At 43.5% G+C, this 57,671-nt stretch carries 44 protein-coding genes (1 of these 44 running past the window's edge); 22 read left to right on the top strand and 22 right to left on the bottom strand.

Annotation, left to right across the window (positions count from 1 at the left end; translation table 11 throughout):
• Both DL796_RS11545 and purB read right to left on the bottom strand, forming a co-directional pair.
• Positions 1 to 658, bottom strand: partial view of a cupin domain-containing protein gene (locus DL796_RS11545; protein WP_227593073.1) — the 5' portion only. The gene continues 494 nt to the left of window position 1, outside the view; the window shows 658 of its 1,152 coding nt (coding positions 1–658); it begins with the start codon at positions 656 to 658; the stop codon falls past the left edge of the window.
• 67 nt (positions 659 to 725) lie between these two features.
• On the bottom strand, positions 726 to 2,090 hold the full coding sequence (gene purB, locus DL796_RS11540; protein WP_110201868.1) for an adenylosuccinate lyase: 1,365 nt from the start codon (positions 2,088 to 2,090) through the stop codon (positions 726 to 728).
• Positions 2,091 to 2,511: 421 nt separating this feature from the next.
• On the opposite strand from purB, the gene acnB reads away from it, so the two are divergent.
• Complete coding sequence (gene acnB, locus DL796_RS11535; RefSeq protein ID WP_110201867.1) at positions 2,512 to 5,124, top strand: bifunctional aconitate hydratase 2/2-methylisocitrate dehydratase; 2,613 nt, start codon at positions 2,512 to 2,514, stop codon at positions 5,122 to 5,124.
• A 69-nt stretch (positions 5,125 to 5,193) separates the two neighbouring features.
• Here the strand turns inward: acnB and DL796_RS11530 are convergent, their stop codons facing one another.
• The 13 genes from DL796_RS11530 to DL796_RS11470 form a co-directional block, all read right to left on the bottom strand.
• Positions 5,194 to 7,860 (bottom strand): EAL domain-containing protein, encoded by a 2,667-nt coding sequence (locus DL796_RS11530; RefSeq protein WP_227593072.1) that lies wholly within the window; start codon positions 7,858 to 7,860, stop codon positions 5,194 to 5,196.
• A 56-nt stretch (positions 7,861 to 7,916) separates the two neighbouring features.
• Positions 7,917 to 8,405, bottom strand: coding sequence for a hypothetical protein (locus tag DL796_RS11525; RefSeq protein ID WP_146205090.1), 489 nt, complete (start codon positions 8,403 to 8,405; stop codon positions 7,917 to 7,919).
• Between the two features lie 164 nt (positions 8,406 to 8,569).
• Positions 8,570 to 10,738, bottom strand: a complete 2,169-nt coding sequence (locus tag DL796_RS11520; RefSeq protein ID WP_110201865.1) for a S46 family peptidase — start codon at positions 10,736 to 10,738, stop codon at positions 8,570 to 8,572.
• A gap of 685 nt (positions 10,739 to 11,423) precedes the next feature.
• Entirely contained in the window at positions 11,424 to 12,080 is a 657-nt protein-coding gene (locus DL796_RS11515) for a CoA transferase subunit B (RefSeq protein WP_110201864.1), read from the bottom strand.
• An 11-nt stretch (positions 12,081 to 12,091) separates the two neighbouring features.
• On the bottom strand, positions 12,092 to 12,793 hold the full coding sequence (locus DL796_RS11510) for a CoA transferase subunit A (RefSeq protein ID WP_110201863.1): 702 nt from the start codon (positions 12,791 to 12,793) through the stop codon (positions 12,092 to 12,094).
• A 77-nt stretch (positions 12,794 to 12,870) separates the two neighbouring features.
• On the bottom strand, positions 12,871 to 13,812 hold the full coding sequence (locus DL796_RS11505; RefSeq protein ID WP_110201862.1) for a hydroxymethylglutaryl-CoA lyase: 942 nt from the start codon (positions 13,810 to 13,812) through the stop codon (positions 12,871 to 12,873).
• Positions 13,813 to 13,821: 9 nt separating this feature from the next.
• Positions 13,822 to 15,846: an acetyl-CoA carboxylase biotin carboxylase subunit gene (locus DL796_RS11500; protein ID WP_110201861.1), complete on the bottom strand. Its 2,025-nt coding sequence runs from the start codon at positions 15,844 to 15,846 to the stop codon at positions 13,822 to 13,824.
• A gap of 10 nt (positions 15,847 to 15,856) precedes the next feature.
• Complete coding sequence (locus DL796_RS11495; RefSeq protein WP_170114272.1) at positions 15,857 to 16,714, bottom strand: enoyl-CoA hydratase/isomerase family protein; 858 nt, start codon at positions 16,712 to 16,714, stop codon at positions 15,857 to 15,859.
• A 13-nt stretch (positions 16,715 to 16,727) separates the two neighbouring features.
• Positions 16,728 to 18,338: a carboxyl transferase domain-containing protein gene (locus DL796_RS11490; RefSeq protein ID WP_110201860.1), complete on the bottom strand. Its 1,611-nt coding sequence runs from the start codon at positions 18,336 to 18,338 to the stop codon at positions 16,728 to 16,730.
• A 69-nt stretch (positions 18,339 to 18,407) separates the two neighbouring features.
• Positions 18,408 to 19,544 carry an acyl-CoA dehydrogenase family protein gene (locus DL796_RS11485; protein WP_110201859.1) on the bottom strand — a complete coding sequence of 379 codons (1,137 nt, stop codon included), beginning with the start codon at positions 19,542 to 19,544 and terminating at the stop codon, positions 18,408 to 18,410.
• 159 nt (positions 19,545 to 19,703) lie between these two features.
• Positions 19,704 to 20,882: an acetyl-CoA C-acyltransferase gene (locus tag DL796_RS11480; RefSeq protein ID WP_110201858.1), complete on the bottom strand. Its 1,179-nt coding sequence runs from the start codon at positions 20,880 to 20,882 to the stop codon at positions 19,704 to 19,706.
• 402 nt (positions 20,883 to 21,284) lie between these two features.
• Entirely contained in the window at positions 21,285 to 22,445 is a 1,161-nt protein-coding gene (locus DL796_RS11475; RefSeq protein WP_110201857.1) for an isovaleryl-CoA dehydrogenase, read from the bottom strand.
• Between the two features lie 21 nt (positions 22,446 to 22,466).
• On the bottom strand, positions 22,467 to 22,859 hold the full coding sequence (locus DL796_RS11470) for a MerR family transcriptional regulator (protein WP_110201856.1): 393 nt from the start codon (positions 22,857 to 22,859) through the stop codon (positions 22,467 to 22,469).
• A 489-nt stretch (positions 22,860 to 23,348) separates the two neighbouring features.
• On the opposite strand from DL796_RS11470, the gene rmf reads away from it, so the two are divergent.
• From rmf to DL796_RS11415, 11 genes are all read left to right on the top strand, one after another.
• Positions 23,349 to 23,531: a ribosome modulation factor gene (rmf, locus tag DL796_RS11465; RefSeq protein ID WP_046561298.1), complete on the top strand. Its 183-nt coding sequence runs from the start codon at positions 23,349 to 23,351 to the stop codon at positions 23,529 to 23,531.
• Between the two features lie 130 nt (positions 23,532 to 23,661).
• The gene (locus tag DL796_RS11460; protein ID WP_170114270.1) at positions 23,662 to 24,984 is read left to right on the top strand and encodes a TonB family protein; all 1,323 of its coding nucleotides are present in this window, start codon (positions 23,662 to 23,664) and stop codon (positions 24,982 to 24,984) included.
• Between the two features lie 181 nt (positions 24,985 to 25,165).
• On the top strand, positions 25,166 to 30,088 hold the full coding sequence (locus DL796_RS11455) for an alpha-2-macroglobulin family protein (protein ID WP_110201854.1): 4,923 nt from the start codon (positions 25,166 to 25,168) through the stop codon (positions 30,086 to 30,088).
• Between the two features lie 29 nt (positions 30,089 to 30,117).
• Entirely contained in the window at positions 30,118 to 32,481 is a 2,364-nt protein-coding gene (gene pbpC / locus DL796_RS11450; protein ID WP_110201853.1) for a penicillin-binding protein 1C, read from the top strand.
• 100 nt (positions 32,482 to 32,581) lie between these two features.
• On the top strand, positions 32,582 to 33,637 hold the full coding sequence (gene queA, locus DL796_RS11445; RefSeq protein ID WP_110201852.1) for a tRNA preQ1(34) S-adenosylmethionine ribosyltransferase-isomerase QueA: 1,056 nt from the start codon (positions 32,582 to 32,584) through the stop codon (positions 33,635 to 33,637).
• 16 nt (positions 33,638 to 33,653) lie between these two features.
• Positions 33,654 to 34,781, top strand: coding sequence for a tRNA guanosine(34) transglycosylase Tgt (tgt, locus tag DL796_RS11440; protein WP_110201851.1), 1,128 nt, complete (start codon positions 33,654 to 33,656; stop codon positions 34,779 to 34,781).
• Positions 34,782 to 34,829: 48 nt separating this feature from the next.
• A complete protein-coding gene (yajC, locus tag DL796_RS11435) occupies positions 34,830 to 35,153 on the top strand; it encodes a preprotein translocase subunit YajC (protein ID WP_110201850.1) in 324 nt (107 codons plus the stop codon).
• Between the two features lie 69 nt (positions 35,154 to 35,222).
• A complete protein-coding gene (gene secD / locus DL796_RS11430) occupies positions 35,223 to 37,151 on the top strand; it encodes a protein translocase subunit SecD (RefSeq protein ID WP_110201891.1) in 1,929 nt (642 codons plus the stop codon).
• Between the two features lie 13 nt (positions 37,152 to 37,164).
• Positions 37,165 to 38,103, top strand: a complete 939-nt coding sequence (gene secF, locus DL796_RS11425; RefSeq protein ID WP_110201849.1) for a protein translocase subunit SecF — start codon at positions 37,165 to 37,167, stop codon at positions 38,101 to 38,103.
• 91 nt (positions 38,104 to 38,194) lie between these two features.
• Positions 38,195 to 39,358: a mechanosensitive ion channel family protein gene (locus DL796_RS11420; RefSeq protein WP_110201848.1), complete on the top strand. Its 1,164-nt coding sequence runs from the start codon at positions 38,195 to 38,197 to the stop codon at positions 39,356 to 39,358.
• Positions 39,318 to 39,920, top strand: a complete 603-nt coding sequence (locus DL796_RS11415) for a CAP domain-containing protein (RefSeq protein ID WP_227593071.1) — start codon at positions 39,318 to 39,320, stop codon at positions 39,918 to 39,920. The genes DL796_RS11420 and DL796_RS11415 overlap by 41 nt, the downstream gene beginning before the upstream one ends.
• A 7-nt stretch (positions 39,921 to 39,927) precedes the next feature.
• Here DL796_RS11415 and ppnN read toward each other — a convergent pair whose 3' ends face one another.
• The 4 genes from ppnN to DL796_RS11395 all read right to left on the bottom strand — a co-directional run bounded on the left by ppnN (position 39,928) and on the right by DL796_RS11395 (position 44,970).
• Positions 39,928 to 41,340: a nucleotide 5'-monophosphate nucleosidase PpnN gene (gene ppnN / locus DL796_RS11410; RefSeq protein ID WP_196598012.1), complete on the bottom strand. Its 1,413-nt coding sequence runs from the start codon at positions 41,338 to 41,340 to the stop codon at positions 39,928 to 39,930.
• Positions 41,341 to 41,422: 82 nt separating this feature from the next.
• Positions 41,423 to 41,938: a GspH/FimT family pseudopilin gene (locus DL796_RS11405; protein ID WP_110201888.1), complete on the bottom strand. Its 516-nt coding sequence runs from the start codon at positions 41,936 to 41,938 to the stop codon at positions 41,423 to 41,425.
• Positions 41,939 to 42,050: 112 nt separating this feature from the next.
• The gene (locus DL796_RS11400) at positions 42,051 to 43,367 is read right to left on the bottom strand and encodes a sigma-54-dependent transcriptional regulator (protein WP_110201847.1); all 1,317 of its coding nucleotides are present in this window, start codon (positions 43,365 to 43,367) and stop codon (positions 42,051 to 42,053) included.
• A 13-nt stretch (positions 43,368 to 43,380) separates the two neighbouring features.
• Positions 43,381 to 44,970 (bottom strand): sensor histidine kinase, encoded by a 1,590-nt coding sequence (locus DL796_RS11395; RefSeq protein ID WP_110201846.1) that lies wholly within the window; start codon positions 44,968 to 44,970, stop codon positions 43,381 to 43,383.
• Between the two features lie 124 nt (positions 44,971 to 45,094).
• Here DL796_RS11395 and DL796_RS11390 point away from each other — a divergent pair, with 124 nt between their 5' ends.
• Complete coding sequence (locus DL796_RS11390; protein ID WP_170114268.1) at positions 45,095 to 46,723, top strand: NAD+ synthase; 1,629 nt, start codon at positions 45,095 to 45,097, stop codon at positions 46,721 to 46,723.
• A 19-nt stretch (positions 46,724 to 46,742) separates the two neighbouring features.
• Complete coding sequence (locus DL796_RS11385) at positions 46,743 to 47,081, top strand: P-II family nitrogen regulator (RefSeq protein WP_110201844.1); 339 nt, start codon at positions 46,743 to 46,745, stop codon at positions 47,079 to 47,081.
• Between the two features lie 100 nt (positions 47,082 to 47,181).
• Here DL796_RS11385 and DL796_RS11380 read toward each other — a convergent pair whose 3' ends face one another.
• A complete protein-coding gene (locus tag DL796_RS11380) occupies positions 47,182 to 47,952 on the bottom strand; it encodes an outer membrane protein assembly factor BamD (RefSeq protein ID WP_110201843.1) in 771 nt (256 codons plus the stop codon).
• 92 nt (positions 47,953 to 48,044) lie between these two features.
• Between DL796_RS11380 and rluD the strand changes: the two genes are divergently transcribed.
• The 7 genes from rluD (at position 48,045) to DL796_RS11345 (ending at position 55,206) form a co-directional block, all read left to right on the top strand.
• Positions 48,045 to 49,022 (top strand): 23S rRNA pseudouridine(1911/1915/1917) synthase RluD, encoded by a 978-nt coding sequence (rluD, locus tag DL796_RS11375; protein WP_110201842.1) that lies wholly within the window; start codon positions 48,045 to 48,047, stop codon positions 49,020 to 49,022.
• 2 nt (positions 49,023 to 49,024) lie between these two features.
• Positions 49,025 to 49,783, top strand: coding sequence for a peptidoglycan editing factor PgeF (pgeF, locus tag DL796_RS11370; RefSeq protein ID WP_110201841.1), 759 nt, complete (start codon positions 49,025 to 49,027; stop codon positions 49,781 to 49,783).
• Between the two features lie 21 nt (positions 49,784 to 49,804).
• Positions 49,805 to 50,539, top strand: a complete 735-nt coding sequence (locus DL796_RS11365) for a lysophospholipid acyltransferase family protein (protein WP_110201840.1) — start codon at positions 49,805 to 49,807, stop codon at positions 50,537 to 50,539.
• A 128-nt stretch (positions 50,540 to 50,667) separates the two neighbouring features.
• Positions 50,668 to 53,280 carry an ATP-dependent chaperone ClpB gene (gene clpB, locus DL796_RS11360; RefSeq protein WP_110201839.1) on the top strand — a complete coding sequence of 871 codons (2,613 nt, stop codon included), beginning with the start codon at positions 50,668 to 50,670 and terminating at the stop codon, positions 53,278 to 53,280.
• A gap of 111 nt (positions 53,281 to 53,391) precedes the next feature.
• Positions 53,392 to 53,835, top strand: coding sequence for a hypothetical protein (locus DL796_RS11355; RefSeq protein ID WP_110201838.1), 444 nt, complete (start codon positions 53,392 to 53,394; stop codon positions 53,833 to 53,835).
• Positions 53,836 to 53,863: 28 nt separating this feature from the next.
• Complete coding sequence (locus DL796_RS11350; RefSeq protein ID WP_110201837.1) at positions 53,864 to 54,604, top strand: hypothetical protein; 741 nt, start codon at positions 53,864 to 53,866, stop codon at positions 54,602 to 54,604.
• A 17-nt stretch (positions 54,605 to 54,621) separates the two neighbouring features.
• Positions 54,622 to 55,206, top strand: coding sequence for a hypothetical protein (locus tag DL796_RS11345; RefSeq protein WP_110201836.1), 585 nt, complete (start codon positions 54,622 to 54,624; stop codon positions 55,204 to 55,206).
• Positions 55,207 to 55,276: 70 nt separating this feature from the next.
• Here DL796_RS11345 and DL796_RS11340 read toward each other — a convergent pair whose 3' ends face one another.
• Positions 55,277 to 55,732: a DUF4124 domain-containing protein gene (locus DL796_RS11340; protein WP_110201835.1), complete on the bottom strand. Its 456-nt coding sequence runs from the start codon at positions 55,730 to 55,732 to the stop codon at positions 55,277 to 55,279.
• A 25-nt stretch (positions 55,733 to 55,757) separates the two neighbouring features.
• Entirely contained in the window at positions 55,758 to 56,048 is a 291-nt protein-coding gene (locus DL796_RS11335) for a DUF3579 domain-containing protein (protein WP_110201834.1), read from the bottom strand.
• A 91-nt stretch (positions 56,049 to 56,139) separates the two neighbouring features.
• Here DL796_RS11335 and pssA point away from each other — a divergent pair, with 91 nt between their 5' ends.
• Positions 56,140 to 56,937, top strand: a complete 798-nt coding sequence (pssA, locus tag DL796_RS11330; protein WP_110201833.1) for a CDP-diacylglycerol--serine O-phosphatidyltransferase — start codon at positions 56,140 to 56,142, stop codon at positions 56,935 to 56,937.
• Positions 56,938 to 57,671: the final 734 nt, after the last annotated feature.

Raw genomic sequence — 57,671 nt, 5'->3', positions numbered from 1 at the left:
CCAAAATAGAGCCGATATTGGGCGCTCTAAAGCCAATTGAGTAACAAATACTATTGTCTATGGAAATGCCCCAGTGTGGCGTTCCAGGTGGGATATATAGCACATCCCCTGGATTGACTATAACGTCGATCGTCGCCTCGAAAGGCTCTACTTGAGCAATTTGAGGATGGGGGTTGATAGAGCTGACTTTTTGCCCTTTATAACCCACGCGCCAACGTCTTTGTCCTTCACCTTGAACTAAAAACACATCGTACTTATCCAAGTGTGGGCCTACGCCACCGTTTGCTGTGGCGAATGACACCATTATGTCATCAAGGCGCCAACGGGGTAAGAAGTGACAGGCTTTAGTCAATTCCTGTAAAGGCGGGTGGAAGTAATCTAGGGACTGAACGAGTAGCGTCCAGTTTTCTTCGCCGAGATTCTCAAAGGTATCTTCTTGCAGCGGTCCATGGGATAGCTGCCAGCGCTGATGTTGAGAGTGTTGCTCAGGATTCTGGCGGTTGACCTTGTTTTGAATGAGGCGGGATTCTATATCATCATCTAAACTGTATCCCGCCAATTCTTCAGCGGTTATGAGTGCAGGATCGCCGGAGAAGCCACCGCGAATAAGCAATGGCTTCTTTTGCCAGTAGTCCGAAAGGAATTCCTCTGGACTCATATCTCCTAACATATTAGATTCGATCTGCACCATAACAACTTGTTTTACAATATATAATCTGTGAAGTTTAAATCGACTTGGCCTGAGACACTGCGTTACCAATATAAGTCGCAGGCGTTAACTCTTTCAGGCGATCTTTTTCTTCCTGTGGAAGCTCAAGACTGTCGATAAAGGCTTTTAAGTCTTCCTGAGTGACACGTTTGCCACGAGTCAATTCTTTCAGCTTCTCGTACGGATTGGGAATAGCGTAGCGACGCATGACCGTTTGGATCGGCTCGGCTAACAGTTCCCAGTTCGAGTTCAACTCATCGAGTAAAGACTTCTCATTGACTTCAAGCTTAGAAATACCTTTTAAAGTTGCTTGATATGCGATAACGCTGTGCGCAAAGCCTACGCCTAGAACACGCTGTACGGTAGAGTCGGAAAGGTCACGCTGCCAACGCGAAACTGGAAGTTTCATGGCTAGATGGTCAAACAATGCATTAGCGATGCCCAAGTTACCTTCTGAGTTTTCGAAGTCGATAGGATTTACTTTGTGTGGCATGGTTGATGAACCAATTTCACCAGCAATGGTTTTTTGCTTAAAGTGGCCAAGCGCAATATAGCCCCAAACATCACGGTCAAAATCTAAGATGATAGTGTTGTATCGTGCGATAGCGTCGAACAACTCAGCCATGTAGTCGTGTGGCTCGATCTGTGTGGTGTAAGCATTCCAAGTTAAGCCTAAAGACGTTACAAACTCTTCGGCGAAGCTTTGCCAATCGAAATCCGGATAGGCTGAGAGGTGCGCGTTATAGTTACCCACAGCGCCGTTAATCTTGCCTAAAAACTCTTGCTTTTGTATGTGCTTTAGCTGACGCTCTAAACGGTAAACCACGTTCGCCATTTCCTTGCCCATCGTGGAAGGAGATGCTGGTTGGCCATGTGTGCGAGACATCATTGGAATGTTCACAAACTGTGCTGCTAGATCACGGATCGAATTCACAACTTGCTTTTGATAATCAAGCAAGGCTTCAGTACCTTCTTTAAGCATCAAAGCATAAGACAGGTTGTTGATATCTTCAGAGGTACAGGCGAAGTGAATAAACTCACTGACTTTGGCAACTTCGTCGTTTGTTTCAACTTGCTCTTTTAAGAAGTACTCAACGGCTTTTACGTCGTGGTTAGTGGTACGCTCGATTTCTTTAATACGGTTAGCGTTTTCTTCTGAGAAGTTAGCAACGATATTGTCTAAAAGAGTATTGGCAGCGTCCGAAAACTCTGGAACTTCCTTAATTTCAGCAGCTTTAGAAAGTGCCTGTAACCAACGAACCTCAACGGTTACGCGGTATTTTAAGAGTCCATACTCGCTGAAAATTGGACGTAAATCGGCTGCTTTTGAACCATAGCGACCATCGACTGGGGATATTGCTGTTAAAGCGGAAAGTTGCATCGTCATACCTTATCCGTAAAAGCTAAAGTTAATCAATTCTTAGAAGTCGCCGATCATACCTTAACTGCTTGCTTTTCGCACCTTTTGTCACAACAAAACTTATAATGAAAAGCATAACTAAAACCAAGCTAAACTGGCTTAATGAGGAGTGAGTTAGCCTATGCTTTATCATTACCCTGGCTTATAAGGTTATGGGGATGGCTAGAGAGAAAGCCTAGGGCCTTTGAGGACAAACTGAATAAGATAGGTCTCACATTATTCAGATGCTGTGTTATAATCAGCCGCCGATTTTCGGAGGAGTTAGCTAAAAATGAATCAAATTAGTTTAAAAATCGTCCAAATTGTCCGAATTGATAGCTAACGACAATTTACTGGGCTTTCCTTCGTAAAAGATAGAATTTGCCAAAATGAGGAAAATAGCGTGTTAGAAGCATACAGAAAACATGTAGCAGAACGTGCTGAGCAAGGTATTCCACCTTTGCCTTTGAGCGCCGAACAAGTCAACGAGCTTGTTGAATTATTGAAAAACCCACCTGCTGGTGAGGAAGCGTTTTTAGTTGAGTTATTGACTGATCGTGTTCCTCCAGGCGTTGATGAAGCTGCTTATGTCAAAGCAGGTTTTTTAGCGGCGATTGCAAAAGGCGAAGCAGAATCACCTTTAGTGAACAAAGAACACGCTGTGAAACTATTAGGTACTATGCTTGGTGGTTATAACATCGCAACTTTGGTTGAGCTTTTAGACGATAAAGACTTAGCAGAGCTAGCGGGCGAGCAGTTGAAAGACACTTTGTTAATGTTCGACGCGTTCCATGATGTTGCTGAGAAAGCAGACAAAGGCAACCAAGTAGCTAAAGATGTGATCAAGTCTTGGGCGGAAGGCGAGTGGTTCACTAAAAAGCCAAAGCTAGAAGAAAAAATCACACTAACAGTGTTCAAAGTTCCTGGTGAAACAAACACAGATGACTTGTCTCCAGCGCAAGACGCTTGGTCACGTCCTGATATTCCATTGCACTCTTTAGCAATGTTAAAGAATGCTCGTGAAGGCATCACTCCTGATAAAGAAGGCGAAATCGGTCCTATTAGCACGATCGAAAAGCTTGAAGAAAAAGGTCACCCAATCGTTTATGTAGGCGATGTAGTTGGTACTGGCTCTTCGCGTAAATCTGCCACTAACTCTGTCTTGTGGTTGATGGGTAACGATATCCCGCACGTTCCTAACAAACGCGCTGGTGGTTTCTGTTTCGGTAGTAATATCGCACCAATTTTCTATAACACCATGAAAGATGCAGGCGCTATGCCGGTTGAGCTAGACGTATCTAAAATGGAGATGGGTGACGTTATCGACTTCTACCCATACGAAGGTAAAGTTACTAAAAACGGCGAAGTTATTGCTGAGTTCGAATACGACAGCAAAGTGATTTTCGACGAAGTTCAAGCTGGCGGACGTATTCCGTTAATTATTGGTCGTGGTTTAACTGAGCGTGCTCGTGAGTATATGGGCCTTGAAGCTAATGATTTGTTCCGTAACGCTGAAGACGTTAAGGATACAGGTAAAGGTTATACATTGGCTCAGAAAATGGTTGGTCGTGCTTGTGGTGTTGAAGGTGTTCGTGCCGGTCAATACTGCGTTCCAAAAATGACAACTGTTGGCTCGCAAGATACCACAGGTCCTATGACTCGTGATGAGCTGAAAGACTTGGCTTGCTTAGGCTTCTCTGCTGATTTAGTGATGCAGTCATTCTGTCACACAGCAGCATATCCAAAGCCTGTTGATGTAGATACGCAACACACATTACCTGACTTCATTATGAATCGTGGTGGTGTTTCATTGCGTCCTGGCGACGGTATTATCCACAGCTGGTTGAACCGTATGTTGCTACCTGACACAGTTGGTACGGGTGGTGACTCACATACGCGTTTCCCATTAGGTATTTCGTTCCCAGCGGGTTCTGGTTTGGTTGCTTTCGCAGCTGCCACAGGTGTTATGCCACTTGATATGCCTGAGTCAGTTTTGGTTCGCTTTAAAGGTAAGCGTCAGCCTGGTATTACATTACGTGACCTTGTACACGCAATTCCTTACCAAGCGATTCAAGACGGTCTTCTTACTGTTGAAAAAGCCGGTAAGAAAAACATCTTCTCTGGCCGAATTCTTGAGATTGAAGGTCTTGAAGACTTAACTGCTGAGCAGGCATTCGAGCTTTCTGATGCTTCAGCTGAGCGCTCTGCTGCTGGTTGTACTATTAAACTTAGTGAAGAGTCAGTTGCCGAATACCTAGAGTCGAACATCGTACTATTGAAGTGGATGATCTCGAACGGTTACGGTGATGAGCGCACGATCTCTCGTCGTATCGAAAAAATGCAGGAGTGGTTGGATAACCCAAGCTTACTAACTGCTGACGAAGATGCTGAGTACACGGCAGTTATCGAAATCGATATGGATAACTTAAAAGAGCCTGTTCTTTGTGCGCCTAACGATCCAGATGATGCGCGTTTACTAAGCGAAGTTGCTGGCGATACCATTGATGAAGTATTCATCGGTTCTTGTATGACTAACATTGGTCACTTCCGCGCTGCGGCTAAATTGCTAGAAGATGTTGAACCTGGCACATTAGCAACACGTCTTTGGATTGCGCCGCCAACGAAGATGGATGAGCACCAACTGATGGAAGAAGGGCATTACAATACCTTTGGACGATCAGGAGCTCGTTTAGAGATGCCTGGTTGTTCACTGTGTATGGGTAACCAAGCACGTGTAGCACCAAAGTCTACAGTTGTTTCAACTTCTACTCGTAACTTCCCGAACCGCTTAGGTCAGGGCGCAAACGTTTACTTAGCTTCTGCTGAATTAGCATCTGTAGCTGCTGTAATTGGTCGTCTGCCTTCGGTTGAAGAGTATATGGAGTACGCTAAGAAGATTGATTCAATGGCGGATGACATTTATGTTTATATGAACTTCCACCAGATGGAAGAGTATAAGCAACAAGCTAACAAGGTGACTATCCCTGTAACGAATAAAGTTACAGTTGGTGCCTAGTAAGCACTCCTAAAAAAGCCCGCATTAAGCGGGCTTTTTTGTGTTTGTACTATTTTACTTTATCAGTGTTTAGTGCTTTTTAGCCTTTTTGGAATATTCTTTTAGGCTGACAACCTTGTTATCAAACAGAACGCTATGATGAAGGTTATCAAAGTATTTTGTTTCGAATTGCTTTAGTGATAATGGCGGATCAAAGTAAAAACCTTGAAATAAACAGCACTGTTCAGCCAGTAGATAATTTAACTGCTCTTTTGTTTCTACACCTTCAGCAATAACTTCTAACCCCATGTCGTGGCTCATATTGATGATAGTGTTAATAATAGTTTCGCTATCTGGATCGCCGGGAATATCTTTTACGAAGGAGCGGTCAATCTTAAGTTTGTCTAGTGGCAATCTTTTAAGATAATTGAGCGACGAGTAGCCGGTACCAAAGTCATCAATCGAAAGCTTTAAGCCAAGGTTTCTTAGCTGATTCAGGACTTCTATAGAAGCCCTTCCTTCGTGGAGAAGCACGGTCTCGGTTATCTCTAACTCTAACAAATGTGGAGGTATTTGAGTTTGCTCTAGTAGCTTCTCAATATAATGCACTAAATCAGAATTTCGGATTTGAACAGCCGATAAATTCACAGTAATGAAAGGGGAGTAACCATAAGTTTCTAACCAATATTTGATTTGGTGACAGACTTGCTTAAGTACCCACTCGCCAATAGGGATGATTAAATGATTTTGCTCAGCAATTGGAATAAACTCTGTAGGCGAAACAATTCCCTCGGTTGGGTGGCTCCAGCGGAGTAGAGCTTCTGCGCCGATGCATTTATAGTCATCGTCGGCAATTTGAGGCTGAAACCTTAAGATAAACCGAGACTCTTGCAGTGCTTTGTGTAACTCACTTTCGAGCACTTGCCGTCTAACCACAGCCTTTTCCATGGCTCTTGTGAATACCGCATAGCGATTTCTTCCCATCGATTCGGCGTAGTACATAGCGGTTTCAGCACGCTTAATTATAGATTCAACAGTCTTGGCGCTACTAGGGTAGATCACAATCCCGATACTTGCAGTTGTAAAAAGTTTATTGCCTTCAAACTCATACTCCTGCGCTATTGCGAAATTAATAGCCTCAGCTATATTTTTTGCGAAGCTTTCTGCTTTTGAAGGGTGACCACTTAAGTGGTTTAGGTGAACAATAAATTCATCGCCACTGTGGCGTGCTACAGTGTCTCCTTCTCTAACTTGGGATTTAATACGACGAGCCACTTCTTTTAAAAGCTCATCGCCTATAGCGTGTCCTAGAGAGTCGTTGATGTTTTTAAAATAATCCAAATCGATAAATAAGACGGCGCCACTATGCCCATAACTCTTTGTTAATACTAAGGATTGTTCCAATCGATCATTAAGCAAGAGCTTGTTTGGTAAACCTGTTAACAAGTCATGTTGCGCCATGTGTTTGATTTGGTTTTCGTAGGCTTTTGATTCGGTGATGTCAACGCCCACAGTCACTACAGAGGGGGTTCTGCTATAACGTGCAATAAAAGGGACTTTTGAGACGTTTAATACAAATTTTTCATCATCAACATTATAGGTTTCTATTTCTTTTTGCAGGGCATGAGCATCACGTCGTAATAACAATTCTTCGTCATCAAAAAGATTAGCCGCTTTTTGAGCTTTTTCCAGTATGTCTTTTTTATCGTGATGTTTTTTATTCGATCTATCGATACCAAAAAACTTAGAAGCGTAGCGGTTTGCTAGAATTAACTTACCGTTAGCGTTTGTGGCGAAAATCATGTGTGGTACAAGGTTAATAATCTGACGAATTTTATCGCTTTGCTCTTCTATATGCTGGGTTTTTATCTTTACTTGCTGGCGTAATAATAAAGAAATTAGGGCTAGCATGAGCAAAAGTCCGAGAACAGCCAATAGAACATAAATAACCCATGGTGGGATAGGTTGGTCTTGCTCTATTTCAGATAGGTACTTTTGTTTTAGGGCAAAGTAGGGCGACTCCTTATCGTAACGCCAAAGCTTAGTGTAGTGATCAATGGTTTTTAATAGGCTAGCGTTAGTGTTTTTTGCAGTGGCAAAGAGTACTTTTCTCGGCTCAAAGGCAATAGGAGTCTTTTTTACGAAATTATTAGAATAGCCATAGCTCACTAGGTTGCTGGTTACGAAAGCACTGACTTTCCTGCTCTGTAGCAGCTCAAAGGCTTCTTCGTAAGTACTAACCTCAATAAAGTTACACTCAATAATAAAAAGCTCGCACAATCCGGCCAGCTTTTCTCCATAGATTTCATTTTTGATAATGGCTATAGTTTTGCCAGATAAGCCAAGAATATTTTTCGGAGTTTCTTCTGAGCGATGGACAAAAACCTGTCCCCAGCCGGTTAGGATGCCTATATCGTTATAGTCTAAATATTTAGCGCGTTCTTCGGAATAAGAAATAAAAGGGATAAGGTCTATTTGATTATTTAATGCGGCAGGAATGACTTCTGGCCAATAAAGTCTGACCCATTCAAGCTCCCAGTGTTCAAGCTTAGCAAGCTCGTCCAGCAGCTCAACCATAAAGCCACTATAACTACCATCTGGGTTCACTTCCATAATAGGGGGCGCGTGGAACATAGCAACCCTTAAAGAACGTACGGGTTCTTCATTATCATGGTCAGCTTTAGCTCTAGTTGCGAACAGTTGAAGTAGGAACAAGCAAGCCACCAGCACTAGAGCTTTAAAGTTCAATCTATGCACAATTGTCCCCCTCAATTACACCACTTTATTATTTTTGCGGTGTTTTAGCAATATGATTAAGGTTTACCAATCTTGTTTCTACTAGGTCTAGATTCTAACCAGCGTAAAGCATCATTCTTATTTGAAAAGATACCAATTGGGTATCTTTGAGACAGTTTGGTAGCGTTGTTTTGTAGTTGGTTGGTATAAACTAGCTCGAGATAGTGCTTCTCCAGCACCGACATATTGCCCGTGCTTAAGGTGAAAGCAATGGCGCTGTATAAACTTTGGTGGGTTTCTGATTTTAAGTAAGTCCGACAGTCAGAAGACCAGTCAGCGATACCGTCTAATATTACTAATAACTGTGGCGACTTGGCGTGGTGTTGATGATATTCAGATGAAATATGTTGGTCGTTAGCCACAAAAAAGTCTTCGCAGAGCTCAACGTTATAGGGGAACTTCACGCACAGTATCTGGTTGTGGGATTCTATTATAGACGCACAACGATGTATCACAGAACCTTCCTGTATGTTTAGTGAATCGTTGTAATCAAAATTGTTGGACATCAAAGCAAAGACCTTTGTCGGTGTGGAATAAACAGCTGCATTATAGTGCTTTAGCTCTGAAATCATTGTTATATTGTTTAAAATATATACAAAAAGAGCAGCCCTAGGGCTGCTCTTAAACTTTTTTACATTGTTGAAATGTGAGTATTTGTTAAATCAATTTCTTATCTAACAATCTTCATTTCTTTAATGAGGTTTTGTGCATTATCAACATGCTCCATTACCCATAACATATAGGCGCTACTAACGTGTATTGAGCGATTGAGTTCTGGGTTGTAGTCCCAATCACCAATGATTGACTCATAAACACCATCAAATAATAAGCCTACAAACTCAGCATTGGCATTCATTGTTGGTGAACCTGAGTTACCGCCCGTAGTGTCCACTGTTGATAGGAAGTTGACTTGGACGCTGTTTAGCGCTGAGTCTTCGTACTCACCGTAAGTCTTGTTTTTAATCAGCTCAAGCTGCTTCTGTGGTGAGTTAAATGGCTCTTCACCAGTATGTTTAGCGCTAATACCTTCGAGCGTGGTAAATGGAGTCGCTAACATGCCGTCTTGAGGCGAGTAACCTTTGACGTTACCGTAAGTCACACGAAGTGTGCTATTAGCGTCAGCGTACACAGGCTTGCCTTTAGACTTATAGAAGTCGATGATGGCTGCCATGTATTGCGGACGTAACTTCTTGAACTTACCTGACTGCTCTTTGTCTTTAAGCTCTTTTTCGTGCTTTTCATCATATGTCGCAACAGCAAGCTGGATGAACGGATCGTCAGAGTTCTTAAAGTCTTCTACTGACTTGCCAACCCAGCTTAAACGAACGTCTTGATCGGTAAGCTTTGTTTTTGCGAACATGTCATCGACCTTGCGATTAAACTTATCAGCGTTGAACTTACCACTGATTCCCATGTATTTGTCATAGCTTTTAACACGATCTTTGGCTGGCAACTCCGCGTAAACGGCTACAAAGTGCTTGTATAAGGCTTTTTCAACATCAGCATCCCAGCGGCGGTTCATGCGTTTGAGGCCTTCTTTGATACGTGTTAAATCACGCTCTTGATAGCCAGGCTCTCGCTCTGCATCTGGTTTTTCGCTTTCAATGGCAAGGCGATAAAGTCGTGCCGCTGTTCCGCTCAATGTATCGCGGTTCATGCCCCATTTTTTCATCTGAACAGCTTGGTCTTTCAGATCTTCTTTAATTAAAGCATCTAGAGCTGCAAGCGCATCGCCGTGTTTTTCCTTCATCTCAGGGTTATCAAGCAACCAGGCTTCAAGCTCTGCTTCTAGCTTTTGCTTACGCTCAAGCAAATCACCTTTGCCATAGCTCTCGATCATGCTGCCCCAGTTTTTCTCGGCGTTGTTTAAGCCAGCTAGTGTGCTAGCGTACTTAACGCGCGCGTCGCTACCTTCTGGTGCGTTCTCTTTAATAATATCGATATATTTATGCAAAATCGTGCGGAAAGTAGGGTAGCTCCACTCGAATTGGTTCTCTACCTCAGCGCTAGTGCGGTAGCGGTTTGTGCGGCCTGGATAGCCAGTAACCATAACAAAATCATTCTCAGCAACACCGTTGGCGTTAACTTTTAAGAAATGCTCTGGCTCGTAAGGTACGTTGTCTTTTGAAAAGTCTGCAGGCTTACCATCTTTACCAACATAGGCACGATAAAAAGCGAAGTCACCGGTATGACGAGGCCACATCCAGTTATCAACGTCGCCACCATATTTACCAATGTGTGAAGACGGTGCATAAACTAAGCGTACGTCACGGATTTCCATTTGCTTGATTAAGTAATACTCTAAACCACCGTGGAAAGAGTACACATTACAGCGGAAACCTTCTTCAGCTTCGCAGTCTGCAACTAAAGATTTTTCTTTAGTTTCGACGGCCTTATAACGATCCATGCCAGACATTTCGTCTGTTAAACCATCGTTAATGCTGTCTGTAACGTTTGTAACATCTGTAGTCACATAAACACGCGAGCCTGGGGCTGCTGCTAATTCTTCTGAGAAGTCTTTTGCCAAAAAACCTTTTTCTAGTAAGTTATTTTCAGCTGTAGAGTTAAATTGAATACTACCGTAGGCACAGTGGTGGTTTGTCGCTACTAATCCCTTTGGTGATAGGAATGAAGCAGTACAGCCACCTAAACTAATCACGGCTCCCATCGGGAACTCTGTGAGCTTGGTTAGGTTTTTTGGGTCGATTTCTAAACCAGCTTCTTTAAGCTGATCTTCGATTTGAGGTAGTTGGTTTGGCTGCCACATACCTTCGTCTGCCATCAATGGCGATGCGGCTGTTGCTACTGAAAGAGCTACAGCTGACAATATCTTCTTCATGGAATATCCCCTGAAATCGCGGTTTATAGGTTTCTAAATTTTAGTCCAGCGTTAAATATAAAGAGATCAGCAACAATTTCCAGTGGGCGTTAGTAGTAAAATGTAAATAAGTGTTGCAGTAAAATTTATCGTTGTCGTTATTGTAGTTGTATTCCTGTACGCACCTACTAGAATTTTACGTTCATTTTTTGAACGAGCAAAAAACGAACCAAAAAACTCGCCCCAAAAGTTAGGTCCAAAGGACTTCCCTCAAGATTCAATATTACTATTCGAGCCGTCAAACGAAACCTCCTGTTTCGATTTGACTAAATTGGCCTGTCCTGTCCAATTTGCTCGGCAATATTGAGTCTTGAGGCTAACTTTTAAAGGGGAGCATGGTGTTGGCTGATACCGAAAGAAATAAATTGAAGGTTCTGAGTCTAGAGGTACGATTTATTTCGTGTAAAGAACGGCATTATGGTTCGGAGAGGTATCATTCTGTGGTTCGATCACGGGATTCAGTGTCTGTATTATATGGAAGTTTGTGTGGAGTGGCCGAAAACTTTAAAGTAGCGAACGATGGTGTGACGAGGTGGAAACGAGAAGAAAACTGCGTCATTGCGAGCCTACGGAGTAGGCGTGGCAATCTTTGGCAGATTGCCACGGTGCTTTGCAATACCTCGCAATGACAGTGCAGACAATGAAGTTAAACGTTCATTTCAGGAACGTTATCTGGAATAACTAAATCCGCTTCCGTTTTCTCTTTTATTTCTTCTACCGATACGCCTGGAGCACGTTCGATAAGGTGGAATGCACCATCTTTGATTTCCATTAAGGCGAGTTCAGTAATAACATGTTTAATGCACTGTGCGCCTGTTAGCGGAAGTGTACATTCTTTTAGAATCTTTGACTGACCGTGTTTATTGGCGTGTGTCATTGTAACAATGATGTTTTCTGCACCAGCAACTAAGTCCATCGCGCCACCCATGCCTTTAACCAATTTGCCTGGGATCATCCACGAAGCGATGTTGCCTTGCTGGTCAACTTCAAATGCGCCTAAAACAGTTAAATCAACGTGGCCACCGCGGATCATTGCAAAGCTTTCAGCTGAAGAGAAGAAGGCCGCGCCTGTAGCTGCAGTTACTGTTTGCTTACCAGCGTTGATAAGATCCGGATCAATAGTTTCTTCGGTCGGGAACTCGCCCATACCAAGCAAACCGTTTTCAGACTGCATCATTACCTCAACGCCTTTTGGAACATAGTTAGCGACGAGGGTAGGGATACCAATACCGAGGTTTACGTAGAAACCATCTTCTAATTCTTGCGCCACTCGCATGGCGATTTGTTCACGTGATAGTGCCATGATTGCGCTCCTTATGCTTTTACTGTGCGTTGTTCAATACGTTTCTCAAAGCTGTTACCTTTGATAACGCGTTGAACGTAAATACCTGGTGTATGGATAAAGTTAGGGTCTAACTCACCCGGCTCAACAATTTCTTCAACTTCCGCTACGGTGATTTTACCTGCAGTTGCCATCATTGGATTAAAGTTCATGGCTGTCTTGTTGAAGATTAAGTTACCCATGGTGTCAGCTTTCCACGCTTTAACTAGCGCGAAGTCTGCTGTTAGCGATGGCTCTAGTACATAGTCACGGCCATCAATATTACGAGTTTCTTTGCCTTCAGCAACTTTCGTACCGAAACCTGTTGCTGTGAAGAAAGCAGGGATGCCTGCGCCACCAGCACGAATTTTTTCAGCTAAAGTACCTTGTGGCGTTAGAATGACTTCCATCTCGCCAGATAATAATAACTTTTCAAACAATTCGTTTTCACCAACGTACGAACCGATCATAGTGCTGATTTGGCGTTTCTCTAACCACTTTCCTAAGCCAAAACCATCAACACCTGCGTTGTTTGAAATGGCCGTTAAGCCTTTGCAACCCATGTTATAAACTTGCTCAATTAAGCCTTCAGGGATACCGCAAAGGCCGAAACCGCCAACCATGACGGTCATATTGTCTTTGAAACCTTCTAAGGCTTCTTCGTAACTATTTACGACTTTATTAAAACCTGACATTCTAATTCCTCGTCATATTTTAAGAGTATTTATCATCACCAGTCCGGTGAGCTACTTTTTGCTACTTCCTAATAAAACTATTTTCTTTTAGAGAGCACTGCATTTGCTACACGCGATACAGGCTTTCTGCCTAATTGATCGGAAATATAGACTCCAGCATCAACCAGTTTATCTAAATCAATTCCAGTCTTGATACCAAGACCATTAAGCATGTAGACCACATCCTCTGTTGCAACATTGCCCGTAGCGCCAGGCGCATAAGGGCATCCGCCAAGACCAGCGACTGAGCTATCGATAGTGGTTACACCTAGCTCTAAGCAAGCATATAGATTTGCTAGCGCTTGTCCATAGGTATCATGGAAGTGGCAAGCAAGTTTGTCTACTGGAACCACTTTGCTCACAGCTTCAATCATGGCCTTTGCTTCTGCAGGTGTGCCGACGCCGATTGTATCGCCTAAAGAAATCTCATAGCAGCCTAGGTCGTATAAGTCTTTAGCGACTTTCGCTACTTGCTCGGGTGCAATCTCACCATCGAAGGGGCAGCCCAAGACGCAAGAAACATAGCCCCGCACTTTGATGCCGTGCTCTTTAGCAGCAGCTACGACTGGCTTAAAACGCTCAATTGACTCCGCTATAGAGCAGTTAATGTTTTTCTGCGAAAACCCTTCTGAAGCTGCTGCGAACACAGCAACTTCTTCGGCATTACCGGCGAGCGCACCCTCGAAGCCTTTGATGTTAGGCGTTAGTACTGGAAAAGTTACATCAGGATGAGCTTCCTTCAGTGGTTTCAACGCTTGCATCATTTCATGATGATCCGACATTTGTGGAACCCACTTCGGGGAAACAAATGCTGTGGCCTCGATATGCTTTTCGCCAGTCTCAATTAAGCGCTTAATCAGCTCGACTTTGACTTCTGTCGACACGGGCTGCTTTTCGTTTTGTAGCCCGTCACGAGGGCCCATCTCTACGATGCGCACCTCGCTAGGTAAATGCTCAATATGATCGTCTACCATTACCATGACAGTCTCCTAGTCTTCGCCAGCGTCTAATTTCAGTAGCTCAGCGCCATCGTCAACCAAGTCGCCAGCGGCATACATAACTTCTGCTACCGTTCCTGCGGTTGGTGCGTTAATCGTATGCTCCATTTTCATCGCTTCTAGGATGATTAGAGGCTGACCTGCTTCAACGCTATCACCTTCAGCAACTTTAACTTCGATAACGGTGCCAGGCATAGGTGCTGTTAAACTACCACCAGCTTCTTCTGACTCGCCATCTAAGCCGCGTTCGATTTTTTCTAGAACCTGATAGTTACCATTTACAAAGATATGGAGGCTAGTACCGTCGTCTACAACCGTCGCGTTATAGCGCTTACCAGAGGCGTCTAATCGCAGATTGTTGCCTTTAAGCTCTGCTGCGTGAATTTTGATTTCTTTTTCAGGCAACTCTAAAAGGTATTCGTGATCATAAGTCGCGCCATGATAATGGGTTGTGACTTCAACTTCGTTCGGAATGCTATCGACATAATCGATGTATTCGAACGAGTGATGATTATCAGTATTTAAACGCCAGCCACTTACCTGGTTCCAAGGAGAATAAGGGTCTTTACTGTTAGCTGCAGCTTCTTGCGCCGATTGTTGGCGTTTAACAAGCTGATAAACAGTGGCCGCAACTAAAGCATCTTCGTCCGCTGGCGCATCTTCTAAAATTAGCTCATCACGGTAGCGCTCGATGAAGTTTGTGTCTAAATCACAATCTTCAAACGCTTGGTTACCGGCTAAGGCTGATAAAAACTCAACGTTTGTCGTCAAGCCAACTACTTGATATTGAGCCAAAGCGCCTCTTAAGCGGGCTAGGGCAGAATTACGATCTTCGTCCCAAACGATTAACTTAGCAATCATTGGATCATAGTGAACTGAAACCGTGTCGCCTTGGCGCACACCAGTATCGATACGGATATGGTCACTTTCCTCAGGCGTACTTAAATGTAGCAGTGTACCTGTCGCAGGCAAGAAATCTTGTCTTGGGTCTTCGGCATAGATACGAACTTCAAAGGCATGACCGTTGATGCTTAAATCTTCTTGAGTCGCTGGCAATGTTTCACCATAAGCGACTTTTAACTGCCACTCGACCAAATCTTGGCCAGTGATTTTTTCAGTTACTGGATGCTCAACCTGCAGACGCGTATTCATCTCCATAAAGTAGAAAGAACCGTCTTCGTCATACAAAAATTCAACAGTACCAGCGCCAACGTAACCGATAGCTTGTGCTGCACGAATAGCGACCTCGCCCATCTTTTGACGGTTTTCTTCCGACATGCCGGGAGCAGGAGCTTCTTCGATGACTTTTTGGTGACGACGCTGTACAGAGCAATCGCGCTCAAACAAGTGAACAGCGTTGCCGTGCTTGTCTGCGAAAACCTGAATTTCAACGTGGCGCGGCTTGGTGATGTACTTTTCAACTAAGACCTTATCGTCGCCAAAAGACGCAGCCGACTCACGCTTACATGACGCTAGGCTGTTTTCAAAGTCTTCTGACTTCCAAACGATACGCATACCTTTACCACCGCCACCAGCGGTCGCTTTGATAATGACTGGATAACCAATATCATCGGCTTGCGATTTTAAGAAGTCTGGCTCTTGGTTTTCGCCATGATAGCCCTTAACCAATGGCACACCGGCCTTATCCATGATTTCTTTAGCCGCGGACTTAGAACCCATGGCAATAATGGCGCCTTCAGGAGGACCAATAAACTCGATATCGTTTTCTGCAAGAGCTTTAGCAAAGTCTGCATTCTCTGATAAGAAACCGTAACCAGGATGTACTGCTTGGGCACCTGTTTGTTTAGCCGCTTTAATGATTAGCTCAGGCTTCAGATAAGAGTCTTTAGCAGGAGCAGGGCCTAAATATATGGCTTCGTCCGCCATCGCAACGTGGCGAGCGTTTTTGTCGGCTTCGGAATATACCGCAACCGTACGAATTCCAAGTTTTTGCGCGGTTTGAATCACTCGACAGGCGATTTCACCACGGTTTGCAATTAATATTTTTGTAAACATAGATGCTTCCTTAACTGTCGCTGTCTGAGTTTTCGTTGTGGTTCGTCGAACCTACTGACCAATCAGCAGGACGCTTTTCTAAAAAGGCATTTAGACCTTCTTTGCCTTGCTCGCTCGCGCGAATATCAGCGATGCGCTTGGCGGTTTCGTCTAAGATGTCTTGATTAATCTCTTTCTCAGCAACGGCTTTTATTAAGCTTTTTGCGGCACGAACCGCTTGTGGGCCATTCGATAACAGACCAGCAATCATTTCATTAGCTTTTGCCACTAGTTCTTCTTCAGCAAAGACTTCGTGCACCAAGCCAAACTCTTTGGCTTGTGGTGCTTTAAAGCGCTCTGCCGTTAAGAAGTAGCGTTGCGCTTGGCGCTCGCCAATAGCCTTTACAACGTAAGGGCTGATAACTGCTGGAATCAAACCTAGCTTTACTTCAGACAAGCAGAAGCTCGCGCGCTCTGAGGCGATAACAATATCGCAACAAGCGACTAGACCAACGCCCCCACCAAAAGCCGCACCTTGAACCACGGCAACCGTAGGCTTACTGAGGTTGTAAATGGTATGCATCAATTCGGCTAAGCCTTGGGAGTCTTTGTAGTTTTCTTCCCAAGTGTAATCGGCCATGCGACGCATCCAGTTTAAGTCTGCGCCTGCTGAAAAGCTTTTTCCTTCTGCTTCTAAGACCACTACCTCAACGCTTGGATTCGCATCCATACGGCGGAAAGCCTGAGTCAAGTCAGCGATTAACTGATCGTCAAAAGCATTGTGGATTTCACCACGAGTCATGGTGATTCTACCAACGCCACGGCCTTCTGAACCTAGTTCTTTAGTATCAATTGAAATGTTTAGTGCTTCAGTCATATTCTCACTCATACAAAGAACCGCCTTACATTCTGAAGACGCCGAACTTAGTTTCTTCGGCTTCTTTGTTCATGGCCACGGAAAGACCTAGACCTAACACCATGCGCGTATCGGCAGGGTCGATAATGCCATCATCCCACAAGCGTGCGCTTGAGTAATAAGGGTGGCCTTGCTTTTCGTACTGGTCTTCGATTGGTTTTTTGAAGGCTTTTTCTTCGTCTTCAGACCACATTTCTTCGCCACGACGTTCGAAATTGTCACGCTTAATTTGTGCTAGAACGTTTGCTGCTTGCTCGCCACCCATTACAGATATACGCGAGTTTGGCCACATCCATAAAAACTTCGGGCTATAAGCACGACCACACATTCCGTAGTTACCCGCGCCGAAACTACCGCCAACAATCACTGTAAACTTAGGGACTTTGGCACAGGCAACCGCTGTTACCATCTTTGCGCCATGCTTAGCGATACCTTCGTTTTCGTACTTACGACCAACCATGAAGCCGGTAATGTTCTGTAGGAAAACGAGCGGGATGCCACGCTGCGAGCAAAGCTCAATAAAGTGTGCGCCTTTCTGCGCTGACTCTGAGAATAAAATACCGTTATTGGCGACAATACCCACAGGGTAGCCGTGAATTCGAGCAAAGCCACAGATTAGGGTAGTTCCGTACATAGCTTTAAATTCATCAAGTTCAGAACCATCAACCACACGCGCGATAATTTCACGAATATCGAATGGCTTACGAGGATCTTTGTTGATTACGCCGTAAAGCTCTTCGGCAGGGTAGAGCGGTTCAACCGGTTTCTTAACGGTGACGAAAGGCTCTTTCTTACGGTTTAAGTTTGAAACGACTTGGCGTGCTAATTTTAAAGCATGCTCATCATTCAATGCATAATGGTCAGTTACACCAGAGTTTTTACAGTGTACATCAGCGCCACCTAAATCTTCGCTTGATACGACTTCGCCTGTTGCTGCTTTAACTAGAGGAGGGCCGCCCAAGAAAATCGTGCCTTGCTCTTTAACGATGATTGATTCGTCAGCCATTGCTGGAACATAAGCACCACCTGCTGTACAAGAGCCCATCACCACAGCAATTTGTGGAATGCCTTTTGCCGACATGTTTGCTTGGTTATAGAAAATGCGGCCGAAGTGATCTTTGTCCGGGAATACTTCGTCTTGTTGCGGCAAGTTGGCGCCACCTGAGTCTACGAGGTAAATACAAGGCAAGTTGTTTTCTTCAGCGATTTCCTGTGCGCGAAGGTGTTTCTTTACCGTCTCAGGGAAGTAAGTTCCGCCTTTGACCGTCGCATCGTTAGCAACAATCATGCACTCAACGCCAGAAACACGACCGATACCAGCAATTAAACCTGCCGCTGGAACTTTGTTGTCGTACATGTCCCAAGCCGCCATTTGCGAGATTTCTAAAAATGGCGAGCCGACGTCTAATAGTTTACGAACACGATCACGTGGTAATAACTTGCCACGAGAGAGGTGTTTTTCTTGATACTTTGGGCCACCACCTTGAGTGATGTACTCCATCTTGTCACGTAGGTCATCGACCAAAGCGCTCATCGCTTCAGAGTTTTCGATAAATGACGCGCTACGCGGATTAATCGAAGATTTAATTACTGGCATATCGAATCCTTAGTATGAAATCTTTTCAATCTTATAGTCTAGTGGGTATTTTTTACTCGAAGCTTAAAGCTATTCTGAGCCGATTGCTCGAGCAATCACCATCTTTTGCACTTCGCTAGTGCCTTCGTATATTTGTGCGATACGAACGTCACGATAAATACGCTCAACAGGGTAGTCTTTCAAATAACCGTAACCACCTAAGACCTGAATCGCTTCGGAACAAACCTTTTCAGCTGCTTCAGAAGCAAACAGTTTAGCCATACAAGCTTCTTTTAAGCACGGTTTTCCGGCATCGCGAAGTTGAGCAGCGTTAAGAACCATATTACGCGCTGCATCAACTTGTGTCGCCATCTCTGCGAGCTTAAATTGGACTGCTTGGTGTTGGAAAATTGGCTTGCCGAAAGAAGTACGGTCTTTTGAATACTGAAGTGCGTACTCATAAGCCGCGCGTGCCATCCCAACAGCTTGGGCTGCAATACCAATACGACCACCTTCAAGGCCAGAAAGTGCGATTTTATAACCTTCGCCTTCTTTGCCCAGTAGATTTTCAGCAGGGATTTTGCAGTCTTCAAACACGATTTGCGCGGTGTCGGATGCGTTTTGCCCCATCTTGTCTTCAATGTTAGCGACAATATAGCCAGGCGTGTCAGTGGGCACGATAAAAGCACTAATGCCTTTTTTGCCCGCGCTTGGGTCTGTGACAGCGAAAACGATCGCAATCTGACCATTTTTACCTGAGGTGATGAACTGCTTTACGCCGTTTAAAACGTAGTGATCACCTTCTTTCACTGCTTTTGTTTTAAGATCAGCCGCATCCGAACCCGCGTGAGGTTCAGTTAAACAAAAAGCTCCAAGCGCTTGGCCAGAGGCTAATGGTTTTAAGAATTTTTCTTTCTGTGCATCAGTACCAAAGTTCAGGATAGGCATACATCCAACTGAGTTGGTGACTGAAATCACTGTGGAGCAAGCGCCGTCGCCAGCTGCAATTTCTTCTAGAACTAAGGCTGCAGCAGTGTAACCGATTTCGCTACCACCCCATTGCTCAGGCACTAACATGCCATAAAAGCCAAGTTCTCCAAGGCCTTGCAGAGCTTCAGCAGGGAAGGTTTTATTCTTGTCCCACTCCTCGGAGAAAGGGGCAATTCGTTCTTGAACATAGCCACGAGCCATGTCCTGAATCATTGTTTGTTCTTCTGTCAGAATCATAAATCCATCTCAATTTGGAAATATTATTTACAGCAAGTCACTAAATGAGAGTTTTAATTCAAGAGCGAGGCAGTTACGCGCACAAAACACTGAGTGCACTCTCTGTGCATGATGATGTTTGAGCACGTAACTAACAAAGCTATTGGATTAAAAATCCATTTATATTAGTTCTACCGCTAATGCTGTCGCCTCACCACCACCAATACACAACGATGCTACGCCTTTCGACTTGCCATATTTGCGAAGTGCTTCTAGTAAGGTCACAACAATACGTGTACCAGAACAGCCGATAGGGTGACCTAGCGCACAAGCACCGCCATGGACGTTTACTTTAGCATGATCTAAGTCGAGCTCTTTCATAGCCGCCATTGTCACTACTGCAAACGCTTCGTTAATTTCAAACAAATCAACGTCATCTTTCGTCCAACCAGCTTTCTCCATGACTTTTTCCATTGCGCCAACTGGAGCGATAGTGAATTCTGCTGGAGTGCGTGCGTTTGTAGTGTGTGCAACAATCTTTGCCAATGGTTTTAGACCGCGCTTTTCAGCTTCTGATTGACGCATCATAACTACTGCTGCTGCACCATCAGAAATGGAACTAGCGTTGGCTGCTGTAACTGTACCGTCTTTTTTGAAAGCAGGGCGTAGCGCTGGAATTTTGTCTGGGCGAGCTTTTAATGGCTGCTCATCCGTATCAACTTCAACTTCGCCTTTGCGTGATTTAACAGTCACTGGGGTGATTTCGTTCTTGAATGAACCGTCTTCGATCGCTTTATTTGCACGAGCTAGTGACTCAATGGCAAAGTTATCTTGGTCTTCACGAGTAAAGCCATAACGCTCAACAGTTTGCTCAGCGTAAACGCCCATAGCTTGGCCTTCGTAAGCATCTTCAAGGCCATCGAAGGCCATGTGATCTAGCGTTTTACCATGACCAAAACGTTGACCGTAACGGCCAGTAGGGAGTAGGTAAGGTGCTAAGCTCATGCTTTCCATACCGCCAGCAACCATAACGTCGTTAGTGCCAGCTTTTAGCAAGTCGTGCGCTAGCATGATTGTTTTCATGCCTGAGCCACAAACCTTGTTGACGGTTGTCGCGCCAGTAGACTTAGGAATACCTGCGCCTAAAGAAGCTTGGCGAGCTGGAGCTTGACCAACACCTGCTGGTAATACACAGCCCATGATAACTTCTTGAATATCTTCAGGTTTTAAAGTTGCGCGCTCAACTGCCGCAGCGATAGCGTTGGCGCCTAGTTCTGTTGACTTAACAGTTGAAAGAGAGCCGCCGAAGCCACCCATTGGGGTTCTAGCAGCGCTGACGATAACAATTGGATCTGACATATTTATTACTCCTGTTCGAAGTGGCTGTGCTTGCTAATACAGTGTTAAAAACCTTCTCAAATTTGCTCATGTACTGTTTGTACACTGCGCATTTTCGAAGCTTTTTGCCTCGTCTTAGCTACGCTCGCTCACTTCTCAATCTAAGTGAGTTTTTAGAGAATTCTTCTGAAAGGGAACATAAATACCCAGACAGTTCTCTGATTACCAAAAGAGTTAGTTCGAAACTATTTTGGTGATTTATTCAAAGTTAAACCTCGTCATGAAAAACATGACTCATAAACCTAGAAGTTCTTTGAGTGATGTCTAGGCTAGGCAAAACTGCTGCAAAAAGGGGAGTTTACATAATGGTAAACGACCTGATTGAAGCAGTTTTTAACAGCGCATAGGCAAACTCAATAAGTTCTAGGCTGTTTCGTTAAACAGCTCGCGCCCAATTAGCATTCTTCTGATTTCAGAAGTACCAGCGCCGATTTCGTACAACTTAGCGTCACGCAGTAAACGACCAGTAGGGTATTCGTTGATATAACCGTTACCGCCTAGAATCTGAATGGCGTCTAGCGCTAGCTTAGTTGCGTTTTCGGCTGCGAATAAAATAGCTGCTGCTGCGTCTTTACGGGTCGTTTCGCCACGGTCACAAGCTTTAACCACTGAGTAAACGTAAGCACGACTTGCATTCATCGTTGTGTACATATCAGCTACTTTACCTTGGATAAGCTGGAATTCACCGATAGCTTTGCCGAACTGCTTACGTTCGTGTACGTAAGGAACCACAACGTCCATACAAGCACGCATGATGCCTAATGGGCCAGCTGAAAGAACTGCGCGTTCGTAATCGAGGCCACTCATCAAGATTTTAACACCTTGGTTGACTTCGCCCATGACGTTTTCGACAGGTACTTCACAGTCTTCGAAAACTAATTCACACGTGTTAGAACCACGCATACCTAGCTTGTCTAGCTTCTGTGCTGTACGGAAGCCTTTCATACCTTTTTCGATGATGAAAGCTGTGATACCGCGCGAATGTGCTTCCATATCTGTTTTAGCGTAAACCACCAACACGTCAGCTTCTGGACCGTTTGTGATCCACATCTTATTACCGTTTAGAACGTAATGGTCGCCTTTAAGTTCAGCTTTTAGCTTCATGCTAACAACATCAGAACCTGCGCCTGGCTCAGACATGGCTAATGCACCTACGTGCTCGCCTGAACAAAGCTTAGGAAGATACTTCTTTTTCTGCTCTTCGCTAGCGTTACGACGAATTTGATTAACGCAAAGGTTTGAGTGAGCACCATAGCTTAAGCCAATAGATGCACTAGCGCGGCTGATTTCTTCCATCGCCACAACGTGCTCAAGATAGCCCATACCAGAACCACCGTACTCTTCTTCGACAGTGATGCCTAAAAGACCTAGGTCGCCAAGTTTTTTCCACATTTCGTGCGGGAAAAGGTTTTCTTCATCAGTCTTTTCAGCGATTGGTGCAATTTCTTTTTCTGCAAAATTGCTCACCATGTCGCGAATCATGTCAGCTGTTTCGCCTAAGTCGAAGTTGAGTGATGGATACATATTATGTCCTCTACTGAATCTTTACGATGTTAAATTATTAGGCTGATGGTTGGCGGTTAACTTCTCTTCCAACACATCAAATTCGTTTAGCAAGTACTTGATATCTTTGAGTTGTTGCTTCAGGGAGTCGCGGCGAAGTCTGATCAACTCTAACAAACGCTCTGTTTGCTTCTGTTCGCCTTCGACACCATACAAGTCGATGATTTCTTTAATTTCAGCCAATGAAAAGCCAAGTCGTTTACCGCGCAAGATTAGTTGCAAGCGCACTCGATCGCGGGTGTTGTAGATGCGATGAACGCCTCGACGCAGCGGTGTAATGAGCTTTTCATCCTCATAGTGACGAATTGAGCGTGAGGTAATCTCAAACTCTTTGGCTAAGTCACTAATGGTGTATTCGGTCTTCTCGTCGCTCATTTGTATGGTTTCCTTAACAATAACCGCGATATTCTAGCTTACCTTTACGCAAACGTAAACTTTGAGAATCCACAGGAAGCCTATTACTGCACTGATCAGATCTGTTGGTGATTCCTAGTTGGAAAAAGTTGGGTGCCAAAATCAACCACCTAGGGGCTCATCATAGAGTTAAGCTTGAACTCGATGAGGTAACTCTCAGCGGAAAAGCCCTTTATTGCAATATTGTGAACTTTTACTGCCAAAGTTTCTCTAAAGGGTGTAATCTGATGAAAGTTAAGCACTATACATTCGATAATGTGTTAAATGTTAATTAGGTAGGTATGCAATTAACCAATTATTTACAGGCGCTTTCAAAGCGCATCGAACTTTAAGAAGCCGATAACTCTAGCGAGTGCTCGGCTTTTTTTATGCTTAATTTTTATGGTTACAAGTTGTTAATAAAGAAACATCATAAGTTTTGTACTAACTGCAAGAAAAGGGTATGTATCAATGAAAAGACAGAAAAGAGATAAGTTACAAAGAGCACACGCAAAAGGTTTTCACGCCGCAATGCAAGGCCAATCTAAAGAAGTGTGCCCACATGAAGATATCAATGCCAAAGAAGAGTGGCTCGGAGGGTGGCGAGAGGGCCGAGAGGCATTCACCCAAAATGGCATGAAAAATTATTTATAAAACTTCATCCTAACTAATACCAAACAAGCCCAGCTGACGCTGGGCTTTTTATTTTTAATGGTGTGAGGTATATTTCCAACTGTCACATGCTACATATAAAAACTATATTAATTGAATCAGGATGAATCATATGAAAGCCATATTTCTTCTCTTTATACTTCTGTTCTCTTATTGTTCAAATGCAACTTTCAAAAAAGCAACAGATTTCTACGATAACCAGCAGTATCAACAGGCGTTTAATGAGTTTAACAAGCTTGCAATGATTGGGCATAAACCTTCGCAATTTAACTTAGGTGTTATGTATCTAGAGGGGACTGGAACGGAGCAGGATATTCAAAAAGCCTATGCCTGGGTGAAGCTGTCTGATGAAAATAAAGGCCAAGAAAAACAGTTTATAGAAGAAATTAAAGGATATTTAAAGACAGGTGATGCTTTGGCCGAATCAGAAGAGATTTTTGTATTGCTTAGGTCTCAATATGGCTCTGAAGCTATCCTGGAAAACTATCAGCCAGTATTAAGTAATGAGAATCTCGCTGACAAGAACGTAGCAAAGGCTATAAAAACATCGGATCCTGGCTATCCATTAAGTGCTAATTATAAAGGCGTGGAAGGCTGGGTTCTTCTTAACTTTAATTTATCACCGTCAGGCATACCTACAGATATACGCATAATCGATGAATACCCAGAGAAAAAGTATTTTTCAAAGCCAGTGCTAAAGGCGGTACGAAAATGGAGGTTTGATAATGATGGTGCCAAGTTGAGTAAAGTTTACGCGTACAAATTTGAGTTTAAACTTGGTGATGGTAAATACGAGAGACTGATAAAGCTTAAAGAAAAAGCTATTCAAGGGGATGCTGCATCGCAATATCTCTATGGTAGGTATGGCTCCTTTGATAAAGATGTTAATAACAATTTTAACTCCACACTTTGGTATTTCGAAGCCGCAAGAAATGGTGTAATTAATGCTCAGCATGAAGTTGGGGAGAGTCTTTTAAAAGGAAAGGGGTGCAAGGCTGATATGGACAAGGCCGTTTCTTGGTTCACTATTGCAGCTGCCAATGGTTACGCACCATCAATGTATGAGTTGTCTAAATTAAGCCTTGAAGCAGGGAATTCAGAGCAAGGGTTGAGCTTGATCACACAAGCCCTTGAAGCAAGTGACAATAAATTGGCATACGAAATTCTTAATTATATTTATGAGAGTAAACTTTTTGGAATAGATCCTGAGCTAATGCTTGCGAAGCTTGATATGCTGATGGGAACAAAGATTAAGAAACCTGCCCATATATATAACCTCTACTCCAGAGCTTATGAATTGAAACAGGACTATGCAAAGGCTGTTGAATACCAACATAAGGCTATTGATGCGTGGCATAGTTATGGCGAAGAAAATATTCCTGTAAGCTTGTTAAGTAATTTAGAAGAGTTAAAGTCCAAATTAGTGAGAACATAAGCAGTCTTTAGAATAAAGCTCCGGTTTGGAGCTTTATTTTTTACGGTGAATCAACTATGCAATTTAGGTAATCTCGGGAATAATATTGCTAAAGTTCTGCATAATTCGTCATATTTTTAACCCGTTCTGGATAGAAGTGCGTTTCTATAATAGAAGCTGAAAAAATTTACAGGGGAGTATCATGTCTTTTTACTTGCGTTTGTTGGTGTTGAGTGTTTTTTTTGGGTTAGCTTTATTAGGATGCGGGGATGACGAGGGTTCTGAGGCGTCAGGTGATACATCGAGCCTTAAGCAAGGACAATCCCAGTCAGTAGTTTCTACAGAGCCGGACACACTGACACCTTTTGAGGTATTAAGCGTTTATCAGGGAAGCTACGATAATACTCCTGCCATCCAAGTTAATTTCACTCGCCCCATCAAGCGCGATCAGAATCTTGAGCAGTTGATTCAGGTCAATAAAGAAGGCGACCCTAAAACCGGTGGCTGGGTTATAAGCGATGATAACCGCAGGCTATTTTTTCCGTATATTCAGCCTCTGCAAGTTTACAACATCAACTTTTCGAGCGAATTGCTGGCTGATAATGGCAAAAAACTTCCTTCCAACGTAAAAAAGCAGGTTAAAACGACTGCTGCAGAAAGACAGCTTCGATTTTTGAGCCAAGGTTCGACTATTCTGCGCGACAGTGGCCTTTTACCGATAGAAGCGGTTAATGTCAGCGAGGTTGATGTTAAGTTTTGGCGCATTAAACCGAGCTTTTACGACAACTTTTTCGCCAGCAATCGCTACAACTCTTATTACGAGTTGCGAAATCTAAAGGAAATGGCGCAGCTAGTTCATACGGGGCGCTTTACGCTGGATGCCAAAGATAATCAGCGTTTAACCCACCAAGTTCAGCTGAATGACATTGATGCCCTTGATGATAACGGTGTATATGCGGTCACAATGCAACCTGCCGATGACTATCCTTATCAATACGAGTTCAGTTGGTTTGTGATTAGCGATATAGGCTTACACTCACGTCAGTACCAAGACAGTTTTGTGACCTTTACGCATCAGCTGCCTTCAACAAAACCCTATAACGGCGTTACATTGGCGCTTATCAACGACAAAGGCGAACGAGTTGCTGAAAAGCTCAGCAATGCTGAAGGCTTTGCGGAATTTGATAACTCAGAATTGGAAGCGGCGAGTTACCTTGTCGCCACAAAAGGCAAAAACACCAACCTTATTCGACTCAAAAGTCCCAAGCTTGATCTGTCGGAGTTTAAGCTCACGAAGCGCCAGCAACAGCCAATTGAGCTGTTTTTATATGGTCCACGAGATTTATACCGTCCAGGCGAGACAGTGCGAATGCAAGGTCTTTTGCGTGATGCTAAAGCTGACTGGTTAAAGCCAACGCCAATCGCAGTTCGCATTCTACGCCCCGATAATAAAGTCTATAAAACTTTGCAGTGGGAAGGCGATAGTCTTGGTTATTACCAAACAGACTTTAAGCTCCCTGATGATGCCATGCGGGGGAACTGGACTTTCGAGGCCACTTTAGGCAACAAAAGCACTTTTGAATATGAGCTTTCGGTCGAAGACTTTATGCCAGAGCGCTTAAAGCTTGAGCTGAGCTCGTCGTCTGATGACTTGCTCGATACTAAAGCTACGCCAGTGATTCATGTCCAGTCTGATTATTTATATGGCGCACCAGCAAGTGGCAATCGCTACGATGCCACCGTTACTGTTGCCAGCGCTAAAAATCCGTTTGAAAATTACGACGGTTTTTACTTTGGCTCTAACAAATACCGTGATTACAACCAAGTTATGGATGTTGCACCCGGTTCATTGGATGAAACGGGTTTTGCAAAATTATCTTTGAAGAATCAATGGTCTGGCAGCAAATTCCCTCTGCGTTTATTAAGCAGTGTCAATGTTTATGAAAGTGGTGGTCGCCCGATTACACGACGTTTAGTGCAATACGTTTTCCCACACAATGAGCTGATTGGTGTACGCCCTTTGTGGGAAGCGGAGCGAGAGTTTGCCGCTCCTAATGCGAGTAATGCGCTCGAGTTAATTGCCGTAGATGCCAAAGGTGAGCAGTTAAACAGCGGGCAAGAATATCAAGTGACCTTAATTCGTGAAGACAGTCGCCGTTATTGGCAGTATGGGCGCAGCGGTTGGGAATACCGAACGTCTGAGGGCAATGTTCCCGTCTATTCGAAAGTGGTTAAATTTGACTCGAGCGAACGTCAGAAACTATCTTTGCCTTTAGATTACGGCAACTACCGCCTTGAAGTTCGAAATCGTTCGAACACGTTGCTAACGAGCTATCATTTTTTTGCAGGCTGGTATTGGTCTGAACGCTCCGACTTAAATGGTGAGCGTCCCGATCAGGTTAGTCTGTCTATGGCACAAGACTTTGTCGAGTTAGGAACTGATCTTGAGCTAACCGTCAAAGCTCCATACGCAGGCCAAGCGCTAATTACTGTGGAAAGTGACGAGCTATTATGGAAGCGTTCTGTAAAGCTTGATTCGACGGAGTCGACTATCACAATTCCTTTAGATAAATCATGGCAAACGCACAATTTATATGTCTCGGCAATGGTTTTGAAGCCGGGGAATGTTAAGCGTAAACACCTTCCTAGTAGAGCATTTGGTTTATTACATTTACCACTAAATCGTAATTCTAAACGCTTAGAGTTAGAGGTTTCTCATGTGGAAAAGCTTCGACCTCAACAAACGGTGGATGTTGAAATCGCAGCATCAAATATAGCTGCAAATGAAGAGGTTTATGCGACATTAGCGTTAGTCGATAGCGGTGTATTAAGCATCAGCAACTTTGAGACGCCGAAGCCGCTGGAATGGTTCTTTGGTCAAAGGGCTTATGAAGCAGCGTTGAAAGATAACTACGGCAGTCTAGTCGAGTTAGTCGATGGTAAGCGTGCTCGACAACGATTTGGTGGTGATGCTGACATAAGTCGCGGTGGGGATGCTCCTGTTTCGGATGTGCAGATCGTATCAATCGTTAAAGACAAAGTGGCTCTTGACGCTAATGGCAAAGCGACGGTTTCAGTGGAGCTACCATACTTTAATGGTGAATTGCGCTTAATGACGGTAGCTTTTAGCAAAAATCGTTATGGTGCGGCCGAGTCCAAAGCGAAAGTTGCAGCGCCGTTAGTGGTACAAGCTTCGATGCCAAGGTTTTTGGCCAAAGGTGATCAGTCGCAGGTGTTATTCGATATTAAAAATATGGAGGACACTGAACAAAGTTTTGAGGTTCGATTAACGTCGGATGCTGCGCTTGGTGAGACAGCTGTGACAAAATCGCTAACGTTAGCCAGTAAAGGCAAAGCTATTGTTGAGCTTCCTGTTACGGCTTCGCATTTTACAGGACAGGGGCACGTTTCGCTGAGCGTTATGAGCGATAACCCTGAGCTCGAACTTGAAAGAACTTGGGCGCTGGGTTTACGCCCAGCTTATGCAGCTTCGATCATCACCAAGCAAGCCGCGCTCAATCCGGGTGCAAAATTTAGTGTGGCTAGTGATTTTGCCAGTGCCTATGATGACTTTGGTCTAAAGTCTGTGCTCAATGTTTCGAATACACCGCCGCTGGACGCTGGCACTTATATCGACGGCTTATTGCAGTATCCGTATGGCTGTTTAGAACAAACCACTTCACGCGCTTGGCCTTGGTTAAACGCGGATCAAAATGATTTGAAGTCATTGAATGAAAGTCGCAGTAATCAGCTATTTACTGAACGTCAACAGCTTATTGATTCGGCGATTAGCCGCATAATTTCGATGCAACGTTATGATGGTAGCTTTGGTTTATGGTCGAACAATAGCCGAGAAGAACCATGGCTTACGGCATACGTTACAGACTTTTTGATAGCGGCTAAACAGCTCGGTTATCAGGTGCCTGAAAATAACTTAAACCGCGCAGTGCGTCGTTTGCAAAAGTATGTACGCTCGGCTGCTTTTAGAGCGAATGACTGGGGCTATTATGATGATAAGCAGCATTTCGAGTTGGCTTATCGAGCCTATTCTGCTTATGTGTTGAGCAAAGTCGGGCGGGCTAATTTACAGGATGTGCGTTCACTGTTTGATAACAAATCAAAAGATGCCGCGCGAGCGTTACCATTAGCGCATTTGGCGGCAACGCTTGAAAAGCTCGGTGATCAGGGGCGCGCCAAGTTAGCGTGGGGCAAAGCGTTTACTGCAAAATTCCAGCATAAGCCTTATTGGTATTACGGCGATTATGGCTCGTCGATCCGCGATATGAGCCAAGTTGCGCACTTAAGTTTGCAGAGCAAGGTGGTTCAATCCCTAGATATTAATGGCTTAGACTTAGTGTTTGACTTAAAAGGTGAGCTAGAGTCTCGTCAATGGTTATCGACTCAAGAAAAAGGTGCCTTAGCGCGTCTGGCAAAAGTTCTCAATGAGGCGGCATCCAACCAATCAGAGCTGAGTTTGTCATTAACCCGAGGTGGTGAAGAAGAAAGTTTTAAACAACAGTCGGACTATATCAGTGTTGCCAAAAACTCATCCGTTAAAACGGCACTGACGTTAACTAACAATGGCGATAAAACAACCTTTGTTGACTACAAAGTTCAAGGTTATCCAAAGACTGCACCACAAGAAGAGTCGAGCGATATCGCTATTCACAGACGTTATTTCAATCTTCAGGGCGAGTCAATATCGATTAACCAGTTGACTGCTGGCGACCGTGTTATCGTTGGCATTTCGATTGATTTAGCCAAAGAGCATCGCAAGCTTCGTAATGCTATGTTGGTGGACTTGTTGCCTGCAGGATTGGAGCTTGAAAACCAAAACCTTGAGCACTCTTTTAAGATTGATGAAATTAAAATCGATGGCAAGTCCATCAAAGAGTTAACTGAAAATACCCAGCTTGCGCACCAAGAGTTTTGGGATGATCGTTACATGGCGGCGCTGGAGCTTCGTAGCTATCGCACGACTCATGTGTTCTATATGGTTCGCGCAGTAACGCCGGGTACTTATACCGTGCCATCGAGCTTTGTTGAAGATATGTATCGACCTGAGATTCGAGGAATCAGTCAGCCCGAGAAGCCTGTTGTTATCACTAAAGTCTCTACTGACTAAGATAGTCATCGGTCAGGAACAATAGCAGCATGACAAAGCCCCGAACACTTTTCAGTAGACGCTTTTGGATGAAAAGCTTTAAGCGTTTACTGCTTTTGTGCTTGCTGAGTTTTATTGGCTTTTGGGTGCTTGATAAATTATTCCCTTTGCCGATTGAGGATTTCGAGCAACGGAGCCTTGCGCAGCTCGTTGTTGGCTCGGATGGTAAACCGCTTAGAGCGTTTCCCGATGAACAAGGTGTATGGCGTTACCCGGTGACCATTGACGAGGTTTCGCCGTTATACCTTGAGGCGTTAATTAACTACGAAGATCAGTATTTCTATTCACATCCTGGGGTAAACCCTTTTGCTTTAACCCGAGCGGTTGGCCAAGCGATCTATCATGGCGAAGTGGTTTCTGGTGCTTCAACGCTTACCATGCAAGTGGCGCGTATTCTTGAGCCTCATGAAAAAAGTGTCAGTGGCAAGCTGCAGCAAATGTTCCGTGCTTTTCAGCTTGAGTGGCACTATTCAAAAGAGGAAATCTTAACTTACTATCTGAACTATGCGCCTTTTGGTGGAACCATTGAAGGCGTCGAAGCGGCAAGCTTTACTTACTTAGGTAAGTCTGCAAGTGATCTTACGGCTTCTGAAGCTGCTTTACTCGCAGTATTACCACAGGCTCCTTCCTGGAACCGCCCTGATCTGCATCCTCAAAGAGCGCAAAAGCAGCGTAATAAACTGCTAGACAGATTGGCAGAGTTCGGTGTCTGGTCACAGGAACTTGTGGATGATATTAAGCAAGAAGATGTCTGGGCTGAATATAATACACAACCCGTCATAGCGCCTTTATTTAGTCGTGAACTGGTCAATCGCTATCCGCAACAACGATTAATTAAATCTTCAATCGACAGAACCTTACAAGCGGAAATTGGCTGGTCGGTGCTCGATTATATCCGAGGCAAAGAAGAGGGGATGTCGGCGGCGGTCATCGTCATGGATAACAAGACCTCGTTACCGCTTGTGTATATTGGCAGCGCTGACTTTGCTAACCACGAGCGTGCGGGTTATGTTGATATGGCGCAGGCTCTGCGCTCCCCGGGTTCGACTCTGAAGCCTTTTATCTATGGTTTAGGCATTGATCAAGGGCTCATTCATTCGGAATCATTGCTGCTTGATGTGCCCCAGTCTTTCGCAGGCTACAAACCAAAAAACTTTAATGAGCACTTCAATGGCGCAGTCAGCGTGTCGCAAGCTCTCGGACGTTCGCTTAATATGCCCGTGGTGCAGCTGTTGAATGAACTGTCGCCTGAGTATTTCTATACAAAGCTTACCAATGCGGGATTAAAGTTATCATTGCCGCCAAACGCTAAGCCGAACCTGAGTATAGCTCTAGGCGGTGGTGGCGCTAATTTACAACAACTAGTCGGGCTCTTTTCGTCGCTTGGAAATGCGGGTAAGGCAACCAAGCTACGTTTGCATTCAAGCGAATCTCAGCGGTCATACCCACTAATGAGTAAAGAGTCCAGCTGGATCATTCAAAATATTTTGTGGCAAATTCCTTTAAATAATCAAATAAGTCACCGCTACTTTTCCGCCAACAAGTCTATCGCTTATAAAACTGGAACTAGCTACGGCTCTCGCGATGCCTGGGTTTTAGCTACTAATGAAAAAGTGACCATTGGTGTGTGGGTCGGCATGACCGATGGTTCATTTAGTGTTAACAATAGCGGGCGAACAACGGCGGTTCCTTTGTTGCAACGTATTTTAAATATACTGCCATCGGACTGGATAAAGCCTATTCAACGCCCCGGTACAGTAACAGTCGCTGATATTTGTTGGCCATTGGGGACTTTAGCGTCGATGCAAACAGAAGGCAATTGCCATAAAAAACGCCAAGCGTATTTAGTCGAGGATACGGCGCCTGTGACTCTAAGCGACCCGTTGTCGAGCCAGTGGAGCCATGGATTATTGACCATACAAGTTGATCCAGTCAGTGGAAAAAGAGTGAATCCACAGTGTTTTGATGGTGCGATTGAAACACGAGAGATTGCATTGTGGCCACGAAGTCTTGAGCCTTGGATTGCTAAACCTTTTCGAAGCGAACAACTTCTGCCCGAGCTCTCTGAAAACTGTAGGAATCATATCAATTTCAGTAGCCCCAAGATTGCAGGGATTGATCCTGACTCGATTTTATATGCGCCTCATGAAGCGCAGCAGTTACCAGATATTCAGTTATTAGCCGAAGGCGTTACTGGGCAGTTGCACTGGTTTTTGAATGGGCGGCTTTTAGATGCCACACTTATGAGCAATAACAGTGTATCGCTCAAAGCTTTAGATATAGGACGTTATGAAGTGGTGGTAATCGATGAAACCGGTGCTTTTGCAGAGCTCAAGTTTCAAGTTCAACAATAGTTATTTTCGACAGTTTTTCCTTTGAAACCCTTGCGTTTTGGGTGTTTGCCGATAAACTAAGCACCATTATTTTGTCATGACCCCGTAAGGTCAGCGTCCTATGCAATTAAAAGACTTTCATTTCGACCTTCCAGACGAGCTGATCGCTCGCTATCCCACGGAACAACGTAGCGCCAGCCGTTTATTACGACTTGATGGTGAAACCGGAGACATTCAACATAGCCACTTCTACCAGTTGACGGACTTCGTCGAGCCTAATGACTTGTTAGTGTTTAATAATACTCGAGTATTACCCGCTCGTTTGTTTGGTAAAAAGTCGAGTGGTGGTCAGGTCGAGATCCTTATCGAGCGTGTCGAATCCGAACACGATGCTTTGGCCCATGTGCGTGCAAATCGTAGTCCTAAGCCTGGCGCGCGACTGGTCTTGGAAGAAGGAACTGAGGTCGAAGTCATCAGTAAAGACGGTGCTATGTATCAGCTGAAATTGCTCTCGAGCGATTGGCATAGCGTGATGCAAGCGGTCGGTCACATGCCTCTGCCGCCATATATCGATCGCGAAGATGAGCTTTCGGACAAAGAACGTTATCAAACCGTTTATAGCGAAGTCGAAGGTGCGGTTGCTGCGCCAACGGCGGGATTGCACTTTGATGATGAGTTATTAGCTAAATTGTCAGATAAAGGCGTCGATACGGCCTTTGTGACACTGCACGTCGGTGCAGGTACTTTCTCGCCAGTGCGCGTGGACAATATCCTTGAGCACAAGATGCATTCAGAGTGGTATGAGCTATCGCAAGAAGTGGTCGATAAGGTTAAGCAGACTCGCGCCAAAGGAGGTCGCGTTATTGCTGTGGGCACAACCTCGGTCAGATGTTTGGAGTCTGCCGCTATTAATGGTGAATTAGAAGCAGGATCTGGAGAAACTGACATTTTTATCTATCCAGGTTATGTTTTTAGAGCTGTAGATGCTCTTATTACTAATTTCCACTTGCCAGAATCAACCCTGATGATGTTAGTTAGCGCTTTCGCCAGTAAAAAGCATATTATGCAGGCTTACGACGAGGCGGTGTCTGAGCAGTATCGATTTTTTAGCTATGGCGACTCCATGTTTATAACGCGCCCATTTTCAGGAGCTCATCCTGAAGCTTTGAACCAATAATGAAGGTACTTGAATAATGAAGTTTGATTTAAACACAACCGATGGTCAGGCTCGCCGAGGACAGTTAACCTTTGAGCGTGGCACCATTCAAACACCAGCCTTCATGCCTGTTGGTACTTACGGCACTGTGAAAGGTTTGAGCCCAGAAGAATTAAAGGATTTAGGCGCCGAAATTATTTTAGGTAACACGTTCCACCTAATGCTACGTCCAGGTACGGATATTATCGAGCAGCATGGTGACTTGCATGACTTTATGCACTGGGATAAGCCAATCTTAACCGATTCAGGCGGTTTTCAGGTTTTCAGCTTAGGAAAAATGCGCAAAATTAGCGAAAAAGGCGTTGAGTTCCGTTCGCCAGTAAATGGCTCAAAAGTCTTTTTAGGCCCAGAAGAGGCGATGGAAGTGCAGCGAAAGCTAGGCTCGGATATCGTTATGATTTTTGACGAATGTACGCCGTATCCTGCGACAGAAGCCGAAGCGCGTGAGTCAATGGAGCTTTCATTACGCTGGGCGAAACGTAGTAAAGAAGCGCACGTCTCTGGCTTTAAAGATAAAGAGCCGACGGCCTTATTCGGTATTGTGCAAGGTGGTATGTATCCGCACTTGCGCAAAGAGTCGCTTGCTGGTCTAACCGAAATTGGCTATGACGGCTATGCTATTGGTGGACTCTCTGTGGGCGAGCCTAAAGATGAAATGCTTAAGGTGCTGGATAATTTAACCCACGAAATGCCAGCGGATAAACCTCGTTACTTAATGGGGGTTGGTAAGCCTGAAGATATTGTTGAAGCGGTGCGTCGAGGCGTCGATATGTTCGACTGTGTGATGCCAACGCGAAACGCTAGAAATGGTCACCTTTTTACCAGTAAAGGGGTTGTAAAACTACGCAATAGCCACAATAAAACATTCACTGGGCCGTTAGATGATGCCTGCGACTGTTATACCTGTGAAAACTATAGCCGAGCTTATCTCCATCATCTTGATAAGTGTAATGAAATGCTTGGTGGTCGCTTAAATACCATCCATAACTTACGCTACTATCAGAATTTAATGGATGGATTGCGTCAGGCCATCGAAAAAGGTACATTGTCGGACTTTGTAAAAGAATTCTATGAAGGGTTGGGCAAAGAAGTTCCAGCGCTTTAATTGTTTATTTTTCAGTTAGTTAATTATTAAAAATAGAGGAAACTATCGATGTTATTAGCAACAGCAGGTGGCGCAGCTCCCCAAGGTGGCGGTTTAATGAGCTTCTTGATCATGTTTGTACCGCTGATTTTAATCATGTACTTCATGATGATTCGTCCACAACAAAAGAAAATGAAGCAACACAAAGAAATGATGAGTGGGCTAGAAAAAGGTGATGAAGTCATGACAACTGGCGGTATCATCGGAAAAATCAGCAAAATTAAAGAAGACTATGTAGTATTGAGCTTAGCCGAAGGCATGGAAATTAAATTCCAAAAAGCTTCAATTGCTCAAACCCTGCCAAAAGGCACTATTAAATCTATCGAAGATTAATAATTAAAGCCCAACTTTACGTTGGGCTTTCTGCTACAAGAGCTTAATAAAAACACACAGGCTAAATTTATGTTTGTCAATCAACCAAACCAACAACAATTACCGATTAATACGTATCCAAAGTGGAAGTACGTATTAATTATCGTTGTGTTGGCGCTAGCATTTTTATATGCAGCTCCAAACATTTTCGGTAAAGATCCCGCAGTACAGATTTCTGGCTTGCGCGATACTATGGTAACGCAACAACAACTCGACCAAATTCAAAAAGCATGGGCTGATGAAGGTGTAACGCCTCTGAGTATCGACCTAGCCACTATTGGTGAGCAAGGCGTGAATAAAGTCATTGCCCGTTTCTCAAAGCCAGCAGAGCAGTTAAAAGCTCGCGAGCTGGCTAATGATGTTTTGAACCCGACGTTAGAAAATCAAAACTATGTGACGGCTTTGAACCTCGCACCTTCAACACCAAGATGGCTTGCGAACTTGGGCGGCGAACCAATGAAGTTAGGTTTGGATTTAAGAGGTGGTATCCACTTTTTAATGCAGGTTGATATGGACCAAGCTTTAAAGCGCCAGCAAGATCAGTTACGTCGTGACTTTATCGACACACTAACCGAGCAGAATCCTTCAATTCGTGGTCGTGTTGAGCCTATTGAAAACGGTATGCTGTTAAGCTTCCGAAATCAAGAAGACGCAGAGCGTGCTTATGAAGCCTTGTTCAAAGCACACGCTGATCGTATTGATCTGCAGCTTTCTGAAAAAGGTGGTCGTCCGATTATTCGCGGTACTTTGAATAAGCAGAAACTACAAGAAATCAAAGATCATGCGATTGACCAAAACCGCGTGATATTAAGCTCTCGTGTGAACTCATTAGGCGTTGCTGAGCCATTGATTCAGCGTCAAGGCGCTGATCGTATTGTGGTTCAATTACCAGGTGTTCAAGACTCTGCTTTAGCCAAGCAAATTCTTGGTGCAACTGCGAGCTTAGAGTTCCGCCTAGTCAACGAAGAAGCTGACGTCGTTGGTGCGCAAAATGGTCGAATTCCTCCTGGCAATAAACTGTTCGATACTGAGTATGGTCCGATTTTGGTTTATGATGAAGTTGAAGTTTCCGGTGACCATCTTACGAACGCTACTGCAACTTATGACCCTCAAACGAATGAACCAATCGTTTCGGTGCGTTTAGACGGTGAGGGCGGTTCTAAGATGACTCGAACCACTGCTGCCAACGTTAACAAGCGACTGGCAATGATTTTGAAAGAGTCACGTCCTATCTTTGATATCGTCGATGGCAAACGAGTCTTGGTAGGTTCCGAGCTTGAAGAACGTGTCATTAGTGCACCAAACATTAACGGTACTTTCGGTAGCCGCTTTACTATTACAGGTCGATTCACTGAACCAGAAACTCGTGATTTAGCGCGTAAACTTCGTTCTGGTGCTTTGATTGCTCCAACTTTCATTGTCGAAGAAAGAACGATTGGGGCAACCTTGGGTGAAGAGAATATTCAAAAAGGTATTACCTCTGTCATCATCGGCTTCTCGTTAGTTCTTGCATTTATGCTGGTTTACTACAAGCTATTTGGCTTGGTGGCGAATGTGGCTTTGAGTTTAAACCTCGTGATGATTGTCTGTGTGATGTCTTTGATGGGCGCTACGCTGACGCTTCCAGGTATTGCTGGTATCGTATTAACAGTAGGTATGGCAGTTGATGCCAACGTGCTTATTTTCGAGCGGATACGAGAAGAGCTCCGGGCAGGTGCTAGACCGGCTCAAGCTATTGATAAAGGCTATGGGCACGCGCTTTCAACCATTGCCGATGCGAATATTACGACTGCAATTGCCGCAATCATTCTATTTGCGATTGGTACAGGCCCTGTTAAAGGTTTCGCGATTACCCTATTCATCGGTATTTTGACATCAATGTTTACGGCAATATTTGTAAGCCGTGGTATCGTCAACCTGATGTACGGTGGTAGAACCGTTAAAAAGTTATCAATATAGGTAGAGGTAGATTATGCAAATTTTAAATAAAGAGACCAATATTGATTTCTTAAAGCTACGTAAGTTAGCGTTAGCCTTATCTGTATTATTAATAATTGGTTCCCTGACATCGTTTTTCACTAAAGGTCTAAACTATGGCTTAGACTTTACTGGTGGTACTTTGATCGAAGTTGGCTATGAGCAGGATGCTGACATTCCAAAGATTCATGAGCAACTTGATGGCATTGGTATTGAAGGGGCAATCGTGCAGAACTTTGGTTCGGCCAGTATTGTTCAAATTAGAATGCCACAGCAAGATCATATCGAAAACGCTGTTGTTGGTGATGAAGTGCTTGCTGCGCTTCGCGCGGATGGCCTAACCGTGATTAAACGAGATCAGTCGTTTGTTGGTCCGGTTATCGGTGAAGAGCTAAAAGAAATGGGTGGCTTAGCGATGCTAGTCGCACTGATCTGTATCATGATCTATGTTGCTCTACGTTTCGAGTGGAAGTTCTCGGTCGGCTCGGTAATTGCATTGGCACACGACGTTATTTTGATTATCGGCTTCTTCTCAATCACTGAAGTTGAGTTTGATTTAACGGTGTTAGCAGCATTGCTTGCGATTATCGGTTACTCGCTTAACGATACAATCGTTGTTTTTGACCGCATTCGTGAGAACTTCTTGAGAATGCGCAAGGGTAGTTCGGAAGAGGTGGTTAATACTTCACTAAACCAAACGCTTTCAAGAACTTTGATGACGTCGATTACCACCATGCTGGTATTGTTGGCGTTGTTCTTCTACGGCGGTCAAACAATTCACTCCTTTGCAGAAGCATTGATTGTGGGTGTTCTTGTCGGTACTTATTCTTCTATCTATGTTGCAAGTCCTATGGCTCTATTGCTAGGCGTGAAGAAAGAAGACTTGATGCCACCAGAAGTAGAGAAAGAAGGTGAAGAGTTTGATACTCCCTAGATGAGTTTGTGAGATGAAAGTTATATTGTAATTTTCGAGAAACGGCCTAGAATAAATTCTAGGCCGTTTTTTTATAGCTAAAGGAATTCCGATGGCAGACGAAGCTTCAAAAAAAGAAACCGTAGATACAAGTAGCCATGTGGCAGAGCAAATGTTTAGTGATATTAAGTCAAGCCTTCCTGACTCAGTCGTACCAATTTGGCAGAGTTTAGAGTCTAATCCATGGCTGTTGGCTGCCACAGTGATTGCTGCAGGTTTTATCATTGCAAAAATTGCTCAATATGTTTTTAAAACTGTACTAGGGAAAGTTGCTAGTAAAACCAAAGGGACCTTTGATGACCATTTGTTCGTTATTCTAGCTAAAGCGCTTTATTCAGTTATTTTTTATATTTCTTTATTGCTAGCTATTGAGGCTTTACAGTTTAGCCAGTCTACCGATACCTTCCTTAAGCGCTTTGTGGTGACGCTATTAATTTTGTCGCTGATGATGAAATTACTCAAAGTGACGCGACTAGTGCTGGAGTCTTTTTCTCAGCACAAACATCGCTTTAAGCTGATTGAAGAGCGCACCATTCCAATCTTGGATATTACCACTAAAATTCTGATAGTTGGTGCCGGCCTGTATGTGCTGATCATGTCCTGGGGCGTAAACCCTGCGGCGTGGCTAGCATCGGCGGGTATCGTTGGTATCGCGGTGGGTTTTGCTGCTAAGGATACATTGGCCAACTTATTTGCAGGATTTTTTATTGTCGCTGATTCGCCTTATAAACTTGGAGATTACATCATTCTCGATTCTGGGGAACGTGGTCGAGTGACTCATGTCGGAATCCGAAGTACCCGTTTATTAACCCGTGATGATGTTGAGGTTACTATCCCTAACTCTGTGATGGGTAATGCCAAAATTGTTAATGAAAGTGGCGGTCCTTGGGAAAAAACTCGAATTAGAATCAATGTGGGTGTTTCTTATGACAGTGATTTAGAGCATGTCCATGACGTCTTGATGGAAATGGCTAAGGAAAATCTAGACCTATGCTCGAGTCCCGAGCCAAGAGTTCGATTTAGAAGCTTTGGTACGTCAAGTATCGACTTACAGTTTATGGCTTGGATTGAAAAGCCCGAACAGAAAGGTATGATATCCCATCGGTTAGTAATGACAATTCACAAGCTCTTTAAAGAAAAGGGTATCGAGATTCCATATAGCAAACAGGATTTGTATGTTAAAGAGTGGCCAAGCAGCCCTAGCGGTTCTGATTAATCTTTCAATGTTGAGCTCTGCGAGTGCTGCGGAGCTCAAGCCACCCACAAATAGCTTAAGTAATGAAACTTATGCTGACTGTGCCTTAAACCAAAAAGCGCGAGAGCTTGCTGAGCTTATCATTACTGATAGTGAGCAACAGCGCAGTGAATTATACTGCAATGCACTTTTAAGCGAAGTCGCACAGAAGAAGGCTGAAGAAATGGCAGCTGCAGGTAAAGTGTCACACTATGGCAGTGGAGGCTCGCCTAATCTTCGGCTCATTAAGGCAGGATATCCTTTGAACCTGCCTGCTGAAGCGATAGGTGAAAATCATGTGGAAGCTATATTAGGGGGCTACTCTGAGCCACAAGATGTTATCGATAAGTTTAGAAACTCCTATAGTCATCGTGTTCATTTGTTCGCCGAAGATCCCTTCTTCTTAGAGCAAAATGAAATAGGCATTGGTTATGCAACGGAATGGAATAGTCCTCACGTTGAATATTGGGTGGTTTATATTGCCAAAGGAAATCGAGTATCTATTGATGATGAGCCTTCTAAGAGTGAAGAAGACTCACCATAAACTGTGGTTAAACTGTAGCTGGCTCTGATTTACTTTGAGGGTTAATGACTCTGTAACAGGGTACATAATTATCTGCATCGAGTTTCATGCGCTTCTGACTAACGAAGGCTTCAAGTAGTGCATCGAGTTGACTCATGATTTTTACATCACCGCTGATCGTGTAGGGGCCATGTTTTGCTACTTCTTTAATACCAGCTTCTTTTACGTTACCAGAAACAATTCCTGAAAAGGCTTTACGCAGATTCGCTGCTAATAAATGAATCGGTTGGTCGGCTTCTAAATTAAGCTTGGCCATGTTTTGATGTGTTGGCACAAATTCTTCTTGGAAATCCCACTGGATATGCAGTTGCCAGTTAAAGTGGTAAGCGTCATGGTTTTTCTTGCGATATTCTCGGACCTTTAACACTCCTTGCTGTGTGGCTCTAGCTACCGCTACTGGATCATCAATGATGATTTGATATTTTTCCTGTGCCTCAGGACCTAGAGTGTCAGCAATAAACTGATCGATGCGCTCAAAATAGGATGCAGATTCTTTAGGACCAGTGAAGATTAACGGGAATGGGGTGTTTTTGTTCCTTGGATGTAGCAATATACCCAAAATATAAAGAATTTCTTCCGCTGTACCAACGCCACCAGGAAATACAACAAAACTATGTCCCAGTCTGACAAATGCTTCAAGACGCTTTTCGATGTCAGGCATAATGATCAGTTCATTAACGATGGGGTTTGGGGATTCTGCTGCGATAATTCCTGGTTCAGTTATACCTATGTAGCGACCATTTGAGATTCGTTGCTTAGAGTGCCCTATAAGAGCTCCTTTCATGGGGCCTTTCATGGCGCCTATGCCACAGCCTGTGATGATGTCTAGTCCACGCAAACCTAGCCGATAGCCAACCTCTTTGGTGTATTGATATTCGAACTCAGGAATGGCGTGACCACCCCAGCAAACCACCATATTAGGGTCGCAACCTGGGCGTAAAGCTTTAGCATTTCTTAATATATGGAAAATAGCATTGGTGCAACCGTTACTCGAGTTAAAGTCGATTCGAGAATTCGACTCAAGCTCTTGCTTTAAGAAAACAATGTCTCTTAGCACACTGAATACTTGTTCCTTAAGCCCTTGGATCATCTTGCCATCGACCAGTGATGCCGCCGGTGCGTTTTTTAGTTTAAGTTTTACGCCTTTGTTCAGCTGCAAAACTTCTATATCGAACAGTTTTAATTGTTCTTCATGAAAACTGATTTCATCGGTGACTTGTGTGCTTGTTAAAACTGCTAACACACACTTTTTAAATAACTCGTATTCGCCACCTTTGGAGTGCTCGCTTAAGCGTGATATTTCATCATTGGTTAAAAGCTCTAGTCCAGACTCTGCGGTAATTTCGATATCTATATGGCTCATCATTAATGGTAATGTCATTCTATTATTGTATTGCCTTGATAATTACTTTAGAGGATATCTAGGGTAGTGGCAACACCCCAAAGATGAATGATTGGTGTCATTACTTGCTTAAAGAATTGCACCGTCTATTGGTTTCACCATCTTGGCGCTTAACCGTGCTTCGTCCTGACTTACTAACGACTATCGCTCTGTGTAATGAGTCATATTGTTTGTGACACAAGTACAAGGTTCCATTTTGCTGGGCAGTATAACCTGTGGGTGCAATAGTTAGCCCTGGTTTATTCTGAAAAGCTGACCAAGTAACCGCTGAGTATCTAGAGTTTAGAGCCATATTGTATATGACTTCTTTGCTCGAAGTATTGATCACTTTTAGTTGATACCAATTACGTGAACACTTTTCAGACTGGTCATCACCACAAATAATGATTGGTGACTTTTTGGAGATGGCATGGCTTCGGGCAGTATTAATAATATTTATAATTTGTCCTGTGTCTGCCTCGACTTTATTGCGCTCTAAAAACTCAGACATTGAGGGGGCGGCAAATAAGCCGATAATACTGATGATTGCCAAGGTGAGCATAAGCTCTGTAATAGTAAATCCTTTTACTAAGTTCATTGCTGATAAAATCCATAAAATATGATGGATTTAAAATATCGAACTAAACGTGTTTTGTCATTGAGACATAAACACTAAAGCTTGTGGGATATGACTGAGTTTATGACAGGAATTATTGAATACCCAGTTTCTTCATTTTGTACCGTATCGTTCTGAAACTGATTTTTAAAAGTTTTGCAGCTTCGGTTCTATTCCAACGGGTTTTTTCTAATGCTTTCTCGATTTCTACCTTTTCAATCTCTTCTAGGTATTGGTCGAGTGGTTTTTCACCACGATCAGATACTAAGTTCTCATCAGGTTTTTTATTCGGGGCAGGAGACTTTATGAGGACAAGGTCGTTTGCTTCAATGAAGTTACCGGACGCCAGCGTAGTTGCTTTGAACAGGATGTTTTCGAGTTCTCTATAATTGTAGGGGAAGTCGTGGCTCTCAAGTTTTTCGATTGCTAACTGAGAAAGTTCTTTGTCGCAGTTAAAGTCTTGTAAGTAAGCATCTGCAATCGCAGGTAAAGCGTTCTTCCTTTCGCGTAAAGGAGGAATTGATAGGTTTATCACGTTAATTCTGAAGTATAAATCTTCGCGCAAGTGCCCATGATTAAATAGGGCATCCAAGGGGGTATCGGTGCATACAATTAAGCGTATATCTAATGGCACTGAGTCATAGCTGCTGCTTTCAACAAAAGCTTTATCTTCGATGCATTGGAGAAAGCGTTTTTGTAGAGGGTTAGATAATCGATGTATGTTATTGATGACTAAAGTGCCTTGGTCGGCTTGCAATAGGGTGCTCTGATGTTCTGCATCACCAAAGAGTATTATTTCGTGACTTTCTTCTGGTTGGGCTTCTAGATCCAGGGTTACAAACCTTTGTTCTGAGCGAGAGCTCTGCTGATGGATTATATGGGCTAAGGCTTCTTTTTCCGTGCCGTTCTCGCCTTCGATGACGACTGGGGCCTGCGAGTTCTTGACCTTAGCGATTTGACTTAGTAAGTCAGCAGCATATTGATCATTTCCTGTTAGAACCTTATAAATAGTCTCTTTTTGTGCCTTCTCTTCACGTTGACTAAACTTAAAGGCATGTTTGAGCAATTGTCTTAAATGACTAAGGTCTATTGGTTTCGAAAGAAAGTCAAACGCTCCGAGCTTCATAGCTTCAATGGCTTTTTCGGTGCTACTGTATGCAGTAATGACGGCTATGGGCATGTGAGGATAGTTAAGGCGACAGTAATTCACCATTTCGAGTCCATCACCGTCAGGTAACTTGAGATCCGTTAAACAGAAATCATAGGTGCCTCTAGTGAGTGCATCTTTAGCTTCTGTCAGGTCTTTACAGCTAATCACATCCAGGTTCATCTGAATCAGCGTCATTGTTAGCAAATGACGAATATCAGCTTCATCGTCAATAATGATAACCTTTGGCTTTCTTTCAGACATTGGTACCCCTTATCTAGCTGTAACTATCAAAGCTGATTCGGAAGCAAGCGCCTCCAAAAGCAACAGGAATACAATCTAACCTTGCTTGGTTTGCTTCGCAAAGTTCTTTAGAAATATACAGCCCCAGCCCGGTTCCATCGTGTGCTGTGGTATAGAAGGGCTCAAATATTTTTTCCTTTTGTTCTAAAGTAATACCAGTACCTTCATCAATAACATCTAAGAATAAATCTTCGCTAACTGGGTCTTGGCCTGCCACAATATGTAGGCGGTACTCTTTAGTGTTAATAAAACTAAACTTTAAGCCATTATCAAACAAGTTGGAAAGCACTTGCTTAAGCTGGCTTTGATCAAAGACAACCATTAATGACTCATCAATGTCCTCAACGGAAATTGCCGCGTCAAACTTAAGCCCTTGCTTGTATTCCTTTATAAACTGGTTAATAAAGCGTTGTAATATTATTGCCTCGCGATTTGGTGGCTTGCTTTTAGAAACCTTCTGCACGTTCTCTATGATTTCATTAATGCGTCTAGATTGGCGCTGGATGATGGTGATAAGTTCTTTATCGTCATCAGCAAAGGACTCTTTTTCAGATAATAGGGCAGTCGCTTGGCTAACCGCGCTTAGTGGGTTTTTAACCTCGTGCGCGATATTGGCAGTTAATTGCCCAAGCGAGGATAGCTTTAATTGGTGAGCTTTCTTCATCACTTCGGAATAGTTATCTAGGGTAATGAGAACCTTCTCACCATCAACTAAATCAATAAACTTTGGTAGCAGTTGTGGCCCGGTTTGTGTCGCACGAAAGGGTAGGCCTTCTTCTTGGAGCTCTGTTTTTTGTTTATGGGAAGCTTCTTTTTTAACCGTACCTAACTGATAAGCTAACTCGTCGGCGACTTGTTTTAAGGGTTTTCCAACAGGGTTTTCTGGTAAGCCTAAGCCATACCAAGCTGTTTGATTGATATGCTGAATCGTGGTTTCTTTATCGACAACTATGACCCCACGGTTCATCTTTTCAATGATTTGTCTGTTTAGGAGATGTAATTGTTCTAGTGTTAAGCGTTGCTCAAGAGTTTCGACTTCATAATGTGTCATACGTCTTGCCAAGATATTGCCTAAGACGATAACTGCCAATATCCCCGCTATCTGTAAACTTAAATCCGAAAAGTCGCTGAGTGCAAGCCCGTCATGACGAAAGTGCCTTATAAGGACGACTGCGCCACAGGCCAGCAAACCATAAAGTAAGCCACCTCTGTGTCGAGTTAAAAAGATACCAACGATAGAGACTAAAGCCATCATTACGATATAAACAGCGGTGTTCTGATGACCGGCATAAGCAAGTAAGGCTAGAAATACAATGTCTACCAAGGGGTGTACGATGGCTTGGATTCTAAACTGATGTTCGACGAAAGCCATGAAAAGCAGCAGACAGGACAAAATAAGGTAGCTGATAGCTGAAGAGGTATAGGTATCCACTTCGTACAAATTTGCTTTAGCATTGAAAATATATGGTGTTAGCAACAGTAGTAGCGCTAACACAAGACGAACAACGGCGTAATACCGTAAAAACTCCCAACCAAAATCAATTTTTTTATTGTTATCTAACACATAAATTCCTTTGTAACCCTACAGTCAGTTACAGATTAAGTCTATCAAGGTTTCTTTTCAAGTTTTCTACTTTAACACTTTGAAAAATGGCATAATTATTAGACAATGTACAGATAATTTCGATTTGAGACATAAAATGCGTATAGCACTTGCGCAAAACAACTATATTGTTGGCGATATTCACCATAACTTAGAGTTGATCAAAAAGTCGGTTAAACAAGCAGAAGCGGCCGATGCTGATATAGTCGTTTTTTCAGAGTTAGCTTTGTCAGGCTATCCCCCCGAGGACTTATTATTACGTCAAGACTTGTATGCCTTGATTGAGAAAGCATTGAATGAATTAATGTCGATGCAGTCGAGCGTGGCAATGGTGGTAGGGCACCCACGGAAGGAAGGGGGTGATACTTTCAACTCGGCCAGTCTAATTTATCAAGGCGACTGTCTACTTACCTACGATAAGCAACTGCTACCTAATTACTCGGTTTTTGATGAAAAGCGTTATTTTACAGCTGCCAGCGACTGTCCTGTGGTTAACTTTAAGGGTGTCAATATTAGCATCCTCATCTGTGAAGACTTGTGGTTTAAAGAGCCGGCCAAAGTAGCCAAGCTAGCGGGCGCTGATATTATTCTTAGCCCTAATGCATCGCCTTATTACTACGGCAAAGCAGAAGTGCGTGGTCAGGCTATGTCTTGTCGTGCGGATGAAAACGATATTCCCGTGATCTATGTTAACCAAGTCGGAGCGCAAGACGAGCTAGTTTTTGATGGTTGCTCAAGTGCCTATGACGCAAATGGTGAAACGGTGTTTACTGCGGCTGAAATGTCTGAAGATTTCGCTTGTGTCGACTTTGATGTTGAAAATAACCGTCTAGTTTCTTTGCAAGAGAACTCAGTGCAGTTTGATGACGAAGAAGAGATTTGGCAGGCGTTGATGTTAGGCGTTAGGGACTATGTTAAGAAAAACGGTTTCCCGGGAGCGTTATTAGGATTATCAGGTGGTATTGATTCCGCCGTGACGCTAGCTGTGGCTGCGGATGCTTTAGGTACAGAAAATGTAAATGCGGTGATGATGCCGTTTAAATATACCTCTAGCATGAGTATTGAAGATGCAAAGGCTGAAGCGGAAGCGCTAGGAGTCGAGTTTGATATTATTTCAATCGAACCTATCTACGACGCCTTTATGCAACAAATGTCTGAGCAGTTAGCTGGTACAAAGCTAGATACCACCGAGCAAAATATCCAAGCCCGCTGTAGAGGCACAGTACTCATGGGATTGTCGAATAAATATGGACGCATTGTACTAACCACGGGCAATAAGTCAGAAATCGCTGTGGGTTACTGTACTTTGTATGGTGATATGGCGGGTGGCTTCAATGTGCTCAAAGATGTGTCTAAGACGATGGTTTATCGTTTGGCGAAATATCGAAACACAATCTCGCCAGTTATACCAGAACGCGTCATTACACGACCACCGTCGGCCGAGCTTGCACCCGATCAGAAAGACGAAGATAATTTACCGCCTTACGACATATTAGACGGTATTCTTGAAGCTTATGTTGAGCATGACCGCAGCATTTCTGATATCGTAGCGCTAGGCTATGATGATGATACTGTACGTCGAGTGGTTCGCTTAGTTGATATTAACGAGCATAAGCGCAGGCAGGCAGCGCCTGGTGTTAGAATCAGCAAAAGAGCTTTTGGCCGCGACCGTCGATACCCAATAACCTCAGGTTTTGGGCGACAGTTTAAATAGGAGTTTCGGGGAAACAACAATGAAAAAAATTGAAGCGATTATCAAACCATTCAAACTGGATGATATTAGAGAATCGTTAACAGACTTAGGTATTACGGGTATGACGGTGACAGAAGTTAAAGGCTTTGGTCGTCAGAAAGGTCATACAGAGCTTTATCGTGGTGCTGAATATATGGTCGACTTCTTGCCGAAAGCTAAGGTTGAGGTTGTGGTCGATGATGACTTAGTCGAGAAGTGTGTAGAAACCATTATCGAAGTTGCTCGTACTGGTAAAATAGGTGACGGTAAGATTTTTGTGACTAATGTTGAACGCGCTATTCGTATCCGTACTGGCGAGGAAAGCAGCGAAGCTATATAAAGTTTCTTTGTAATTAGGTGAATTTGAAGATATAAAAAAGCGGCTATTCAGCCGCTTTTTTAATTTTATGAGTTAAGCCAGTTACTTAGCTTAATGCTATTTACAGATCGGCAAAGTTATAATCAGGATAGTTCAAAAGTAAGACTTTTCTGTATTGTTGAGCTAGCTCAGGTAGCTCTAACAAGTTATAGGCTTTAATCAGCATATCCAAAGCATGTGGTACTGCAGGAGTTTGCGGGAAGTTTTCAACGATATATTTAGCGCGGTTGGCCGCTGCAATATAAGTGTCGCGCTCCATGTAGTATTGCGCGATGTGCAGTTGATTTTCCGCAAGCAGGTTACGAATTTGTATCATACGCTTACGAGCATCTGGCGAATACTTGCTCTCAGGGTAAACTTCCACTAAGGCTTTAAAATTATCGAAAGCAGCTTCTAAGTTAGTAGTGTCACGGGTAGCAAGATCTGCTTGGAAGGTATCCTTAAAGAAGCCAACTTCTGACTCATAGTGCATGACGCCTTTCATATAATACACATAATCTGCATTTTCATGCTGAGGGTGTTGGCGTAAAAAGCGATCTGCCAATGCTTGGCCAGCTTCATAATCGGCTTTTTTGAAATAGGCGTAGAGCAAGTCCATTTTCGCCTGTTCAGAAATACTACCAAAAGGGTAGCGCGTGTCTATTTCTTCAAGCATCTGGATAGCTCGGGTATAGTTCCCTGCGCGTAGAGCCCCTTTAGCATTGTCGAATAACTGCTGTGCAGTCATCACTTCGAGCTTGGTTTCTTCTAAGTCATTCTTTTTCGGAGTGCTTGAGCAACCAGCAACTGCTAATAATAGGGTGGCAAGCGATACTAAAACTATTTTTTTCATATTAATTCTTTCTGTTTATATTAAGCCTGATACAATGTGAGTCATTCTAACTGACAGCATGTCATACGCCAATCTTTTTACGCGATTTTACAATGACTACCCAATCTATCGAACTAAGACACACATTTGACGAAAAAGTTTACGGAAAACGCTTAGACTTAGCACTTTCTGAAACTTTTGAGGAATACTCACGTTCAAGAATTCAGGACTGGGTCAAACAAGGCTTTGTAAAAGTTAATGACGAAGTCATAACTTCGAACAAACATAAAATGGCGGGTTTTGAGCTGGTCGAGGTCAATGCCGAGGTCGAAGTCGCTGGCGACTGGGAAGCCGAAGCCATTGAGCTTAATATCGTCTATGAAGATGATGACTTGTTGGTGGTTAATAAGCCTACAGGCCTTGTGGTGCACCCAGGTGCGGGTAATCAGCAAGGCACAATGGTCAATGCTTTATTGCATCATGTACCTGAATTACAGAACTTGCCTCGAGCTGGCATTATTCATCGCCTAGATAAAGAAACGACAGGCTTATTGGTTGTCGCTAAAACAATCGGCGCACATACCAGCCTTGTTGATCAGCTACAAAAACGTGAGTTTACCCGTGAATACGATGCACTGGTCAATCGTGTCATGGTTTCAGGCAATTCAATTGATGTGCCGATTGGTCGCCATCCGACTAAGAGAACAGCTATGGCGGTGATTCCAGACGGAAGACGAGCGATAACTCACTTTAGAGTGGCTGAAAAGTTTTTAGATCATACCCACCTTAAGCTCCGTTTGGAGACAGGGCGTACGCACCAAATCCGTGTCCACATGAGCTATTTAAAGTTCCCAATCGTTGGCGACCCGCTTTATAGCGGTCGTTATCGAGTTCCGAATCGCATTACTCCTGAGCTAAAAGAGATTTTAGGCAAGTTTAAGCGACAAGCGCTCCATGCTAGTTTATTGGGACTTAAGCACCCAACAACTGGCGACTATATTGAGTGGACAGCACCGATGCCCGCTGATATGCAGAAATTAAGAGATGCGCTAGTAGCGAATCGTGAGCACTTTTCCAATCTAGAAGAGTAGTCATGCCGATAAAGCTCGTTCAGCCCAACTGGCCTGCCCCTAAAAGAGTTAAAGCTTTTTGTACAACAAGGGCAGGAGGGGGTAGCGTAGCTCCTTGGGATAGCTTGAATCTGGCTTTGCATGTTGGCGATAATAGTGCGCAAGTACTACAGAATCGACAACTTCTTGCAACAGAAACTCACTTACCAAACCCTCATTGGCTTGATCAGATACATAGCACTAAAGTAATTACTCATGGTTCCGATGACACGCTCGCTGATGGCTGTTTTGCTGAGCAAGAAAATCAGGCATGTATTATTATGACTGCCGATTGCCTGCCGATTTTATTAACTGACGAGCAGGGAACTTGGGTTGCAGCTGTGCATGCGGGCTGGCGCGGATTGGCGGACGGTATTCTTTCAAAAGCGGTTGCAAAGTACTCTGGTAAGCACTCTTTATTGGCTTGGATTGGGCCAGCCATAAGCCAAGAGTTTTTTGAGGTTGGTGATGATGTTCGCGAAGAATTTATTAATAAAAATAAAACCTTAGAAAAGTTTTTTAAAGCAAACTCCAATAAGCGCTGGCAATGTGATTTAGCCGCTATTGCTGAATATTTATTGCAACAGCTTGAGCCATCAGGAACAAGTATTGATGTTTATCAGAGCGGTTTGTGCAGTTACGACAAGGAGCGTGACTTTTTTTCACACCGTCGCCAATTTCATCAGCAAGGCGCAAATGCGACCACTGGGCGCATGGCAAGCGCCATTTGGATTGAACAATAATAAAGGATAGAAGAGATAAGCATGCCTGAGTGGATTCAAACTAATTTTAATCTAATTATCTGGCTATTAATTGCCGTCGCTGTACTTATTTTTGCAGTCTATCTGAGAGCCAAAGCACGTAAATATAATCACGTGGACTGGGGTTCTAAGAGACTCAACTTTGTTGATGGCCTGTGCCGAGCCTATTGCGTAAAATTTCACAGATTAAAACTTGAGAAGTTCGATTTACCCAAGACTGGTGGCGCTATTCTTATCTCAAACCACGTCTCTGGCGTTGACCCTTTACTGTTGATCGCTGCTTGCGACAGACCTATTCGATTCATGATCGCTAAAGAAGAATACGAACGCTTTGGCTTAAACTGGCTGTTTAAGGGTGCTGGATGTATTCCTGTGGATCGTACTGGACGCGCAGATATTGCTTTTCGACAAGCTAAAAGAGCCTTGAAAAGTGGGGAGATTCTAGCACTATTCCCTCATGGGAAAATCCACCTCGATGACGTTAAGCCCTACCGTGTAAAGCCAGGGATTAAGCGTTTAGCCGAGCTATCCAAAATGCCGATTGTGGTCGCAAGAATTACTGGCGTAAGAGGACAGGGCAGTGTTTTTAAGCCTTTATTTTTGCGCTCTAAAACCGAAGTAACGCGATTTCCAAACATTACGCATGACTATTTCGACAACCCAGATGCACTGCAAGAGCTTGGCGAATTGTTGCTTGGGCATCGCGCAAAACTGTCAATCACCTCCGAATCTGACTGATTTTTATACTTGAAATACGGAAATAAACCCACATTTTGTAAGACAACTAGTAATAATTATTTTTTTTGACGTCAGTTGGCAAAAGCCTTTATTAAAACTGATTTCATTAAGAGGTCTTACACATGAGAATGGATAAATTTACCAGTAAGTTTCAATCGGCTTTAGCTGACGCGCAATCGTTGGCTGTGGGCCGTGATCATCAATATATAGAGCCTTTGCACTTGATGATGGCTATGCTCCAGCAGCAAGGCAATAGCGTATCTGCGATCCTTAACCAAATAGGCGTCGCACCAACTACCGTTTTACAGTCTGTGGAAGCAGAGCTAAACAAACTACCACAGGTGTCTGGTAATGCTGGCGAAGTCCACCTGTCACCGGATTTGGGCAAAGTACTGAATATTTGCGATAAAATCGCACAGCAACGCCAAGATCAATACATTGCCTCTGAGCTATTCTTGTTAGCAGTACTTGAAAACAAGTCGGCCCTAGCCAAGGTTTTAAATCAACTCGGCGTTACCAAGCAGATGGTTGAAGACGCTATTAGCAAGATTCGCGGTGGCGAGGGCGTGAACGATCCCAACGCGGAAGAGAATCGTCAGGCTTTAGAAAAATACACTATCGATTTAACAGAGCGTGCGGAAAGTGGCAAGTTAGATCCGGTTATTGGCCGGGATGATGAAATTCGTCGTTGTATACAAGTCTTGCAGCGTCGTAGCAAAAACAACCCAGTCTTAATTGGTGCGCCTGGCGTGGGTAAAACCGCCATTGCCGAAGGGTTAGCACAACGAATCATTAATTCAGAAGTTCCTGAGGGTTTGAAAGGCAAGCGTGTTTTGTCATTAGATCTAGGGGCTTTGGTCGCTGGTGCTAAGTTTCGTGGTGAGTTCGAGGAGCGCCTAAAAGCTCTGCTTAGTGATTTGTCGAAACAAGAAGGCAAGATCATTTTGTTTATCGATGAGCTACACACCATGGTTGGCGCTGGTAAAACCGATGGTGCTATGGACGCTAGCAACATGCTAAAGCCTGCTTTAGCCAGAGGTGAGTTACACTGTGTTGGCGCTACTACCTTGGATGAGTACCGCCAGTATATTGAGAAAGATGCAGCTTTAGAGCGTCGTTTCCAAAAAGTGCTGGTGGATGAACCATCTACAGAAGACACTATCGCTATTTTACGTGGCTTAAAAGAGCGCTACGAAGTTCACCATGGTGTAGAGATAACGGATCCAGCTATCGTCGCGGCTACTACATTATCGCAACGCTATATTACCGATCGCCAGTTGCCAGATAAGGCGATCGACTTAATCGACGAAGCGGCTAGCCGTATTCGTATGGAAATCGACTCGAAGCCAGAAGCTATGGATCGATTAGAGCGACGCCTGGTCCAGCTAAAAATTCAACGTGAAGCTCTGAAAAAAGAAACTGACGATAGTTCTGTAAAACGCCTTAATGATTTACAAGAGCAAATTGATTTGCTTGAAAAGGAGTTTGCTGAGCTTGATGAAATCTGGAGTTCAGAGAAAGCGTCGGTGCATGGTGCGCAAAACATTAAAGCAGAGCTAGACAAGGCTCGTGTAGAACTTGAGTCTGCACAGCGCTCAGGCGATCTGACGAAAATGTCAGAGCTACAGTACGGTAAGATTCCTGAGCTGGAAGCTAAATTAGCCAAAGTTTCCGAGCAAGATACGCAAGAAATGCAACTGTTACGCAATAAAGTTACTGATGTGGAAATTGCGGAAGTTGTATCTAAGTGGACAGGTATTCCAGTAGCCAAAATGCTAGAAGGGGAACGCGAAAAACTGCTCAAGATGGAGCAGGCGCTGCACAAACGCGTAGTTGGTCAGAATGAAGCCGTTGCCGCTGTGTCCAATGCTATACGTCGCTCTAGAGCAGGTCTAGCAGATCCTAATCGCCCCAATGGCTCTTTCCTATTCTTGGGGCCAACAGGTGTGGGTAAAACAGAGCTCTGCAAAACTCTAGCGACGTTCTTGTTCGATACTGAAGACGCAATGGTTCGAATTGATATGTCAGAGTTTATGGAGAAACACTCGGTTGCACGCTTGATAGGTGCACCTCCCGGCTATGTTGGTTATGAGCAGGGTGGTTATTTAACTGAAGCAGTACGTCGCAAGCCTTACTCTGTGATTTTGTTCGATGAGGTCGAGAAAGCTCATCCGGATGTCTTCAATATCCTATTGCAAGTGCTTGAGGATGGACGCTTGACTGACAGCCAAGGTCGTACCGTCGACTTTAAAAATACAGTGATTGTTATGACCTCGAACATGGGTTCTGACTTGATTCAGCAGCACAGTGCGGTTACAGCAAGTTCAGATTCGACTACTGTAAGTGAAGCGACCGAGGCTAAAAATTATGAAGAGATGAAAGATATGCTTATGGATGTCATTGGCAATCATTTCAGACCTGAATTTATTAACAGAATTGATGAGATTATGGTATTCCATCCGCTGGCTAAAGAGCAAATTAAAGCCATTGCATCGATCCAGCTCGATCGCTTATTGCAGCGACTAAAAGACAATGGTTTTGATGTTAGCGTCACAGAAGCTTTGTTGGACAAGCTAGCCGAAGCTGGTTTCGATCCAGTGTTTGGAGCAAGGCCTCTAAAGCGTGCGATACAAAGCCGTATCGAGGATCCTTTATCCAAGGCAATTCTTTCTGGTGATTTACAGCCTGGAAAGCCGATATCATTAGACATCGAAGGTGAACAGTTGAAGTTTACGTCATAACTCAACTTGCCACCCTTAAACCCACTAGCGATCCGTTAGTGGGTTTCTTTTTTCTGGTATCGCCAAAATTCCTCCCTATAATAAAAAACACTCTAATATAAATTACCACCGATGAAGCTTAGATATTGTGTTTGGTTCTTGATAATTATTACTCTGCTTGTAGCAGGAGGGATTATCTATTTGCAGGGCGGAAAAGAGCTCGTAGCAAAAACTTGGCTTCAAGCGGAAATGCCTCTTATCTATAAAAGCTTAATGCAGCTTGCTCATTCGACTCCAAATTTATACCGCTCAGGATGGGTAGAGCATCATTTAACCGATATTATGTGGTCAAGTAGTTTTGCCATGGTGATCTGTGGTATTTGGGTTAAACAGTTCACACTTTTGAAATTATTGCCACTTGGGATTACCTGTGCTATTTTTTATGAAGTATTACAGCTAGTTGGGCTAGCTGGTGGAACCTTCGATGAATGGGACCTAATCTATTCTTTTTGTGCAGGGGGAGTGGCGACGTTGTTTACTCATTGGTTGCTACGAGGAAAGCCAATTAGAGAATAATCAATATAAATAACACTAAGGAACGGCCATGAAAATTTGTGCTCTTGGGGTGTTGTCAGGTATTTTCCTGCTTCAAGCATGTGGTGGGCCAGTTTACCACCAGCCTAAAGTGTCTTATCAAGGCATACACCCTTTAGTTGTTCAAAAAACATCTCCACAAAACACCTCTCAAAACTCTTTACAAAAAGCAAGCCAAACCCTTATCACAATTAACGGAACGGATTATTCACTACCGAAGCCTTGCTCTATGGCGCGTAGTTTCGGAAGTGATACTGGTTCTCGTCAGTTCGGTGAAGATGCTGACTCACGCCAGTTTGGCGATGATGCAGATTCGCGTCAGTTTGGTGATTTAGCCGACTCGCGTCAATTTGGTGATGACGCCGATTCACGCCAGTTTGGCGATGACGCCGATTCTCGCCAGTTTGGCGACGATGCGGATTCACGCCAATTTGGTGATGACGCAGACTCACGCCAATTCGGCGGTGATGCCGATTCGCGGCAATTTGGCGATTTAGCCGATTCGCGCCAGTTTGGTGATGATGCGGATTCACGCCAATTTGGAGATGACGCTGATTCTAGGCAATTTGGCGGTGATGCCGATTCTCGGCAGTTTGGTCATTTATCGAATCAGTTTAAATGTATAAAAGTAGCATCAATGAATGCTGTCATAGTGACAGGCCTCGTGGGGCATGAGGTGGTCAATGTTGTTACCGGAGATGAGTTTTTAAACTATAAGCGTGAAAACAATAATATTATTTTGAAGTATTAAACCTTGAGGATTAAGACATGAAAGTGTGGTTAAAACTAGCGGTAAGTGGGGTAGCAGTCGCAGGAATGTTGCTATTAGCAATGGGCTCAGAGCAACCAGCAAGATTAACAAATATTACAAGTAAGGCTCCAATTCCAATTCAACATGGTGTATTAGAAGAAGGGCTGACTATTGTAGCCGAGGATAAGTCTTTTGAACTGAAAGGCGGCGAGCGCTTCGTATCACCATTTCAGTCGAACCTTTGGACTTATGGCTGCGACATTAACTCTATTAATGGGAAAAATGTCTTAAATAGCTCGACCCAAGCGCAGCTTTGTGGTGGTAAAAAGGTACATGTCTTTTATGGTAACAATCCTGAGCCTTTATACGGCGTTTTGGTTCTGAATAGCTCAATTGCTACAGCTAAAGGGCCTGCATCGCGTTCTTATATGATCAAAGTTCCAAGTGATAAAATTGCACATGCGCGAGAAGGTAATACTGCGGTAGCTTTTGAAATCATGAAGTGGGATAGCAAAAGCCGTTGGTCACATACAGGAGCTATCTCTACGACAGAAAAAACAGCTTACTCTTGGATTCTGTGGGTTTCAGCATACCCGTTATAAGTTTCATAAATCCAAAATCAAAAAAGCCCTCGAATTGAGGGCTTTTTGTTTGTGGCTACAATTTCTAGAGCTATTTGCAATATTTGCTCACGTTGCTTTTAGCTGTCGCTAACTTATCGCTTCTTTCTTTATCTGTGAGTAAACGGCGTTCGCCTTCGACCACAGTAAATACTCGATGACTGGATTCTAGGGTTTCTAGATTGTTTTTAGCAATAGTGCAGTTCTTATTAGTGATTTCTTCGTTAGCTTTCTTGGCTTTTTCTATTTCTTTGTTTTGTTGTGCGATGATATCGTCTTGCAGATTACTTTGGCTACTGTTCTGTTGCTTTGATTGCTCAGACTTGGCACTGTCGCTAACGCGTTGGTAGATAACTTCAAACTCGGTACCGCGTGGCGGCTTAGATTGTGTGTACTTGATATTTCCTTGGCCATCCTTCCACTTATAGATAGGCTTGTTGGCTGACGCACTAAAGGATATAGCGAGTGCTATGATTGACGTTAAAAGGATTGTTTTTTTGTTAACCATAATAATTCTCTTTAGTTGTTCCGAGTTATGTTGCAGCTACCGTCTCTTCTTTTACCACTAAATTGTTGGTTTTGGCAAATTCAACCAACTCTTGGAAGAGTTTAGGATGTTTAATTGATAACTGGTCGGAAATAATTACAGATTTAAAGCCATCTCTGATCGCAGGTCTAAGTAGCGGGGAGTAGATAATTCGGCGATTTCTAAAAGTACACAGGTTACCGCACATTCGCTCGGCCCAATCACTAGGTCGAAATTTCTTCCCTGCTTCAGTTACGCCCATAATTATGAGTCGTTTATTTGATATTTCATCATTCATATTAATTTATTGAAATTATTTCCACTGTAGCTAGTTATGATAAGATGTAATGCATTGATTATAACGCGTTTTTAATAGGTAATACCATTTTATGAAAGTTAAGAAGTCATTAGCCAATCGCAGAGGCATCTATCTGCTCCCAAACTTGCTAACAACTGCAGGTTTGTTTGCTGGATTCTACGCAGTTGTTGCTTCGATGCAAGGGCACTTCGAAAACGCAGCGATTGCCATCTTTATCGCCATGATTATGGACGGACTCGATGGGCGTATGGCACGAATGACGAATACCCAAAGTGACTTTGGTGCCGAGTATGATTCTATGGCCGACATGGTGTCATTCGGAATTGCACCCTCTTTAGTTGTGTATAACTGGGCGCTAACAGACATAGGAAAGTTCGGCTGGCTAGCTGCCTTTGTCTATGTGGTTGGTGCCGCATTACGTTTAGCAAGGTTTAATACCCAAGTTGCGACAGCAGATAAGAACTATTTCCAAGGGTTAGCGAGTCCATCTGCTGCCGCTATTTTAGCTGGCCTAGTGTGGGTAGGTTCCAAATATCAATGGGAAGCAAAGCCTTGGGGATTCTATATAGCCTTGTTAACTCTGGTTGCTGGCTTACTAATGGTCAGTAACTTTAGGTACTCGAGCTTTAAGGAAGTCGATTGGAAAGGCAAAATACCATTTATAGGTGTTTTAGTTATAGTACTGGTTTTCATCTTTATAGCGATTGATCCACCGACGGTTCTGTTCGTTGGCTTTACGCTTTATGCACTATCTGGCCCAGTAATGACATTGTGGCGCATCAAAGATATAAAAGAAGAGCGACAACGCAAAAAAGCTCTGAAAAAAGAAGCAATGAGTGAACCAACTATCGATGAAGTTGACAATTAATTTCAGAGGAGGCATAAAATAGCTTAAATATTGGCCTTAAAACCATCAATCATCAAGAAAGCTGCTAGTTCTCTATTACTGTAGAATTAGCAGCTTTTATCTAAACCATAATCAATCCTTATTTAAACTGCAGAATACGCTTAATTTTTGTACCAAATGGCGCTATACTAAGTAGTTCCCCTTGAGGAAAAATACTTTTTCATAAAAGTTTCAAAAAAGGGTTGCGGAGTACAATTTAGTCTCTATAATGCGCTTCACTTTCGAGGCAAACACAGCAAGAGCTGGCCACGAAAGACGCTCAGGAAGAGTAGCTTTTGAAACGATGTAAAAAGTTTCAAAAAGAGTGTTGACAGGAAGTTAGGGCGCTATATAATGCGCGCCGCTCTGAACGAAAAGTTCGAGCAAGCCACTCATGGATTTGAGGGTACGATAAAGTGTTTTAAGGTTTTGAAAAATAAACGTTAAAAAGATTATCGAAAACGGTTGACAGGAAGTTGGGGCGATATATAATGTGCGCCCACTTGAGTGAAGCAGGTTCTTCACCAAGACGTTCTTTAACAGATTGATAAGACAATTTGTGTGGGCACTTGTGTCAATGTTGAAATACAACAACGATGCAGTGACCAACACCCAAAAAATTTATTCGATTGATTTATTTTTTAATAAGTTGGTGATTCATCGAGCAAAAGATTAGAGAGCTTCGGCTTTCGAAAAACTTTAAACTGAAGAGTTTG

Source organism: Kangiella spongicola (assembly GCF_003194565.2).
Taxonomy (GTDB): Bacteria; Pseudomonadota; Gammaproteobacteria; order Enterobacterales; family Kangiellaceae; genus Kangiella; species Kangiella spongicola.
Note: the sequence above shows the minus strand (reverse complement) of the source record. Positions and strands in the feature narration are given on the sequence as shown.

What these genes read in the sequence shown, in the direction of transcription:
- DL796_RS11460 (WP_170114270.1), top strand. Translation starts at nt 23,662, where the DNA reads ATGAAAGCCATATTTCTTCTCTTTATACTTCTGTTCTCTTATTGTTCA.
- secD (WP_110201891.1), top strand. Translation starts at nt 35,223, where the DNA reads ATGTTTGTCAATCAACCAAACCAACAACAATTACCGATTAATACGTAT.
- DL796_RS11480 (WP_110201858.1), bottom strand. Translation starts at nt 20,882, where the DNA reads ATGTCAGATCCAATTGTTATCGTCAGCGCTGCTAGAACCCCAATGGGT.
- DL796_RS11400 (WP_110201847.1), bottom strand. Translation starts at nt 43,367, where the DNA reads ATGTCTGAAAGAAAGCCAAAGGTTATCATTATTGACGATGAAGCTGAT.
- DL796_RS11515 (WP_110201864.1), bottom strand. Translation starts at nt 12,080, where the DNA reads ATGGCACTATCACGTGAACAAATCGCCATGCGAGTGGCGCAAGAATTA.
- DL796_RS11415 (WP_227593071.1), top strand. Translation starts at nt 39,318, where the DNA reads ATGTTAAAGAGTGGCCAAGCAGCCCTAGCGGTTCTGATTAATCTTTCA.
- DL796_RS11490 (WP_110201860.1), bottom strand. Translation starts at nt 18,338, where the DNA reads ATGCCAGTAATTAAATCTTCGATTAATCCGCGTAGCGCGTCATTTATC.
- pbpC (WP_110201853.1), top strand. Translation starts at nt 30,118, where the DNA reads ATGACAAAGCCCCGAACACTTTTCAGTAGACGCTTTTGGATGAAAAGC.
- DL796_RS11405 (WP_110201888.1), bottom strand. Translation starts at nt 41,938, where the DNA reads ATGAACTTAGTAAAAGGATTTACTATTACAGAGCTTATGCTCACCTTG.
- DL796_RS11455 (WP_110201854.1), top strand. Translation starts at nt 25,166, where the DNA reads ATGTCTTTTTACTTGCGTTTGTTGGTGTTGAGTGTTTTTTTTGGGTTA.
- DL796_RS11495 (WP_170114272.1), bottom strand. Translation starts at nt 16,714, where the DNA reads ATGAGTGAGAATATGACTGAAGCACTAAACATTTCAATTGATACTAAA.
- DL796_RS11420 (WP_110201848.1), top strand. Translation starts at nt 38,195, where the DNA reads ATGGCAGACGAAGCTTCAAAAAAAGAAACCGTAGATACAAGTAGCCAT.
- DL796_RS11470 (WP_110201856.1), bottom strand. Translation starts at nt 22,859, where the DNA reads ATGAGCGACGAGAAGACCGAATACACCATTAGTGACTTAGCCAAAGAG.
- DL796_RS11525 (WP_146205090.1), bottom strand. Translation starts at nt 8,405, where the DNA reads ATGTCCAACAATTTTGATTACAACGATTCACTAAACATACAGGAAGGT.
- clpB (WP_110201839.1), top strand. Translation starts at nt 50,668, where the DNA reads ATGGATAAATTTACCAGTAAGTTTCAATCGGCTTTAGCTGACGCGCAA.
- DL796_RS11350 (WP_110201837.1), top strand. Translation starts at nt 53,864, where the DNA reads ATGAAAATTTGTGCTCTTGGGGTGTTGTCAGGTATTTTCCTGCTTCAA.
- DL796_RS11380 (WP_110201843.1), bottom strand. Translation starts at nt 47,952, where the DNA reads ATGAAAAAAATAGTTTTAGTATCGCTTGCCACCCTATTATTAGCAGTT.
- DL796_RS11505 (WP_110201862.1), bottom strand. Translation starts at nt 13,812, where the DNA reads ATGGTAATGGTAGACGATCATATTGAGCATTTACCTAGCGAGGTGCGC.
- DL796_RS11355 (WP_110201838.1), top strand. Translation starts at nt 53,392, where the DNA reads ATGAAGCTTAGATATTGTGTTTGGTTCTTGATAATTATTACTCTGCTT.
- DL796_RS11335 (WP_110201834.1), bottom strand. Translation starts at nt 56,048, where the DNA reads ATGAATGATGAAATATCAAATAAACGACTCATAATTATGGGCGTAACT.
- pssA (WP_110201833.1), top strand. Translation starts at nt 56,140, where the DNA reads ATGAAAGTTAAGAAGTCATTAGCCAATCGCAGAGGCATCTATCTGCTC.
- DL796_RS11520 (WP_110201865.1), bottom strand. Translation starts at nt 10,738, where the DNA reads ATGAAGAAGATATTGTCAGCTGTAGCTCTTTCAGTAGCAACAGCCGCA.
- DL796_RS11365 (WP_110201840.1), top strand. Translation starts at nt 49,805, where the DNA reads ATGCCTGAGTGGATTCAAACTAATTTTAATCTAATTATCTGGCTATTA.
- DL796_RS11340 (WP_110201835.1), bottom strand. Translation starts at nt 55,732, where the DNA reads ATGGTTAACAAAAAAACAATCCTTTTAACGTCAATCATAGCACTCGCT.
- DL796_RS11345 (WP_110201836.1), top strand. Translation starts at nt 54,622, where the DNA reads ATGAAAGTGTGGTTAAAACTAGCGGTAAGTGGGGTAGCAGTCGCAGGA.
- DL796_RS11500 (WP_110201861.1), bottom strand. Translation starts at nt 15,846, where the DNA reads ATGTTTACAAAAATATTAATTGCAAACCGTGGTGAAATCGCCTGTCGA.
- DL796_RS11510 (WP_110201863.1), bottom strand. Translation starts at nt 12,793, where the DNA reads ATGTCAGGTTTTAATAAAGTCGTAAATAGTTACGAAGAAGCCTTAGAA.
- yajC (WP_110201850.1), top strand. Translation starts at nt 34,830, where the DNA reads ATGTTATTAGCAACAGCAGGTGGCGCAGCTCCCCAAGGTGGCGGTTTA.
- secF (WP_110201849.1), top strand. Translation starts at nt 37,165, where the DNA reads ATGCAAATTTTAAATAAAGAGACCAATATTGATTTCTTAAAGCTACGT.
- ppnN (WP_196598012.1), bottom strand. Translation starts at nt 41,340, where the DNA reads ATGACATTACCATTAATGATGAGCCATATAGATATCGAAATTACCGCA.
- tgt (WP_110201851.1), top strand. Translation starts at nt 33,654, where the DNA reads ATGAAGTTTGATTTAAACACAACCGATGGTCAGGCTCGCCGAGGACAG.
- DL796_RS11475 (WP_110201857.1), bottom strand. Translation starts at nt 22,445, where the DNA reads ATGTATCCATCACTCAACTTCGACTTAGGCGAAACAGCTGACATGATT.
- purB (WP_110201868.1), bottom strand. Translation starts at nt 2,090, where the DNA reads ATGCAACTTTCCGCTTTAACAGCAATATCCCCAGTCGATGGTCGCTAT.
- rmf (WP_046561298.1), top strand. Translation starts at nt 23,349, where the DNA reads ATGAAAAGACAGAAAAGAGATAAGTTACAAAGAGCACACGCAAAAGGT.
- rluD (WP_110201842.1), top strand. Translation starts at nt 48,045, where the DNA reads ATGACTACCCAATCTATCGAACTAAGACACACATTTGACGAAAAAGTT.
- pgeF (WP_110201841.1), top strand. Translation starts at nt 49,025, where the DNA reads ATGCCGATAAAGCTCGTTCAGCCCAACTGGCCTGCCCCTAAAAGAGTT.
- DL796_RS11385 (WP_110201844.1), top strand. Translation starts at nt 46,743, where the DNA reads ATGAAAAAAATTGAAGCGATTATCAAACCATTCAAACTGGATGATATT.
- DL796_RS11485 (WP_110201859.1), bottom strand. Translation starts at nt 19,544, where the DNA reads ATGATTCTGACAGAAGAACAAACAATGATTCAGGACATGGCTCGTGGC.
- queA (WP_110201852.1), top strand. Translation starts at nt 32,582, where the DNA reads ATGCAATTAAAAGACTTTCATTTCGACCTTCCAGACGAGCTGATCGCT.